Origin of the sequence: Enterobacter cloacae complex sp. XAL002 (assembly GCF_049236805.1) — a bacterium.
Taxonomy (GTDB): Bacteria; Pseudomonadota; Gammaproteobacteria; order Enterobacterales; family Enterobacteriaceae; genus Enterobacter; species Enterobacter intestinihominis.
In genome coordinates this window covers 1-57,671 of record NZ_JBMKJN010000028.1, presented here as the reverse complement: position 1 = coordinate 57,671, position 57,671 = coordinate 1, and the positions used below count along the sequence as shown (strand labels likewise).

The 57,671-nt window shown below is 43.2% G+C and carries 55 protein-coding genes (1 of these 55 running past the window's edge); 23 read left to right on the top strand and 32 right to left on the bottom strand.

Translation table 11 applies throughout. The features are described 5' to 3' along the window. The 17 genes from ACOT0L_RS20615 to ACOT0L_RS20535 all read right to left on the bottom strand — a co-directional run. On the bottom strand, positions 1-169 hold the start of the coding sequence (locus ACOT0L_RS20615) for a hypothetical protein (RefSeq protein WP_000774871.1). It extends 623 nt beyond the left edge of the window; 169 of the gene's 792 nt are visible here — the first part of the coding sequence; its start codon is at positions 167-169; its stop codon lies off the left edge, out of view. A 229-nt stretch (positions 170-398) separates the two neighbouring features. Beyond that, positions 399-656 carry a hypothetical protein gene (locus tag ACOT0L_RS20610; RefSeq protein WP_001052325.1) on the bottom strand — a complete coding sequence of 86 codons (258 nt, stop codon included), beginning with the start codon at positions 654-656 and terminating at the stop codon, positions 399-401. A gap of 65 nt (positions 657-721) precedes the next feature. After that, complete coding sequence (locus tag ACOT0L_RS20605; RefSeq protein WP_000556022.1) at positions 722-1,048, bottom strand: hypothetical protein; 327 nt, start codon at positions 1,046-1,048, stop codon at positions 722-724. 242 nt (positions 1,049-1,290) lie between these two features. Continuing rightward, on the bottom strand, positions 1,291-1,611 hold the full coding sequence (locus ACOT0L_RS20600) for a hypothetical protein (protein ID WP_000834113.1): 321 nt from the start codon (positions 1,609-1,611) through the stop codon (positions 1,291-1,293). A 294-nt stretch (positions 1,612-1,905) separates the two neighbouring features. Further along, the gene (locus ACOT0L_RS20595) at positions 1,906-3,156 is read right to left on the bottom strand and encodes a site-specific DNA-methyltransferase (RefSeq protein ID WP_000104393.1); all 1,251 of its coding nucleotides are present in this window, start codon (positions 3,154-3,156) and stop codon (positions 1,906-1,908) included. A 170-nt stretch (positions 3,157-3,326) separates the two neighbouring features. Further along, positions 3,327-3,935: a hypothetical protein gene (locus tag ACOT0L_RS20590; protein WP_000833775.1), complete on the bottom strand. Its 609-nt coding sequence runs from the start codon at positions 3,933-3,935 to the stop codon at positions 3,327-3,329. Between the two features lie 155 nt (positions 3,936-4,090). After that, positions 4,091-4,348: a hypothetical protein gene (locus ACOT0L_RS20585; RefSeq protein ID WP_001290639.1), complete on the bottom strand. Its 258-nt coding sequence runs from the start codon at positions 4,346-4,348 to the stop codon at positions 4,091-4,093. Between the two features lie 64 nt (positions 4,349-4,412). Further along, a complete protein-coding gene (locus ACOT0L_RS20580) occupies positions 4,413-4,841 on the bottom strand; it encodes a hypothetical protein (RefSeq protein WP_000069824.1) in 429 nt (142 codons plus the stop codon). A gap of 91 nt (positions 4,842-4,932) precedes the next feature. Beyond that, entirely contained in the window at positions 4,933-5,310 is a 378-nt protein-coding gene (locus tag ACOT0L_RS20575) for a hypothetical protein (protein WP_000645320.1), read from the bottom strand. Between the two features lie 405 nt (positions 5,311-5,715). Then, on the bottom strand, positions 5,716-6,861 hold the full coding sequence (locus ACOT0L_RS20570) for a hypothetical protein (RefSeq protein WP_000339750.1): 1,146 nt from the start codon (positions 6,859-6,861) through the stop codon (positions 5,716-5,718). A 44-nt stretch (positions 6,862-6,905) separates the two neighbouring features. Further along, the gene (locus ACOT0L_RS20565) at positions 6,906-7,202 is read right to left on the bottom strand and encodes a type II toxin-antitoxin system RelE/ParE family toxin (RefSeq protein ID WP_000581857.1); all 297 of its coding nucleotides are present in this window, start codon (positions 7,200-7,202) and stop codon (positions 6,906-6,908) included. 49 nt (positions 7,203-7,251) lie between these two features. Beyond that, a complete protein-coding gene (locus ACOT0L_RS20560; RefSeq protein WP_000170639.1) occupies positions 7,252-7,722 on the bottom strand; it encodes a hypothetical protein in 471 nt (156 codons plus the stop codon). Between the two features lie 433 nt (positions 7,723-8,155). Beyond that, on the bottom strand, positions 8,156-10,546 hold the full coding sequence (locus tag ACOT0L_RS20555; protein WP_000694552.1) for an Ig-like domain-containing protein: 2,391 nt from the start codon (positions 10,544-10,546) through the stop codon (positions 8,156-8,158). A 401-nt stretch (positions 10,547-10,947) separates the two neighbouring features. Then, a complete protein-coding gene (locus ACOT0L_RS20550; protein ID WP_000115760.1) occupies positions 10,948-11,199 on the bottom strand; it encodes a hypothetical protein in 252 nt (83 codons plus the stop codon). A 32-nt stretch (positions 11,200-11,231) separates the two neighbouring features. Continuing rightward, positions 11,232-11,435 (bottom strand): hypothetical protein, encoded by a 204-nt coding sequence (locus tag ACOT0L_RS20545; RefSeq protein WP_012477421.1) that lies wholly within the window; start codon positions 11,433-11,435, stop codon positions 11,232-11,234. Between the two features lie 221 nt (positions 11,436-11,656). Beyond that, positions 11,657-12,088: a hypothetical protein gene (locus ACOT0L_RS20540; protein WP_001251242.1), complete on the bottom strand. Its 432-nt coding sequence runs from the start codon at positions 12,086-12,088 to the stop codon at positions 11,657-11,659. A 103-nt stretch (positions 12,089-12,191) separates the two neighbouring features. Further along, the gene (locus tag ACOT0L_RS20535; protein ID WP_012695482.1) at positions 12,192-12,707 is read right to left on the bottom strand and encodes a hypothetical protein; all 516 of its coding nucleotides are present in this window, start codon (positions 12,705-12,707) and stop codon (positions 12,192-12,194) included. 331 nt (positions 12,708-13,038) lie between these two features. Here ACOT0L_RS20535 and ACOT0L_RS20530 point away from each other — a divergent pair, with 331 nt between their 5' ends. From ACOT0L_RS20530 to ACOT0L_RS20510, 5 genes are all read left to right on the top strand, one after another. Continuing rightward, positions 13,039-13,803 (top strand): hypothetical protein, encoded by a 765-nt coding sequence (locus ACOT0L_RS20530; RefSeq protein ID WP_000277498.1) that lies wholly within the window; start codon positions 13,039-13,041, stop codon positions 13,801-13,803. 80 nt (positions 13,804-13,883) lie between these two features. Continuing rightward, a complete protein-coding gene (locus tag ACOT0L_RS20525; protein ID WP_001447802.1) occupies positions 13,884-14,645 on the top strand; it encodes a methyltransferase in 762 nt (253 codons plus the stop codon). Between the two features lie 93 nt (positions 14,646-14,738). Then, positions 14,739-15,002, top strand: a complete 264-nt coding sequence (locus ACOT0L_RS20520) for a hypothetical protein (RefSeq protein WP_000149862.1) — start codon at positions 14,739-14,741, stop codon at positions 15,000-15,002. A gap of 43 nt (positions 15,003-15,045) precedes the next feature. After that, positions 15,046-15,633: a hypothetical protein gene (locus ACOT0L_RS20515; protein ID WP_000491820.1), complete on the top strand. Its 588-nt coding sequence runs from the start codon at positions 15,046-15,048 to the stop codon at positions 15,631-15,633. A 464-nt stretch (positions 15,634-16,097) separates the two neighbouring features. Next, entirely contained in the window at positions 16,098-18,518 is a 2,421-nt protein-coding gene (locus ACOT0L_RS20510; protein WP_000681217.1) for an Ig-like domain-containing protein, read from the top strand. Positions 18,519-20,595: 2,077 nt separating this feature from the next. On the opposite strand, the gene repHI2 is transcribed toward ACOT0L_RS20510, so the two are convergent. Then, complete coding sequence (gene repHI2, locus ACOT0L_RS20505) at positions 20,596-21,684, bottom strand: IncHI-type plasmid replication initiator protein RepHI2 (protein WP_000159528.1); 1,089 nt, start codon at positions 21,682-21,684, stop codon at positions 20,596-20,598. 1,107 nt (positions 21,685-22,791) lie between these two features. After that, on the bottom strand, positions 22,792-25,248 hold the full coding sequence (locus tag ACOT0L_RS20500) for an Ig-like domain-containing protein (protein ID WP_001232713.1): 2,457 nt from the start codon (positions 25,246-25,248) through the stop codon (positions 22,792-22,794). A gap of 372 nt (positions 25,249-25,620) precedes the next feature. Between ACOT0L_RS20500 and ACOT0L_RS20495 the strand changes: the two genes are divergently transcribed. Beyond that, a complete protein-coding gene (locus ACOT0L_RS20495) occupies positions 25,621-26,247 on the top strand; it encodes a hypothetical protein (protein WP_000966518.1) in 627 nt (208 codons plus the stop codon). 57 nt (positions 26,248-26,304) lie between these two features. Here the strand turns inward: ACOT0L_RS20495 and ACOT0L_RS20490 are convergent, their stop codons facing one another. The 5 genes from ACOT0L_RS20490 to ACOT0L_RS20470 form a co-directional block, all read right to left on the bottom strand. Further along, positions 26,305-26,586 carry a hypothetical protein gene (locus ACOT0L_RS20490; RefSeq protein WP_000535423.1) on the bottom strand — a complete coding sequence of 94 codons (282 nt, stop codon included), beginning with the start codon at positions 26,584-26,586 and terminating at the stop codon, positions 26,305-26,307. Beyond that, entirely contained in the window at positions 26,573-27,016 is a 444-nt protein-coding gene (locus ACOT0L_RS20485) for a hypothetical protein (protein ID WP_001805248.1), read from the bottom strand. The genes ACOT0L_RS20490 and ACOT0L_RS20485 overlap by 14 nt, the downstream gene beginning before the upstream one ends. A gap of 60 nt (positions 27,017-27,076) precedes the next feature. Next, positions 27,077-27,253 carry a hypothetical protein gene (locus ACOT0L_RS20480; RefSeq protein ID WP_000070862.1) on the bottom strand — a complete coding sequence of 59 codons (177 nt, stop codon included), beginning with the start codon at positions 27,251-27,253 and terminating at the stop codon, positions 27,077-27,079. Then, positions 27,250-28,941 (bottom strand): DUF4942 domain-containing protein, encoded by a 1,692-nt coding sequence (locus ACOT0L_RS20475; RefSeq protein WP_000096325.1) that lies wholly within the window; start codon positions 28,939-28,941, stop codon positions 27,250-27,252. Before ACOT0L_RS20475 ends, ACOT0L_RS20480 begins: the two co-directional genes overlap by 4 nt. A 247-nt stretch (positions 28,942-29,188) precedes the next feature. Further along, the gene (locus ACOT0L_RS20470; RefSeq protein ID WP_000114860.1) at positions 29,189-30,352 is read right to left on the bottom strand and encodes a hypothetical protein; all 1,164 of its coding nucleotides are present in this window, start codon (positions 30,350-30,352) and stop codon (positions 29,189-29,191) included. A 369-nt stretch (positions 30,353-30,721) separates the two neighbouring features. Between ACOT0L_RS20470 and ACOT0L_RS20465 the strand changes: the two genes are divergently transcribed. Next, complete coding sequence (locus ACOT0L_RS20465; RefSeq protein ID WP_001121574.1) at positions 30,722-31,534, top strand: DNA adenine methylase; 813 nt, start codon at positions 30,722-30,724, stop codon at positions 31,532-31,534. 8 nt (positions 31,535-31,542) lie between these two features. On the opposite strand, the gene ACOT0L_RS20460 is transcribed toward ACOT0L_RS20465, so the two are convergent. From ACOT0L_RS20460 to ACOT0L_RS20445, 4 genes are all read right to left on the bottom strand, one after another. Next, positions 31,543-32,397 (bottom strand): hypothetical protein, encoded by an 855-nt coding sequence (locus tag ACOT0L_RS20460; protein ID WP_000970401.1) that lies wholly within the window; start codon positions 32,395-32,397, stop codon positions 31,543-31,545. Positions 32,398-32,631: 234 nt separating this feature from the next. After that, complete coding sequence (locus ACOT0L_RS20455) at positions 32,632-33,348, bottom strand: zinc finger-like domain-containing protein (protein ID WP_000838219.1); 717 nt, start codon at positions 33,346-33,348, stop codon at positions 32,632-32,634. Then, positions 33,345-33,545: a hypothetical protein gene (locus ACOT0L_RS20450; RefSeq protein WP_000594930.1), complete on the bottom strand. Its 201-nt coding sequence runs from the start codon at positions 33,543-33,545 to the stop codon at positions 33,345-33,347. Before ACOT0L_RS20450 ends, ACOT0L_RS20455 begins: the two co-directional genes overlap by 4 nt. 19 nt (positions 33,546-33,564) lie before the next feature. Next, positions 33,565-34,617, bottom strand: coding sequence for a hypothetical protein (locus tag ACOT0L_RS20445; protein WP_001065778.1), 1,053 nt, complete (start codon positions 34,615-34,617; stop codon positions 33,565-33,567). Positions 34,618-35,093: 476 nt separating this feature from the next. Here ACOT0L_RS20445 and ACOT0L_RS20440 point away from each other — a divergent pair, with 476 nt between their 5' ends. The 14 genes from ACOT0L_RS20440 to ACOT0L_RS20375 all read left to right on the top strand — a co-directional run bounded on the left by ACOT0L_RS20440 (position 35,094) and on the right by ACOT0L_RS20375 (position 52,822). After that, complete coding sequence (locus ACOT0L_RS20440; RefSeq protein WP_000594611.1) at positions 35,094-35,969, top strand: RepB family plasmid replication initiator protein; 876 nt, start codon at positions 35,094-35,096, stop codon at positions 35,967-35,969. Between the two features lie 1,148 nt (positions 35,970-37,117). Then, a complete protein-coding gene (locus tag ACOT0L_RS20435; protein ID WP_000423602.1) occupies positions 37,118-37,471 on the top strand; it encodes a hypothetical protein in 354 nt (117 codons plus the stop codon). Positions 37,472-37,488: 17 nt separating this feature from the next. Further along, complete coding sequence (locus ACOT0L_RS20430; RefSeq protein WP_001447770.1) at positions 37,489-37,839, top strand: type IV conjugative transfer system protein TraL; 351 nt, start codon at positions 37,489-37,491, stop codon at positions 37,837-37,839. Positions 37,840-37,850: 11 nt separating this feature from the next. After that, entirely contained in the window at positions 37,851-38,639 is a 789-nt protein-coding gene (locus ACOT0L_RS20425; protein WP_000783153.1) for a TraE/TraK family type IV conjugative transfer system protein, read from the top strand. Continuing rightward, the gene (locus ACOT0L_RS20420; protein WP_000592092.1) at positions 38,639-39,910 is read left to right on the top strand and encodes a TraK domain-containing protein; all 1,272 of its coding nucleotides are present in this window, start codon (positions 38,639-38,641) and stop codon (positions 39,908-39,910) included. Before ACOT0L_RS20425 ends, ACOT0L_RS20420 begins: the two co-directional genes overlap by 1 nt. A 1-nt stretch (position 39,911) precedes the next feature. Further along, the gene (gene htdO / locus ACOT0L_RS20415; protein ID WP_000521242.1) at positions 39,912-40,373 is read left to right on the top strand and encodes a plasmid transfer protein HtdO; all 462 of its coding nucleotides are present in this window, start codon (positions 39,912-39,914) and stop codon (positions 40,371-40,373) included. Then, positions 40,363-41,718 carry an IncHI-type conjugal transfer protein TrhB gene (gene trhB, locus ACOT0L_RS20410; protein ID WP_000351841.1) on the top strand — a complete coding sequence of 452 codons (1,356 nt, stop codon included), beginning with the start codon at positions 40,363-40,365 and terminating at the stop codon, positions 41,716-41,718. The genes htdO and trhB overlap by 11 nt, the downstream gene beginning before the upstream one ends. 7 nt (positions 41,719-41,725) lie before the next feature. Beyond that, positions 41,726-42,208, top strand: a complete 483-nt coding sequence (locus tag ACOT0L_RS20405) for a hypothetical protein (protein ID WP_000377632.1) — start codon at positions 41,726-41,728, stop codon at positions 42,206-42,208. Positions 42,209-42,326: 118 nt separating this feature from the next. Then, positions 42,327-43,079, top strand: coding sequence for a protein-disulfide isomerase HtdT (htdT, locus tag ACOT0L_RS20400; RefSeq protein WP_182911723.1), 753 nt, complete (start codon positions 42,327-42,329; stop codon positions 43,077-43,079). A gap of 9 nt (positions 43,080-43,088) precedes the next feature. After that, the gene (trhV, locus tag ACOT0L_RS20395) at positions 43,089-44,039 is read left to right on the top strand and encodes an IncHI-type conjugal transfer lipoprotein TrhV (RefSeq protein ID WP_001022588.1); all 951 of its coding nucleotides are present in this window, start codon (positions 43,089-43,091) and stop codon (positions 44,037-44,039) included. A gap of 8 nt (positions 44,040-44,047) precedes the next feature. After that, positions 44,048-46,729 (top strand): TraC family protein, encoded by a 2,682-nt coding sequence (locus ACOT0L_RS20390; RefSeq protein WP_000387412.1) that lies wholly within the window; start codon positions 44,048-44,050, stop codon positions 46,727-46,729. A gap of 2,548 nt (positions 46,730-49,277) precedes the next feature. Further along, entirely contained in the window at positions 49,278-49,439 is a 162-nt protein-coding gene (locus ACOT0L_RS20385) for a hypothetical protein (RefSeq protein WP_001371949.1), read from the top strand. A 1,128-nt stretch (positions 49,440-50,567) separates the two neighbouring features. Then, positions 50,568-51,821, top strand: a complete 1,254-nt coding sequence (locus ACOT0L_RS20380) for a ParA family protein (RefSeq protein WP_001050364.1) — start codon at positions 50,568-50,570, stop codon at positions 51,819-51,821. Next, positions 51,818-52,822: a ParB family protein gene (locus ACOT0L_RS20375; protein WP_001278838.1), complete on the top strand. Its 1,005-nt coding sequence runs from the start codon at positions 51,818-51,820 to the stop codon at positions 52,820-52,822. The genes ACOT0L_RS20380 and ACOT0L_RS20375 overlap by 4 nt, the downstream gene beginning before the upstream one ends. A 61-nt stretch (positions 52,823-52,883) precedes the next feature. On the opposite strand, the gene ACOT0L_RS20370 is transcribed toward ACOT0L_RS20375, so the two are convergent. Genes ACOT0L_RS20370 through ACOT0L_RS20355 form a run of 4 tightly spaced genes read right to left on the bottom strand, consistent with a single transcriptional unit; the run spans position 52,884 to position 55,564 of the window. Further along, on the bottom strand, positions 52,884-53,273 hold the full coding sequence (locus tag ACOT0L_RS20370; RefSeq protein WP_000815011.1) for a hypothetical protein: 390 nt from the start codon (positions 53,271-53,273) through the stop codon (positions 52,884-52,886). Then, on the bottom strand, positions 53,270-53,791 hold the full coding sequence (locus ACOT0L_RS20365; protein ID WP_000598517.1) for a hypothetical protein: 522 nt from the start codon (positions 53,789-53,791) through the stop codon (positions 53,270-53,272). The genes ACOT0L_RS20370 and ACOT0L_RS20365 overlap by 4 nt, the downstream gene beginning before the upstream one ends. After that, positions 53,784-54,620: a hypothetical protein gene (locus tag ACOT0L_RS20360; protein WP_000700976.1), complete on the bottom strand. Its 837-nt coding sequence runs from the start codon at positions 54,618-54,620 to the stop codon at positions 53,784-53,786. Before ACOT0L_RS20360 ends, ACOT0L_RS20365 begins: the two co-directional genes overlap by 8 nt. Then, the gene (locus ACOT0L_RS20355) at positions 54,617-55,564 is read right to left on the bottom strand and encodes a metallophosphoesterase (protein WP_000718595.1); all 948 of its coding nucleotides are present in this window, start codon (positions 55,562-55,564) and stop codon (positions 54,617-54,619) included. Before ACOT0L_RS20355 ends, ACOT0L_RS20360 begins: the two co-directional genes overlap by 4 nt. A gap of 363 nt (positions 55,565-55,927) precedes the next feature. On the opposite strand from ACOT0L_RS20355, the gene parM reads away from it, so the two are divergent. Together parM and ACOT0L_RS20345 are read left to right on the top strand one after the other, a co-directional pair. Next, entirely contained in the window at positions 55,928-56,965 is a 1,038-nt protein-coding gene (gene parM / locus ACOT0L_RS20350; RefSeq protein WP_000818954.1) for a plasmid segregation protein ParM domain-containing protein, read from the top strand. 11 nt (positions 56,966-56,976) lie between these two features. Next, positions 56,977-57,615 carry a hypothetical protein gene (locus ACOT0L_RS20345; protein ID WP_012695436.1) on the top strand — a complete coding sequence of 213 codons (639 nt, stop codon included), beginning with the start codon at positions 56,977-56,979 and terminating at the stop codon, positions 57,613-57,615. The last annotated feature ends 56 nt before the right edge of the window (positions 57,616-57,671 follow it).

Here is a 57,671-nt window from a genome sequence, read left to right as displayed (position 1 = left end):
TGAGGATCAGCTTCTCAGTCAGAGAACAATCTGTCAGTGGCTTATCAAGCAAACGCTCACCTTCTGCAATTTCTGCTTCGGTAACGAATGTGATTGCTTCTTGTGCCATTTTTGCCTGCTCCTGAGTGCAGGGAATAATAAACGACGCCTGAGTATAATTATCTGCCACAGTTGACTCCTTGATTATTTAATTAATGTATTTGATGAGAAGATCATAACAAATACACTAATACCAACTAATAACCTGAAGGCGTTTTTTTAGAAAAAATATTAAGAAGAAGAATATGAACACTACCTCATCTTAAATTAATATCATTCAGGATTAATATTCATTTTTGCAAATAAAAACCGCCAGACGGCGGCTTTTATAAAGAGGGAAATATCATTGGAAGTTGAAATTACTTCACGGCAGGCCGACAAATTACGCGACTGCTGTGAGCTGAAGCGAAACTTGTAGAGGAAACTATAATCACCTTTTCTAAGTCGTCGGCACTGTCAGCAATATGATGCCGGAAAGCCTCCTCTGCATCACCAGGGGAGTCGGCTTCGACCAGGTAGGCCTGATCATCATCATCAAACATAATGCGCCCGGAAATGAGATAAAGTCGGCTCAAATCTGGCGTTGCTGCGCTCGTGCTTCGTTCGTTCAGATTCATTTTTTCTCCGTCTGTTGCTCGTAAAAAGAATGACGCCGGTTTAAAAGGCGTCGCCAGGGTTCGGGCTAAAACGCAGGGTTGCCATCGAGGAAGCTCATTGGCTGGCCAATAGCGGATGCCACCCTGAGAATTTCACCTGGTGTGGCATAACGCAGCATTTCAGAGCGTCCAAATTTCTGATACTCATCTACTGACATCTTTCTCCACTCTGGGTGAGGATCTTTTCCGCACAGTGACCAGTTGCTTTCAGAGGAATCACGACGGAGAACGTACACATCAAGCGAGGCTGTAAGCCCACTTCCATATCCCCGCTGCGCTACAATACGAACCTGAGAACCATCGTCGCGTTGCAACGTCTGGGTTAATTTCGTGATAGGATCCTGAGAATGCATGCCATTTACCTCGTTTTCAAAAGATTTACCGTAAGTAAATGATACCGAATCGAGAATTCTGGCTAATAGGTCAGAAGAAAAAATAATGAATATTTTTGAAGTGTAGGATAATGATTAGAATAAAATGGCCTGAATAAATCGCTAGCGGTTAAATCCGCTTATTTCAGAGAAGCTCTGATTTAGTAGTTAGGGAAAACGATGCGGTGAAAAGTAACTTTTACACCGCAATTCAGAAAAAAGTTTCAATTAGTCACATTACGAATAACCCGGCTTACTTTCGCATGTGCGTTCCCCTGGATGTTAAAGTAAAGCCCCTCAGGCAGACTCGTCGCCCACTTAACTCCTCGCTCAGCCATACGCTTCGGTGTTTCCAGCCAACCACGAGGAATATTGCCCGTAACGTCACCGATAACCCGTGAAATGCATGCTGCTACCCGGATGCCGCCGGGAATATCGCATTCGGATTCAACAATATGCATAACCTCAAATAAAGCACCATGCCGCTGGACATGATCGCCAATGTGCAACTCGATAGGAGAAACCATTTCTGTATCTGACTTCATATCTGTCCACCTTTAATTTAGAAACCGTCTAAATTACCAATATAGTTAATGTACCGGATGTTAATTCAACAAGTTCTGTATCACAACCATCAGTTTTTTTTGTTGGGTCTATATCGGAGAAACAAGTGAATATTGAATACACTCGTTAATACAGACAACCGGAAATGAATGGCACCCTAATTATCTCTGCGGCGTATGCTAAGCCGTTAATATTGTCATTTTATGGTAGAAACAATGCAAAATGAATAAACCGCTTGTCGCTTCAAACCACTTTATCAAAACCGTTAACTTGCATTAAGCCCGATACAGTTCGGCGAGCTCGTCCAGCATGGGGTTACTCTTATATCCCGGTGCGGCCGTAAAAAGGTTTCGGGAAATCGCCAGCCATTCCATGATTTTGTCCGTCGCCAGCCAACGTCTGCCAAGTCGCTCGGCTGCGATGGGAACTTTATGCAGGCCAGCGAAGGGATCTACAACAAGATCTCCCGGCTCTGTCAAAAACTCAATCAGAAACGCTGCAAGCCTGGTAGGAGACGTTGCACCATGCAGCGGAAAACCTAGCTCGCGGGCAATGGAATGGCAAAATCTCGTATCAGCGCAGCTATTGCCGTAAAACAAAGTATTTTTGGGGATCGTTCCTTCTGTTTTATTTCCAAAGGATCCGCTTTTAAGCTGGTACGCCCCATCACCATAAAAGGTCGTGCGATTTTCACCGCCTGCTGCCTGCAATTTAAGATGCTGCTCTGAATGCGGTTGCAGTACACGTAAGTTGTTTGAACGAACCTTACTCGCATCATTGGTAAACCACAGCACAGGCTCATACGATGAGCAGAGCTGCACTCGTTGCTTACATGCCCAGTGCGTTGGCGATGGGGGCTTACTGCGATTCACCCACTGAAGCCTGTCCATGAGCTCAAGCCCCAGCTTGTCACATAATGCCAGTGTCAGACGCTCCAGATACAGAGAACGTGAAGGCCTGCCCCTATTAAAGCTATCTTGAGTGATATTCAATGCCACACTTGCGCCGGGTACAAGCTGTTTCACGATCGGTTCGAGGATACGCAGAAGCCAGTCAATATAAACCTGCTCGCCACGCCCCCCGCCATGCCCGTAGTCTCTTGAATTTCGAAGGAGGTAAGGCGGCGAGGTCAGGCAAAGATGAATTTGCTCTGTGATATTGCTGAAGAAGGCATAGGCGTTTCCAAAAACCGATGCCCCAAGAGAAGTTGAGAAACCGACAACACAGAGCTTTTCCCATGACTCGTGTAGGTTTGTTTTCGTCTTAGAGGAGTATCTCCAGACGCCCCGTTTTTCTGGAACGCGTTCGATGACTCCGGCCTGCCGAAGAGTCTGCTGAAACCAGCGTACTTTGTGTTTGACGCCGCTGGTTCTGGTTTTATCTGACCCAAATTCTTTCAGTTCGTGCAATTCGGCATCCGACATGCCAGTTTCACGCTGCACTTCGCGATAAAGCTCGTCGTTGCTCAACGGCAATTCGGAGGCTGCGTAGATCCGTGCAATTAAATCCGTAGAAATCGTGCTCATCAGCCATCCTTAATGGAGATGCAGTTTAAATATCGGCCTGATGGTTGGAAGGGGGATTACTAAATCAAACCGATCTGTTTATTTATAGGCTTTGTCAGGTCATGCAGCACAGCTGGGCATGCGCAAAGAGACCCAGTCTTCTTTAGCGGAGACACCTTCAAAAGTTGTACTCAATCAGCCCCAAGATTTTGAAACTCAATGTGCTTTTGCTCACACTCCTCCCTGCCCCACGAGCCCTGCCATTCACAGATGTCCCGGTACTTAATTTCCAGCTTATCCATCTGTGAGAGGTTAGCTGTTGCGAAGTCTGGCCATATGTCGTGCCAGCATGCGTTGTACGTGACGCCTGCTGGTGGGCAATACATCATTGCATCAGCATGGATAATTTCAACGCGAGGATCGTTTGCAAACGAGGCCGCAACGAGGTTAATAACGTCCTGTTCTTTTTCAATTACTGTTACATGGGTTACATCTTCTTTTTGAAGAATGGCGTGAAGCACCATCCCCAGACCAAGACCATTAATGAGCACGCGCCCGGTGGCTCGCTCTAAAAAATCCTGGCAGGTTCTGATCTCCATCGGGGTATTGGACATCACCACATCCCAGCCGTTGGACAAACGCCGATATCTACCGGGCGGGATAAACTCGTCTGTATTACCTGTATACTCGGCACGAAGGGCGAGGCTCATCGCCTTATCTGCGGTAATTTCGAATGTGTCCAGTTTCCAGGTTCCGGACGTGCCGTCTTTAACGGGTAAATCAGAAAAGCAGCTCTTCATCAAGGCAACCAAAATTCCAGTAATGTTGTTACGCTGAACCTATCACAAACCTGCTCTTAATACAGTTATCAGGAGTGACAGCGATCTTTGAGGAATCGTTTAAATCACGGGCATCCTGTAGCGGACGCCCGATATTTAATCAAATGTCGCAGGTGTTAAAGGAAGCGTTGCAAAGTTGCAACGTCTTCTGGAGCAACCTCCACGCAGCTCCTGACACTGTAGTGATTTTCGCCGTTGTAGTCGTAAACCCCACCGTCTTCAAAACTCAGCTGTTCAAGCTCGCCATGGCACTCTGAAATGAGTGCCGTCTGGCAAGCATTTTTCTCACAATCGCTGACGAGTAACCGAACATAGCTATTCTCATGGTCGCCGTTTCGGTTCTGGATTTTAACGATAAAGTGTTTTTCAGACATTTGTGCCTCCAGCACAGTTTGAGGTTAATTTAGCGTTGCCCCGGCTCACCGGGGCAAGAATAAATCAACCCTTAATGAAACTGTGCCCCCAGGTGTTAGGCTTAAATGCCTGCTCTTTGATATATGTTTTCATTACCTTGCAGGTTTTTTTCAGGGCTTTGGTATTGGCATCGGTTACTGAGATAAAATGGCGAGAATAACGGTTTTCCCGGTATTGCTTATCAGCGTTTGGGTCAATTGCTTCGCTTTGCAGGAGTCCTTCGTGCCTGCCAATTACTATTACGTAGTTCATTTCACCTGAAACACGATCCGTGAGTAATTGAATGGAAATATCAGTCGCTCGCGTGGCCTGGCTAGCAGAAATTTTTGCATGTAAGAAAGCTCCCTTTCGAAAGTTGGCCGGAGTCAAACCTGTAATATCCTCGGTGCTAAAATTAAGTGAAGATAGAGTTGAAAATAAATCACAGCTAATGACTTCAGTATTATTAGACATAACCCGGCTCCGCTCATATTCATGTTAAGGTAATTATATCAGGTTGATAGCATTACCTAATAACTTGGTGGCAAAAAGTTGTGGTTTTTGATTAACTAAAATTGATGTTCTCAATACTGCTCAAGAATTCTTTCTTTACACCCGGAGTAAAAGGTATACGTTCAATGTATTTATAAAGCGTCGCAAAGGTTTTGGTTTCAATGTTTCGTGAAATAACATCATCAATCGGGTCTTCGAACATATTAATAAAAACATCAATATGCTGCTCTCCGCTTTCTGAAGCTAAAGAGAGAATACAGACCACTTCAATGTAGCGGTTATCCTGCTCTGCAATGAACAACCAGTGCCCTTCGTTAAAGGCTGGTGCAGCACTGAAGCGTTTTACAACAATTTCTGAAAGAGCATATCCTGCCTGATCCAACAGATTAATAAAGTTGAGTTGAGTTGAAACCACGTCTAACGCTTTCATAAAACCTCCTTTTCATCTGTACTTATTATACTGTTACCCATCCCCCCAGCTAATAACCTCCCAGCAAACTTTCAAAAAAAATACCACCTTTAATTAGAATTGAACACATCCTTTTTAAATAACAAAAAGGATTATGAAACCCACAATGTTTGTGATGTGCCACCAAGGAAAAGTAACTTTTATGTGCTCATAAATCTTATTTCGTATTCACTTTCCTTTGTCTTTCGGTCGTAGATTATCAGGGGAAGCATAAGAAGAATATGTGAGGTTTAAGCAAATGCGGTGATCGGGCATTATAATTTGGTGAGGCTATTATAAGTGGATAAAGATAGTCGTAGGTATAGGATCAGGTTAAATTGCATTTTCCCGGTTGCCTTCCCTGGCCTACCGGTTTCAGCTCAGATACTAAGACCAGCGGTAATACTTAAAATATTCCTCATTTGCAGCTATAAACTCCCTCAAACCGTTCATTAATCCCTTCTCAAACGCTGTCACGATAAACCGGTAACCGTCCAGTGTTTCAATGTAGTAAATACCGCCTGGTGTAATTCCAACATGCAACACCTCGGCTGTCATCATAAACTGGCCTTCCGGAAAATCATGCGAAAGGTAAATGAAACCAGTAGTGGCCGATGCGGGTGTGGCATTCACTAAGACCCCGTTAAACTGCTGCCCGTGCCTCGCCGGTACAAGCTCACTTCCCCTGGTTGACTTATCAAGCAGCCTCTTAACATCTTTTTCTTCTTTTAACGAGGTATAGACCCGCACATCACTGTCATCACCTGGGCGAGAGCCGGTGCCAACATGAGCAAGACGACGGTAAGCACTGCGCATATTAACGTGGCAGGATGCCCCTGCTCTACCCTGAAGCCTTACGCCAAAGTCTTCGCAAAGTAACAAAATCTGACGTAGCTGGTTTTCATGCACGGACGCTGAGAGTGAAAGATTGAAACAGGAAAAGGTCAGTTCTAAAACCTTTTCGCGTTTGTCATTGAAATGAGCTTCCAGCCTGATGACTGGCTTTTCCGACATTGCAAAAGCTTTGTCCGTTACTCTGTACCGGCATTCATCTCCGAAACATTCTTTAACAACGCTGGCTATGACCGTGTCGTGTTCTCCATCTTCCGGAGCTGGCACAAAGATTTCAAATTGTGCCGGTGTATCCGGCTCAAGCAGAACGGGATAGAGACGCGGAGAATTAAGCAAAGCGCATTCAGAATTAATGAGCTTAACCCAGGCGCTTTTGTCGTCCGGATCCTTAAGCTGCTGTCCAAGGTTATCGCAAAAGTCAACTATCTGACGGGTATGCTCATCCGTGACTGCACAGATCAGGTTAAGACCATGCGTGGCCATACGCAGTTCCCGGGTTCGGGACTGGGAATTGATCGACCAGGGGTTAAGTGAAAGCGAAATAGGGCTTATGGAAGGGACGACCGTCTCATTCTGCAAATCTGTAAGCTGGCAGTTCGCAGTAGGCTTCGGGGAAAGGGTACTAAATATGTAACTTGCCTGTTGTTTAGTACTGGCCTGGATATAAAACATCGCGTCCATGCTTGTATCCCGGGATGAAATTGAAAATAGCTTCATTTTTAACCTTAATGGATGAGCGATTTATAGTCATGTGCAGACAAATGAACATTATGTGCGCCATCATTCCATTCAAAGAATAATCGATACTTAGAGTTTACTCGAATGGAGGAATAACGGTTTGACGTCATTCTTAAGCGTTCATAACGCAAGCTGTTGGATAATAACTCCCGCTCACTCTGGACATTATCCAGCGTTTCAAGTCGACACAGAATCGCGTTAATAATTTCAGAAGGAATACCTGCCGTTGTTTTTCCATTACGGAAGAACTTTTCAAGCCGTCTGTCTTTAAATGAATGGATCATAGTTCCTCCGTAATAATTGACCTTAAAATTAAATTAAAAGGGCTTTGAATTAATGAATACCTAAAATGCGGGCGGCAACTGCCAGCTGCTTATCACTTAACTGACGCTGGTGGGTTAAAGAAGACTTAAGGCTTTCCAGAAAATTATTACTACTGGATTGTTGGGTGATTGCATCAACCATTTTTTGATGAGACCTGCACCATGCTGTGAACGCAGAACTGTGGGCGCTTTCAGTCCTTAAACGCTCGTCTTGCAGGGATGCTGACACTTTGCGGGCAGCTTGCGCATTAATGCGGTACAGCGCATTCAGCGTGTAAGCAGTACGGGTCGTTTCGAGGCTGTAACCCGTGGCTTTACAAGCCATACAGCGACTTCTATAAAAATGCTTACGCTCTCCCCGCCCATTGCATTTATCGCAAACAATACGAAAAGTATATTCCGCAGTACCTTTTACAGAATCAACACAGCGGATTTTTGCGCTGGAGATTTCAATTCCACTGCGATCATAATATTTGGTCATAATGTGATTCCTCCGGTTAGTTCTGGAGTAATCATGACAGAATGAATCTACTGGCTAATAACCTGAGAGTAAATATTTTAAAAAAACATTGAGAGAGGGGCTGCAAATTTATACACGAAGGATTCAAATATAATTTGTTTAAAAAATTAAGAGCATTCTGAAGTAAAATTGCATCAAAAAGCATTCATGGATAAATCATGTACTGGTGCCAGCGATTTAAACGAGGACATTGTTCCGGTGTAATTACACAGTTTAGCATCATAGATTATAACCAAAAGGAAGGAGTCCTTCCCGTCTCGGGAATATTACTTTCCCGTTTGCAGTTTAAGAGACACTTAATGAGAAAGTAATAATTAAGTCATGCTCAACTCTACATTTTACATTGAGGATGGCGTAACAGGGTACGGCATACTACCGTACCCTTGTGTAGGGTTTATGTTTGAGGGAATTCTATAGTAAATGTGGCCGTGCCAGATTGACCACTTACAGCGGGAGTAACGGGATATGTGCGCTCTTCACCATTACCAAGATCCAGTGACAGCGATTTAGTTTCACCAGGCTGGACCGTAACTCCGGCAACCGTAACGCCGAACTGGGCGTTTTTCTGAACAGTCAGGGTTCCGTTTAACTGTCCGGTAATGATAGAACCGTCCTGACGACGCAACACACTGGTTCGGATGATGGCCAGCGGCGTGTTGTCCGTTGCTTTCAGTGCTACGGCTGTGGCCAGCGTCTTGAGATTATCCAGCATAATCAGGTTAGCTGGCTGGTAGGTAAAATTAAGCGTTTTAGTGGTCCGGTTACCTGATTCGTCAATAGCCAGAGCCTCCAGATGATACATCTGTCCCGATTCGTCAGTATTGGGGAAGATTCTGGGGTATTCAGGAATAAAGACATCCTTGGATAGCGGCGTGAATGCAAGGGTGACCTTTTCAGAGTTAGGTCCACCAGCGAGCTGAAGCGATATCAGGGAAGCATCCCCAGAGGCATCAGTAACGCTTATGCGTAGGTTCTCAAGCCCTTTAACCAGTTTTCCTTCTGCGTCTGCGCCATTAAAGCTGAACGCAATAACCGGAAGCGTTGAGTCAATTTTCAGCGGTGCATTAAGCGTTTTGGTTCCTGTGTTTCCAACAAGATCCGTGGCAGACACGCTAACAACCGTATAATCCCCGTCCGGTAGACCAGCGTATGAGAAAGTGGCGTTTTTGGTTTTATAATCGCTTTCACTGACAGTCACAGGCTTCAGGGTGAAAGTTTCCCCCCGGGCATTTTTAAGGGTGGCTTCGAAAACTTTGGTATCCCAGTAGCTGATGTTCCAGGCGTTGACGCGATCATTATCGGTGGCCGTCATAGTGATTGTCTTGGAGGCCTTGTTTACCTGAGCGACATTAACCACCGGTGGGTTGTTATCCCAGATAACCGTAAAATTACCAGCAAGCGCATCGAATATGCTGTCACCATCTTTTCCCGAGTAAAGATGCAGATACTCAAATCCTTTGTCACTGGTGTAGTTGAAGTTAACCGTCATCTCGCATGAACTTTGTCCGACAGGAATAGTGCAGAACCAGGCTGCATTTTTTACCGTTCTGAACTTTTGCACGTATGGTCGGGGTTCTGCGGTTACCTTTATGCGGCTAATGGTGGCGGTTTTAACGCTGATTGAGGCCTGAGTTAACCACTCACTGGTATCACTCCGGTACATCTCTTTAGCCACTATCTTCGGGGCTATTTCCATCGCCGGGGCTGGAGTGAAGTTGAGGGAGTTATGATGAATTCGTCTTACTCCTCCCGCCAGAGTCTGAAATTCATGATAAGTATCCCCCACATTTGGATATATGTATTTGAAAGTATAGATATTATAAGTGCTATCGGACGTCTGGAAATTCGAGTCCGCCCAGCCATATTTGGAACCGTTAACAGCAGTAAAGTCACTTTTCTTCCTTAATACCCGTACGGAAATAGGGTTCTGGAAGACGGTCATGCCAGACTGATAGGAGACCCATGATCCGGTAGTGGCGTCCTGCACCTGGATGATATCGTCAGGCTTAACCCGATCAATTACGCTTCGGCGGCTTAGTTCGCTCCTGTTTCCCGCTTTGTCATAAAGGTAGATCCCCACTTTATATTCAGAGCGGTTTTCCGGTGCCAGGGCATTGCTGCTTGCGTCGGCGACTTGAACGGTTACGCTACCTTCCACTGTATTAATTTCCGCTGGCTTTTTACGCTCCACTCCAGCGGCATCGGTTATGAAATATTCAGCATTAGCAAGCCCGGAACCTTTATCACTCAGTCCATTAAAGACCAGTGCCTGGACGCTGGCGTACTGCATACCGGCTGGTACTGAAGTGAAGATCGCTTCGCTGCCAAAGTTCCACCCATTTCTCGTATAACTTATGGTACCCGTTGCCGGAGGCGTTCGGTCAATTGCAAGCGGGTAATCCTGCCGGGAGACCTCCTTCCCTTGCAAGTCGGTAATCACCTCTCTGAGGGTGAAGCTATCTTCTCCCATCGCTGGTACGGTCAGAGTCTTGCCGTAATAATCAAAGCCTGTCGAAGATGTGGTACGGTCATCAACGGTAACCAGGCTGCTTTTCGTGCTCCAGATGAGGCTCCCGTCACTTTTCAGCAGACTGAGCGTAATATAACGGTCCAGACCGGAAATAACGGCAACGTCAAAGCTCGTTACCGGATTAATCCATACGGATGCAGGCGATACGGTCTTTTTAACGTTCAGGGTATCTTTAAAGCTGAATTCTGCGATTTCAGCGGAAGCTCCTGCGCTGAAACCTGCAAATGCAATAAGCAGGGCTAGTTTGATTTTCATGGGTTGTCTCCTGATCAGGTTCCCCATGATACTTTTTCAGTGTTCGTGATCTTTTCGGGAAAATAGCTATTTTTGATGTTTTTCTTTTCTGCCCGGCGGGACTTTTTTGTTTACGTGAATGCAACAAAACCAGAAAAGTTACTTTTTGATAGGGTAAAATTAGGTTTCCCTAATTTCCAGAAGCAAGCGAAAGCAGAACTAGCTTAATAGCCATTAAGAACGCCATACCTATTGATAAATAACGCTCCTTACATTTAATGATTTGAGCATTTAAAAATGAATTAGCGAAAGAATTTTGGTTTGCTTTTTATTGCATGAGTAAAACAGTATTAATAATCCGGAGCCATTAGAACGTACTCTAAAGACTCCGGTATACAGATATCTTGCCAGTAAAAATGGCCTTACTCCTCATCATCCCCCAGCGCTTTTTTGATGGCGCGGCGGCGGGCTGCATCACCTACACGATATCCGACTGAATATACGTCATTCAACCGGCGCAGAATAAGATTTATTTCCTCATCCTGAATGTAGGCAGGTAAACACAGAACCACGTCGCCATCTTCATCATAGACTCGAACAACTTCCTTCTGCCCATCTCGCTCGCGAATAATCTGGACATGCTGAACCCTGGTGTATTCTGGGTTTACGCTCATTTTAAGTATCTCTCTGTAATTGTTGTTACCAGTTAGCTATAAGCCGGATAATTCTGGTATTCAGTGTTCTGCACAGCAATCGCCTGCTCGTGGATCATTGACACTGCCAGGCGGGCTTTAACTCGCTTGCTGGTGAGAAAACGCTTCACTTCTTTAAGTTCGCTGCCAGCCGACAGCATATTGAAGACATGCTGTTTGAGACTGTTGTTATTTTTGGCCACTTGTTTCTCCATCATCTTTGTACATGGTTATTTCAGGCTGGCCTGCCAGATCACACACGTTATCCATATGCTTTTGGACCCAGTCTGTTAGACCCAGACCTTCGGCCTTTGCCTGATTGACGTAACGCAGTTTACGTTCAGGGGTAACCCGCATCTGTAGTTGTGCCGTCGCTGGAACCGCCTCTTTCAGGGCGTTAAGGCCCCTCTGATCACGGGCCTGAATTGATGGTTTACCGCTAGGCATCTGATGTATCGCTCTCCCGGCGAGCGGTGGACAGCTCTATTTCTTTTGCGATAGCTTTATCTATGGCATCCAGCTGCATGGCAAACTTGATTTCAAGCGAACAGCGTAATGCCTTCAGGGCGCGTTCTTTGGTGCTGTATTGTGGTATGCCGTTCTGGCTACCATTCATGCCTCGCATGCGGCGGGAGGTTGCATCGACAACCTCTCCCTCTTCCCGTGTGCCGTGAACCGTAGTTCCGCTCCATGTCGGATAAACAGTGCCAGTGGCGGTGTTGAAGCTCCAGCCGTTTTGGTATTCCCCCGAGACCTCTGGTACGGGCATATCGCGTTCAACGCCATAGTCAGACCAGCGTAAAGCGCGGTTTATTCTGGCCTGTGCCACCAGCTCATCATACGCGGCTTGTTCTTTTTTATTCATCGCCATTTAGGGCAATCTCCTTAGAGGGGAATTAGGTGTTATATCGGTACGTAAGTGCTTTTCAGGCCTAATCTCTGACAAGGCCTGATGTGCCAGACTGCCGTTGCATTCACCGTTTTATGGCGGTTGACAGAGCCTCATTAAGAGCCGCAATTAGCTCAGGCGAAGTCGGCTCCAGATTTTTGGAAGCGTTCAGCAGCTCCTGAAGTGAAGAGATTTCCTTTGGCTCCACCTGGTTTGTTTCAGGTGCCGTTTTTTGCACTTCATCCAGTGTACGCTGTGCACCGTTATCCAGCACCAGCACCCCCCCGGCACGAATTTCTGAAATGGTGCGCAACGTATACATCAATTTATCCCAGACACGGCTACCAACCTCGAACCCGGAATCAGCTACTTTTTCTTCATTATGCTTTTGAAAAATTTCTTCTAACCAAGTGGTGAAGCGCTTTCCAAAAGTATTGGCGGCTAAAGAAGTGCAGGAATAAACCTGTTCAACCTGTTTTGTTCCATTTTTATCAGTGAATGTAATGAGACCGATTCGGCCACTGTTAACAGTGTAAAAGCGAGGTTGAAAGCCAGCTTTGAGAAGGTTTTCAATAGCTGAAAAAAAATCTTTTTTGAGCATCGGTTTCAAAATGGTTTTCCTTTTATGCCCGGTGCCGCCGGGGCGGTGGCGTTAAATATACGCCATGTAAGTAAATTAATTTATACCCATTTGATTGTCAATACAAACAAAAAAACAAACCATGTTTATTATTTTATCAACGATGCTATTTTAAAGTCCGTCTAAAATAAAAAACCAAAAAGTTAAATTTGAAGCCGTCCTTCCTAAATTCATTTCTTGCGCATATTAGCACCCTGCTTTAAGTAAATAATTTTTGAAAAAGTTGTCTGGAGGTTATTAGCTCGTGCATCTGGATTGGTAATATAAAGCCAACACAGAAAAGGAAAACAAAATGTATAAATTAGTATCTCCTCGTGAACTGACTGAGATTATTACCGGTTTACTGCTTAAACCTGAACTCCTTGGTGAGCTGGACTCACCAGAAAAGCATCGGATGTTTATGGCAGATTTAGGCCGCGTGGTGGCCGAACATTGTGGAGGTCTGGTAAACAGCGTCGTCTTGCCAGGAACAGAAGTTACAGTGTCGGATGGGTTACCGCTTAATGGCCAGCCGGTACGTTATCTCGGAATCAAAGAGAACATCCCTCACCTCCTTGTAGAGCCTGATGCTTCCTTACCTTCGCTCGCTAAAAACGTCTGGATGTATGCAGATCCTGAAGGCTGGAAAGAACATTTTGGAGCTGAGGAAGACTGCCTTACTCCTGAAATGATGCAGCTGTTCCGTAAAGGTATCCAGGCTCTTCAGAAAGAGCATGACACCCCTGAAATTAGCCTCACACTTCAGGACTGGCGCCTGGAGGAGGAAACACTGCCAGAAGAGGACAGTCAGGCCTATCAGGTCAGCGTTACCGGCCAACATAACATCCACTGTGAAGTTGTTAACAAGGAAGGTAACCCCTGTTTTGGTGTCATGTTCGAAATCGATCAGGGTGTGCCTGCCTTACACATCAACACCGGCGGGGATATGTTGCTCCACATTCATTGCGCCCATAACGGACTCGTTCTGACCCCTGATGCAAGCGGTCAGCGATTTGATAAGGCTCCCGTTGACCGCTTCTCTTATAACAGCCCATCCCTGCTGTTGTCTGCCGACTAACCAAGGCCAAATCTGAATTGTCCCGTTTAAGTAACCAACCCGCTGCCGCCAGGCGGGTAAATCCTCTTAATGGAGTTTTAATGCAAATCTCAACTGAAGTTCTGAACGTCTTATCTCGCTGCCGTGCTGAAGGGAACTTTCTTTTCCTGGCCGACCAGCTCGACCGCAGCATTTATGTTAAGACAAACAAAGTGCTCGAAGCCGCCGGTGGCAAATGGAACCGAAAAGAGCAGGCACATATTTTTACGGCGGATGCAGCTGAGCGTATCGAGCAAATCATTCTGACAGGTTCGGTTGACATCCCACGAGATCTGTTCAATTTCTTCCCTACACCTGAGAATTTAGTCACAGATATGGTTCTACGCGCTGAACCAGCTGCCGGGGAGCGTGTACTGGAGCCAGAGTTTGGTGATGGCCGCATTCTGAAAGCCTTAAAACTGGCGGCTCCGGATGCATTGATTACCGGGATCGAATTGAACGATGAGCGATTCCTTGCAGTGAAGAACGATAGTGTCCTTAGCACAGGAGTCGAGCTGGTGCATACCGACTTTCTTGGGTACCAGCCCGATGAAACTTTTGATGTTATCGTTATGAATCCACCATTCCTTAAACGCTCTGACGTTAAACATGTCATGCATGCCATCGCAATGCTCGCTAAGCGAGGTCGCTTACAGGCCATTCTGTCAGCTGGGGTATTGTTCCGGGAAGACACACTGACAAAAGCGCTCAGGGAGCGAGTCAAACAACTTGGCGGACAAATTTCGCCTCTTCCGGATGATACATTTAGGGAGTCCGGAACAAAGGTCAAAACAGCCCGCCTTGAAATTGATCTTCGCCGCTAACTGACAAGCAACCGGAAAGAAATCTTAATACGAGTAGCCGGTTAAAGTTACCTGACCGGCTTAACTGACTAAATCAATAAAGAGTGAACAGAAATGACGCATACTGCCGTTTCTCAGGCTAATAGTGCTTTGCAGCTACCCACGGTGGAGCATGTCTACGCTCTTCTGAAAGCAAATTGTAAACCTGACCGCTTTGACGGGCGTGACGGACCCGTGTGGGGCCAGGAATACTCGTGGAATCTGGCAAAAGATCGCTTACAGGATCTGGAGAAATACGGTAAGGCATATGTCTCCCGTCATGAAGACCGTATGGGGGAAGGATTTAGTTTTGGTCCTGACCTGTTAATTATTCGCTAACGCTCCTAATGCCTGATGATATGGTAAGCACAACTGGAAAAATATGTTTTCAAAGCCTATGACCACTTTCACACCAGAACGTATTGAACAAATTTTGGAATTTGCCGAGGGTAGTAACCCAAGCGAAGCAATGAGTCTCAGAGCTGACGAAGTTGCTGTACTGGCACGTATTGGAAAGGCAGTTATGTCGATTGCGCCTGTTTATCAGTGCGAGTTTTGCCACCATGACGCAACCGGGCAACTTCAGTGGCACTGGGAAGATGTGAACAAAGCTTTTTATGATAAATACGATCCAGACAGACGCGGAAGACGTCGAATCCTCTATACCGCCCCGCCGATGCCTTTAGTTTCGGCTGACCTGCTTAACATGGCTTCATCTGCTATTGAAGACTTGCTCACTAACAAAGACAGAAGTGGTGCGGGAATGTGGAATGACATTCCAGAACAGCTACGACGCGCAGCAGAACTGGTAATGGATAATAGCCGGGCCGCTGAAACAGAAGCGATGCTGATGCGTCTTTATGTAGAATGTGACACAGGTGAGCGCAGGGGCAACGGCACTCAATCTGGCGTAGCAATGCCTTCTTGGCAAACCGTTGAAGAGGCACGTGTGTTGCTAGGGGTGAAATGATGCAGTTCTCGCCAGGGCAGTTTGTAATTCACAACAAGAAGCGCCTTGCGGAACGAAGGTAGACGTACTGACTGAGGTTCACTCCCCTCTCGACTGGTGGCGTAATGCCGCCAGGTTTTGATTCATATATGCCGTCCGTTAACGCATTTATATCTGACATACCTAATTTATCCTGATTCTTTTTTACATAAAGTAAAAGCATCACTTAATGCGATATGTGGATGCCGATAGTTTCAGGCTAATGTTATAAGTTTTGCAATCGTTGCCAGTTTGGACACCACAGAAATGTCAGATGTAATTCCAAAAAGAAAGATTTCCGTCCTGAACGCACAATAAGGTTTGTCGAAAGGCAAATTATAGATTTGTAATTTCGAGCACCATATGGAGAAGTTTTTTATACTTTTACGAACATAGTGACCTTTAGGAAAAGCTTAAAATAACACCAAACCTAAAGGGGAATAAGAATGAAACATCTCGCTTTTATTACTGCTGTAGCCGGACTCGGTATGTCTGTTCAGGCCCCAGCTCAGATATATGAATCGGCCTTTAAAGACACGAACGGTATTGAGATCCACGCCCCGTCTTCTCGTCTTATGCTTAATCCGGCATCACCGGTAACTTTGACACTTATTTCAGGTCTTGATCGTTTCGTTAATGTCAAAGTCACGAAAGACACTGGAACTGTCATTCTTAATACTACGACTACACGGACGGGTGTATCAGACCGACTAACAGCTGCTGACGGTAGTGAGTTCTACGGCAAAAAAGTAACTTTGCCTGCTTTGGGTGAAGGCAAATTTGTCGTTCAGATAAACGTGTTAGATCTCAATCAGAAGCCTGTAGCGACCTATAACTATAACTGGCTAATTGATGTCACCCCTCCAGCGGCAAATGCTCTTACCGCTAATACTGGTTCTGGCTCTACCGCTGGTGACGTGTGGAAGCTTGGATTAGAGGCAACGGGGCAGTATGACTTCACCTCTTCGGGCGTAAGTGATGCAAATGGTATTGATAAGGGCCTAATATATATTTACAGGCAGGACGGTAGCCTCTACAGCACTACACAGATGCAGTATGACGTATCCGGCCAAAAGATGTACCACACTTACTCTAAGAATTCAGTTAAGGGAACCGGAATACCAGACAGCAACCTGGATGAAGACTTTACTGCAAAAGTTGTTATCTTCGATAACGCAGGTAATAGCCGAACGCTGCCAACTCAAAAATTTCGCTACGACAACACGCTGGGTGAGATGACACTGTGGGCCGTTCATGATCCAAATACGTCTTCCAGCGTCGTACCCGGGGTTTCTAATTATCCGGCTTACAAAGCCGGTATGGTCGTTAACGAAAACCCTATTCGATTAGTCTACCGGATCCCAAAATCTAACTACCGTGCTTATTCAGAAGGTGGGCTTCAGTTCATCAATCAATATTCCGCCCCCAAAGAGATAGCTGTAGACAGCACTTATGCTTATGTTGAAATGACTCTTCCCTATGGCTCAATTAATGGGGATATGGCTCGTATGGCGAACTTTGGCCAGTGGGGAGGGTATTATCCGTCATACAGCCTCGTTCTAAACCCATCTGCAAACCAAACGCCTGCATTTGCGGGTACCTGGGTAGATTTCCTCGATGACAAGGGGAACTGGGTTAAGTGGAAGGATTTTGAGAGTGTGGCTTCATCACGACTGCCAATTAAAATTTCCCGACTTCGTTTTAACGTTGAAGCCCGGCCCTTTGCACAAGAGATCGGCGGTAAGGCGACCTGCACCATTCCGGCAGGAAAAACCTCGTGTGAAGCGCCTGAGACGTTTGATATGGCCTTGGGTACCCAGGGCTACAATAGGATCCTTTACTTCGTTCGCAGCATCAGCAATCCCATTTTGCGGTCTGAGCAATGGATTATGACACGCTGGAACAATAAACAACTGCCGGTAATAAACTCGATATCATATGACGAGACTAACAAGCAGCTGGATGTACTGGCGTCACTTGAAGGCGATGGTAACTGGTTCGACTCGGTCTCATTGAGGGAATTTTATCTTTCCGATAAGAACACCGGTACCCGGATGTCACCCACAGGCGTAATCAAATCTCGTATCTCAGGTAACTACACGATTGCTTATGATTTATCCCGTCAGTCTGAAGGAAAATACAACGTTGAGGTCAACATCAGGGACTTCTTCCAGAACCAGACCAATAAAACTTTCGGAGAAATTGCTCTGGATAACACTCCTCCGACAGTGGCCATAACATTCGACGGAAAGCCGGTAAAAGACGATACGGTAGTGTACGGCCTGGAGAACCTCAGGATCGCTCTGGCAGATAATCTGACAACCCCGAGGATAACCCGTCTTCAGCTCGTAGGTGGCCCCACAGCTGATAACGTTGAGCTTACGTGGTCACCGGCAGGCAAAGATACATACATGCCTGAGTATCCGAGGCTGTTCCCAAATTTCGAACCATCTGAAAATTATTCAATTAGCGTAACAGTTGCCGATAGTCAGTCGAATACCAAAACCTATACTCAGAAGTTCAGTTATCTACCGAATAACCTTGTGCAGTTACATAATCTACGCACATTATCGGTCAGTTCGCCTCTCAAAACGACAGATGGCGTACCCCTTGCGTACCTGTCCACTAACGTTCTGCGTAAGACAAATGGAGAAATTGCTAAAGGGGTCCAGAACGCAACGCTGACTGTGCGGAAGGATGCAGCCTTCGGTATTAAATTTAACGGGGCACAGGCGGCTCCAGGTGAGTCAGTTGAGGTGCAAATAGATATGGGCCAGGGGGATAATCTTCTGTTACCCGTTTATCCTTCCGAAAATGGGAAAGTTGGCACCTCAGAATTCATGATTCAGATCGACGAGTTGAAGTAACTACCCGGAGCCGACAGTAAAACTGACGGCTTCAATTTTACTGCCCTCCTTGACTCCGATCAGCCAGTACGTCTTCAGAGATTCGCAAGGAAGAACCGAAAGAAAAGTTACTTTAATCGTACGTTTCCAGCGATGCTTTTAAAAGACAATGCACACTCGTTGATTACGACAATGGGAGTGAGTGTCGAAACCCTTGAGTAAGGATACCCGGTAAATATACAGCCCCGGGGATCCTCTTCCTTCAACCGGGGATGACAACGGTAGTGAGTCCGGCAACTCACTCCCGTTGTCACTTCTCTGACATATCGTCATACGAGCTTACTCAAGTGCATCCACAAAGATGGGATCGTTTTGAATCTAAACTGGTACTGGTTAGCCAGTCACTTGCATCTATTCCCCCGTCGATACTTAAGTGACAATTGTAGTGATCTGCAATACTGGTGTCTCAGAAACACTGACGACGGTAGAGACTCAATACCCTAACCCCTGACAACAGGAGTGAGCTTAGAGGTGTTACGCTGCTGTCACTTAATGCTTGGGAATTGCCTGACTCACAACCATTGTCATCCGGAGCTACTGATTAACGTTGAACCGCTGGACTTTAATGACAGTGGTAGTGATGGATAGGCTCATTTCCATTGTCGTCATTTTATCGGACAAGCCTCTTCGTCCTACAGGTTTAAGCTGACAATGGTAGTGATTGGATGATCTCACTACTGTTGTCACTCAGTTCTTTGAGCGGACCCTTCCCTCGGTTGGTCGGCATTAACAACGGTAGTGACTCGATTGGCTCACTGCCATTGTCATCGTGTAAATGACGTACCTTATCAGCTCAGCTGAAAGCAATGACAACGGAAGTGACTCTAATTGCTCACTGCCATTGTCGTCGTGTCTATTGAGAGCCTTATCAGTGCACCTGAAAAGCAATGACAACGGTAGTGATTCTAATGGCTCACTACCGTTGTCACCGTGTGTATTGAGAGGATGGTCCACTTAACTGGACGTCTATGACAATGGTAGTGACTTTAATAGCTCACTACCATTGTCGGCGTGTGAATTGAGAGGATGATCAGCTCAGCTGTACGGCCATGACAATAGTAATGACTTAATGAGCTCACTACCGTTGTCACCCTGTTAATTAAGAGGCTCATCTGCTCTTCTGGAAGGCTATGACAACGGAAGTGACTTGCTGGGCTCAGTGCCATTGTCGCCGTATGAATTGAGAGGATCATCCGCTCTTCTGGATGGCAATGACAACGGTAATGACTTAATAGGCTCACTACCGTTGTCATCCTGTAAGTTAAGAGGTTGATCTGCTCAACGGGACGACTATGACAACGGTAGTGACTTGCTGGGCTCACTACCATTGTCACCCTGTGAATTGAGAGGTAGATCCGCTTAACCAGACGTCCATGACAACGGTAGTGACTTTCTGGGCTCAATACCGTTGTCACCCTGTGATTTAAGAGGTTGACCCGCTCTACTGGACGGCCATGACAACGGTAGTCACTTTCTGGGCTCACTACCGTTGTCGCCACATAGAATGAGAGGAGCATCAGCTCAGCTGAACGGCAATGACTACAGTAATGAGCTGGATGAAGCATAACCATTGACATCTGGCCCAACCGGAAGCCGTATTCGCCAATCCAATCGAGATTCACAATGGCCGTGACTCGCCGCATTAAGTTCCGGTGTCCTCCCAAAGCTGAACGCACACTCGGAGGACAATGACAATGCCAGTAAGGTACACATCATTACCATTGTCACTATAGCTACCAGAGAAGCCGGGATTTGAATGTCGATGGTAGTGAGTGGGTCAACTCACTGCCATTGTCACCCCGTTACGATATTTTCCGTTGGATGTACTGGCCAATGAAGTAAAGCGTAGAAACCGGGTGTTAACAGGTGACTCAGGAGAAAGCGTTGAATTCGCAATCTCGATCTACATAGGGTGGTAGAGAACAATGACAACGGTAATGACTTTTGACTCATTACCGTTGACGTGAAAGAGCGGGCTGGGACTAACGAAAATCGAAGAAGTAATTTAGCACCCGGAGCCTGAACCGCCGGGTTAACTTTAGCTGGCGTTGCTGTTCTTTTTCTGGCTTCGAAGACTACGAATATAGCGCAGTTCTTCAGCGGTTAAATCATGGACGGTAAGAACATCATCGCCGTCTATCGGGTCAGCTGGTGGGCATAACTCACCTTCTAAAACAGAAGACCCTGAGTTCTCTTCTTCATCTTCAACCACTTCTAAAGGAGGCTGAGTATTGTTCAAATTCAGATCGGGATCCCGCTTATGAATCTGGAAGTATACTTTTCCGTCTTTCTTAATTTCGGTGTACTGGAGGTATCCTATCGATGCCAACTCTTCAAGAGCCTTTCTCACGGTAGCATTCTGACTATTTGCTCGTGTTTTGAGGTTCAGACGATTTTTCAGCCGAGTAAGGGATATCGGTATAGGATTTGGCGGTAATGACTCTATGAACGTATAGAGAGCCTGGGCGCTTTCCTTCTTGGCCAACTCCTTAATTGCCTTCAGCTGCATCAAAACCTTATGATCGTATTGATAGAGCTCGAAAATCTTAGGATCAACCTGAAGGACAACCTGATCTGATTCCGGGTCTAACAGGGCAGACTGTACCAGATGCGTTGTATAGACTTTGGACGAGTTATTACTGGTGAACGACAAGGTAACGGATGCTAACCTGCGTAAGGAGGCGTCTATACGTTTTCTGGACGCTGTAGATGAGCGATAATTTTCAGGCGTACATAGCTTGAGGAATTCAGTGAATTTTAAGCTTATCGTGTCATTGTTAATCGGATGATTGGCATAGGTTCGAATGATGCCCATCCACGTCTTAAAATCTACTGACATATCAAGACGCTCACCGACAATTGAAATATTGGTGAACCCCTCGCTCTCCATTAAAGAGAGCGTCTGTAACTCTTTCGTTGCGTCAAAGCCAACCGTTTTATATTCCCGATTTTGACGCCCCACACTCTTTGGTGATGGGACGAACAGCCCGAGCCGCATCAAAGCAATAGACTGCACCGTACGGTTGCTGTTAGGACGCAAAATGATGTCTTTACCTGATTCTTTCTCTCTAACAGAGAAAGCCCTGGTGACCAGGTCCTGCTGCTCAGTATCTTTCTCTTTAGTCATAATAAGTTATCACTGAATGTGTAAACAGATTGGTGAATAGTAAGCCCCAGCGAACTCTATGTCACTGGATGGATCATTGTGATGATCCATATCTGTGCATAAGTTCTACCTAAAAAAACGACTCCACTCATTAAAACTTGGCAAAAACTCTTTGCATACAATGACCTGCAACTCTTATCAACAACGGATCAGATCAAGTTAAAAAGATCTAATGAAAAGTCACTACTATTGTCGCTCTGATCACTACTGATGTCAAAAAACTCATTACCAACGTTATAATAATCACTACCAATGTCAAAATAATCACTACTGTTGTCACTGATCACGTCTCAGGCCTTGTGCCGTCTGGCCTGGAGGCAGCGGGGATCTCTTTTGATCTATCAGGAACACTAAGGTACTAATTATTGGAACTACCTTGTGGAAAATGGGGATAAATAAATGCTTAGTTCTTATACAGGTCTCAACTTGCCTCCCTGATAAAAACTGTCGTCAAAGCTAAATCACAGCCACAGGCATTTTCGGTGGATAAATTTTTGAGAAATAGAAGCATACATGCAGACTCGTGTCGCAAGTAATTGAAAGTAATAATTTATTTAAATAATGCGAGTCACCTTACCTTACAGTGGAAGTTTAAGTCTAACCTCACTACCATTGTCACTTAAAATCATTACCAACGTCGAAATAGTCTCTACCATTGTCTTTTAAGTCACTCCCGTTGTCACTTATGTCGCTACTGTTGTCAGTGACAATGCTCCAGCCCAGTAACCATGCGGCCTACAGCGTACCGGGATCTTCTTTGTACTCTCTGGCACCTTTGGGATCATTTATTGGATCTACATGAGGGATAAAATCTTTTGACGATTTCGTAGTGCAGTTATACCAGCGACTTAGCAAGACAAAAGCTGCAATTTAGTGACGAGTTACTAGTCTGCCCAACAAGAGCAATGCAGAGAAGATATGTGGTGAAATGACCATGGTAGTGAGTCTAATCACTACCATGGTCCGCAGTAAGCGTTACTTACGCAATGAACGTCGGACTGATTTGCAACAACATGGGCTACGGCGCATCAGAAGACGGCCGTTGTGCTTCAGCAAAACAGCCCTGCTTTATTTTAATTCTTCAATGTTAATCATGAACTCAGATCTGCCTGTAAGGCCGGATACAGCAGGGAAAATAGGAAAGCTACGGCTGTCCCCGAGCCCCAAATCCAGTTGAAGCTCTTTGCTTTCACCTGGCATCGCAGAAACACCATTTACAGTCACGCCGAATGCAGCGTCCTTACGGACAGTAAGCACTGCGTCCTGAAGCCCTGTAGCGATTGAACCATCCTTTTTACGCAGCTGGCTGGCATACAGAACAGCCAGAGGAGTATTGTCAGATGTTTTGAGAGAAGCATTGACAGCTAAGGTTTTCAGATTCTCTAGCCTGACGAGATTGTTTGGAAGGTAGTTAAATTCGACTGAGCTTTCTTTAACGTTGTTCATCTCATCTTTGGCCTGAACTGTGAGAGTGTATGTTTCGCCTTCATTAAGAGACGGAAAGATCTTGGGATAATTAGGTGCATACAGGTTGTTTCCCAGATTCACCCAAGACAATTCCACCGCATCAGAAACAGGGCCACCGCGAAGAGTCATACGGCTTAAGGATGGTTTAGTTAGAGCATCGGTGAGCTGTATACGGACGTTCTCCAGCCCATATACTGTTACGTTTTTGCTGATCGGTTTTCCTTCGTAGCTAATACTTACAGATGGTGCTGTATTATCAACGACAACAGTTTGATAAGGGAGGTTACCGGTATTGTTGAATGTATCTTGGGCATTAATTACCACGTTATAACTGCCTTCTGGTACCTCTTTCATGTTGAACTCATACGTGTAGTTCCCAGACGCCATATTTCTACCTGTTTGTTTGCCGGTTACGCTTATTTCTGCGTTGTTACGGTTTTTATCTGACAACCAAACTCGATTTACATAAACATGGTCGAAATATGAACCATCTCCAGGTTGATTCACGTAAACCTGGAGAATGTTGGTGGTTTCAATGTAATCAAATCCAGTGACGGAGGGACCCAGTGTATGCCAGGCTATATTCTCCCATATAGGGGCAAAGAAGGTTGCTTCGGTGGTTGACCTTACTTCATAGCCACTATGAAGATAGCCGGTAGTGCCATTTATAATATCCTGGGGCAAAGAGACGGTACAGGTTGTTGAGCCAGCTGGAATACTGCATGTTGCTCCGCCAGTGATTTTTTGATCATATGGCCTAGCCTGTACATTGAACCGGATATTAGTAAGTTTTATAGGCATATCAGATGCCTTGAACAGGTTCCAGTTTACGCTGTTGAACCATGTTCCATCAGCCTTTTGTCGTTCTATGGGTGAACTTCCCCAAGCCGGACTCTTTACAGAGGCAGGATCCCAGTTGAGCCAGCTGGCATACTGACCAAGATCTCCTCCAGACCATTGATATGTATTCACAGGTCTATAGTAGTTTCCATCTAAGGCACCCTGTGGCAGCTTAACTTCCACGTAGACATAGGTGGCATCTTCGGAAAGGACCTGTACTCCGCCATAGTTATTGGTAATGCTCATGCCACCATTTCGATATGGCTTCCAGTTAGTTCTTGGGATACGTATAACCAACTTGTAGGGGTTTTCCAGCACTGTAAGGCCTCGTTTAAACGGGACGTATCCCGAAGAAATGCCGGGTACAACACTGGTGCTTACACGTGAGTCATGAACTGCAAATGGCGTAAATTCTCCCATTTGATCGTCATATAAAAACCGCTGGGGAGGAATGTTAAGCGTATTTCCTGCCAGGTCCGTAACGATGAAATTGAAGGTGAATTCTTCATCAAGATCACTTGAGGGCATGCCAGCCTGGGTGTTCATATCTTTAATCCACGGATAGAACGCACGTTTATTGGCTGTGTCATAACTCAGGTTATTGTCGGAGACCACAGAACCATTACTTCGTTTAATGACAAGACGGATCTTGGCAATTCCACTAGCATCCTCAATACCGTCTGCAAATATAGAAAACTGGCCACTACCGCCTCGGCCCAACTCCCAAAGTGGCCCAGAAAGTACCATGTCGTAACCTGCGTTTTGACTCGGATAAATACTCTTATAGCGTGGAGGAGTTGTATCAACGATGAAATGATAAGTAGATGTGCTCACTACAGTCTGGCGAATATCCAGAGTTTCATTGACTACAGTAAAGGTCCCTTCTCCGAGCGCCGGTAGAACCATATCCTTTCCATAGTATTCTGTTCCATCGGCAGCAACGATACGATCTGCAACGCTCGTTTTGGTCGAGACGGAGGAATACATAACCTTTTTATCGCTGTCTCGTGTGACCGTCACTCGCTCGTACCGATCAAGACCCGATATCAAGTTCAGAGTCAAAACACCAGCGGGATTAAGATATGTTTGTGTTGCAGGCTTAATATTCCGAACAGCCTTATTGGTATCTGTAAATGAGTAGCTAAATACCTGAGCATGTGCCGAAGATACAGTAGCAAGGGCAGTTGCAACCATGCAGCCAATTAGAGTTTTACGCATATGATGCTCCGGGAATAGGTTATAGCCTTATTCTACGGATTCAGCCTACAAGGTCCGGTCGGATAAAGTGATAATTTGCCTGTTAAAAGAGACATCAAGTGAGAAAGCAACCAACGTACAGAATGCAAAATGGCGGCAGTGCATCTGGATGACGCAAAAGTAACTTTTTGTACCCACTTTTTTGGATTTTAGCCTTCAAAATGAGTATTCAACCAATCATAAAAGTAACTTTTGATAGACGCTGCTCCTTTATGTTTGCCAATTGTGCTGATATGTTTTTAAATTCAAGGAAGCGAGATTTTAAAAGCATCTGTTGAGTCAAATTTATGTAAAATAACAGGGTAACCATCACTTCTAGGTTGAGGAAACCCAATGTTATACATGCTCTTATGCTGTTTTCTGATGCTCAACAGTACATTCGTTATGTTCAGAGCAATGTCTGCAATAAGTAAAGGATCCGCTAAAGAAAACCGGTCTGAAATATCGCTGATAGTCCTAGCAACACTTGGAATTGCATCACCATTCATTGTCGCAATGATTACTATTAATGAAAGTATGACATCTAAAACAGTAACAGATTTTTCTTTGGGTGCTCAGTGGTCCGGAATGGTTTCAGCGGTAGCGCTAATGGGGTTATATGCTCGACGCGTTTGGAAAGAGAAGAAGTCCTTATTTACTGGCGCTTTCCTGGCCTCTTCCTTAATGGCCTTTATTTTTACTGACAGCCTTGTTTTCGTATCCCAGAAGGACACCGGCGTTCTGGCTACTTTCGTACTCGATAAAAACGCTGGAGATATTGATTGTAGTCGCCCGGCTATGATTGTCCATTACAGTAAAGGTGTTCCAACGGACTGGCGTTGCCCAACCAGTATCATGTTGATGGCGTATTCTTCATATCCTTTTTTACCTTGGCCTGAGTATAGCCATGGTACCAGCCAGTCTCTTACGGTTGTTATTGATACATTTATGGAAAACGCTGTTAATCTCAGTCAAAAATAATAAATAAACCTCTCTAGTGAGAGGTTTTATAAACCTGAGCCACCAATCTAATTAACTCTATATTTTTGTTTTAGCTTTTTTAAAGGTAGACTTACCGAATAAAACAGCAATTATAGAGCAAAGGCCTGGCGTTAGGACAAAAGCTAATAATGCACTGCCAAAACTTGTCATTTCAGGCACCACGAACCAGCTGATAGGCCACGTCAGGGCAGGTAAATTTAGCGGATCATAAAGCGCATGTAGAGCGCTTAACACACAGTAAAGTGCTAAAAAGCAAACTAGATAAACAACGATCCACATTTTAATTTGCTCAGCAATTTCAAATTTAGGACTGCCCATGCTTTACCTCAGTGGCTGAATATTGATGGTTAATATCTTTAATCACCCGTAAGCACTTAGTGCATACCTTAGTTCGATTTGTCTGCTTGTCCAGAGTGTATTTAACTTCAAGTTGACCTCCAGCATTAAGCAAAGTGAGCATCTCATCTTCTAACACGCTTCGGTAAATGGTCTTGTCCGAGAGTGTGCCCGGTAACGAGTACTCAACATAATTGTTTGAAACTCTTACCGATTTAGGGATTTTACCACTGAGCTGGATTTCATTCGTTGAAGGCATTACAGTTACTTTAATCACAGTTGCCGGTGACCAGAAATCCTGATAACGCACTTTATGAATTTTATCAGCTCTAAGGCCTAACCACACATTTCCGGCGATAAGAACAATAAGCAATCCATAAACTGATCGTCGAATGTTACGCCTTTTAATCACAATGTCCCCCATCCCTCAAATATCATTCTAAATAACTGCACCAGGATATCATGAGCGTAATTAAAAGAATTCTTCATAACCGGGGTTTTCAGTTGAGTTTGCGGACTCTTTACTTTGCGGTTTCTCGCCCTCTATTTGAGTATCCCTGACAGGTTTGGATTTACCCATGCTCCTCTGAAAGGTATCCATAACAAACTCAATATCTTCTTCTGGCAGGCTGGTGGGTTGGTTGCTCATAGGACTTCCTCTTGTTGAATACGTTCGGCGTACAGGATGCGAACCGAAACGGTCGTGTTTTCAAACTCGTTCTCAAAAACGTCCATCCATTCCGTCCGGAATTCTTCCCCCAGAAGGTTATCGAGCCCCTGAAGAGATAATGGAAGAACGGCTGCTAGAGATCCCCCGGCTGCGAGATGAGATGCAGCTGCCTGGAGATGCAGCCTGGCCCGGTTATCGGCAAAAGGTGGGTTCATCACGACATAATCAAACTTCTTCTGTTGATTAGACTTAGACCATGTGAGGAAGTCAGCTTCTGTCGTATCGTATCCCTTAGCCCGGGAGATAAGGCAATTCAAAGTATCAAGCTCGATGCCAGTAACGATCACACCGGCAGGGAATGATTTAAGCAAATCCGCATGGCCAATATTAGGCTCCAGGAGGGTATCCCCTTCCCCTGCACCGAGCAGGGAATATACATATTCGCTGATTCGGCAAGATGAAGGGTAAAACTGATGCGATACAATATCAGGCATCTCCCCTATCTGGCCGATGTAACGAATAACCTCACACGGATCATAGGAAAATGTCACATCGTATTTTGTTACTGTTGCCCCTAAGAACCGAAGGGTGTCAGCGGCAACACTCGAAGATTTGCGTTCGGCGAGAGACCCTAAAGATGTCCAGCAACTCCATTTATTGTCCCCGTCATTTTTAAACATTAGTTCAGAAAGCTGCATCCGGGTATCAAAGTCGATGCACTGCTTAAGTACAGGGAATGCCTCCAAAGATTTCTTGCTATGAGCCATGCGGTCGGCAGGTAATGCCAGCGGTACGATAGCTGATAAAATATTGTTAAGCCGCTCGGCGATATCAGGGTGGACGTCAATATGCATTGATCCATTTTTGTAAACCCTGAAACGAATACTGTTGCCATCGATGCAGATCCATTTTCTGAACCCCTCATGTTCGACCAACGCCTCAACCAATGATTTGGTGTTATGGATCGCCTTCACCTGTTCGCCACGGAAGAATGCGCATATAACGCGGAGCTCGCTCAGTGGTGAAATGCCAGACTCTTTAAAATCCACCCTTAATTTCTGCCAGGGGTATTTAGACGGCTCGCAAACTCCGGTAGTGATCATGCGGGTGGAGAACCCAAAAGCTTTGTTTGTCTTATGACTGCGGCTCAGAGACTGGAAGACGTCGTAAACCCTTTCTTTAATAAATTGATTGCGGTCATTAAGCAAAGCAACGACTGTGCCTACTACAGCGTCAGCTGTGAAATCAGGGATCACCTGAGGCGGCATAATATAGCGGTCGGCCGTAAACTGCTTATCCCATTCGTTACGTTTGGCATCCGACATGATAGGCAAAACATCAGTGAGTGCCATAACGCGTTTCCAGTATTCAGATCTCAGAGCGTTTTCCGCGAACAAGGCATCCGCTTCAGAGATACTGTGGTTGTAGCCTGAGAGATAAGAATAAAGTTTCTGGTGATTGTGGGTTTTGAACTGGACAGCCATGTGTTTCAACAAGCAGAGTTCATCATTATAGGACTCAACAAGATCCGCGATAATGCCGAGCTCTTTGCGCATATCTGGAAGAAATGTTTCAGAAGAGCTAACCACCAGGCTATGAGAGGTTGTTAAAGCCAGTACGCTGTGACCTGCATTATCGGGTTTAGCTTCAGAATCAAGAGATGACATTTTACCGGTCCTTTAGAAAAAACTTTTACCAGGATAGCAACGTCGCTCTGTAACCTAATAGGTTCAGTGACACGAAAAAGTTTTTTATGTCTCTGAATAAAACTTAAAGATGTCAACTCATAGAAAGAAGCAAAAAAAAAGCCCCGCATAAACGGGGCAAGAACGATACATGGAGGTTTAAAAAAGGCGGGCAAAAAGCCTGAATCCTTAATGACTCTGACAAAACCAACACTTTGCCAAAAGTAAATTATTCTGCGTCCGGCTGTGGGTCAGTATCCTGATCGGTCTCTTCCCCTGCCTTCTTAGCATTTTTTTTACGTGGGTATTTTGGCTTCTCACCATTAAGTTTTGCCTGACGATTCTCCGCACGGCGAAGCTGCTTGTTCTCTGATTCTGTGATCTCTTTTGAAAGATTTCTCAGCATCTCCAGAGTACTGCGGTTCAACGTAATGTTGATTTCTTCGTCAGCACTTGAATCTGTCATCTCCGGCAATTCAATATCCCCCAGTTTCTGTAATAAGCTGGTGGTGATGAGTTTGACGCCTTCTACGGCTTTTGTGGCAATAACCGGCGGAATCCGTGCTGGCTTGAAGTCTGAAGGTCTGACTCGTACCTGACCATGTTGGGTTTTTTTCACCGTGATGCCATTCGCATCGGCCTGCTCAAGTTCCGCGATCATCTTCTTGATACGTGAAATTGCTTCTGTTTCACCGAGCTCATCGATCAGTGAAAGCACGTTAACATACGAAATAGCGTCAGCATGAATCCATTTCTTGATAACAACAGAACAGGTTGTCAGGCGGATAAGAGAACTGATGGTCGTCGGGCTTTTATTTTCACGTTGAGCAATTCGTTCGAGTGACCAGCCAGCAAGAGAATGTAGGCGACGATAGGACTCGCCAAGCGCAACAGGAGAAAGCGCAAGACCACGGTTACCATCAATGGTCGCGAGCTCACAGCCAATTTCATCTTCTTTAATCTCAACGCAAAGGATTGTGATGTCATGATCTTCATCACATGCCATCATTGCGGCTTTTAAACGGCAGTGCCCCTGGCGAACAAAAGGTACCCCATCAATGACACGTACTCGGATAGGGTCTACATAGTCACCTCGAATGTAGGCATTCTTGATGTTGTAGATGTGTTCTTCAACCTCAGGGAGCTTATAGTAATCGTCACCCATTCCCATTTCGCGGGAGTTGAAGCCTGGCGTGACCTGAATTACTGAAGGGTGGATAGCCCATGCTTTCTGGTCACTTACTTCAGTACAAAGTTCAGGGTTTGCATCACGGAACTGTTTAAGCCCAGTGACGTAACGACCTGTGCCAGTAACTACTGAAAAGGCAACATGGGCCGTTTTAAAGACCTTGTCATTAGCTTGCTGTGTAGGTTCTGTCAGTAAAACACTCATAGGGGCTCCGTTACATTTTTCTGCTTACTTTCTGCGTAGCGGGGATACTACCGAAAAAAAAATCCATAATTTTTCGCAAAAAAGGTACTTTTTGAGCCTATTCTGATTTTTCACAAAAAAAGAGGGCTCCCCATTTCTTGTGATGGCATCAAAATCGCTTCATAAACAAAGACATAAATCCAAAACATAAAGTTCAGGTATCAGTGAGGAAAAATCTTATAAATCCGCAATGCTGAAAGTCAAAACTGTGCGTCTTAAACAACTTTTTTTTGCTCCCTAAGTTATTAGTTAAAGCCCGTGGTTAGGTACGATACCAGCACCTAAATTTCTCTCTCAGGTATAGACACTTTGACTCGACATCTCAGACACATGCCGATAATCAAATGGGCTGGTGGAAAAACGAAACTGATGCCTTTCATCAGCCATCACTACCCACACGATCATAGTTGCCGGTGGGTAGAACCCTTTATAGGCGGTGGTGCCGTTTTTCTGAACATGTTTGCACAAAATGCATTGCTTGCAGATAGCAATCCAGACTTGATCAACCTATACAGGACTATTCAAAGACAGAAAACTAACTTTATAAATCAGGTCCAAAACCTAGCGGATAAAACCTTTGTCGAAAAGGACTACTATGAGATGAGGGACCGTTTCAACAAAACCTGTATTTCTGGTCAACCGCTTCAAAGAGCGGCTTTGTTTTACTCCCTGAATCGCCTGGGCTATAACGGTATGTGCCGCTATAACTCAGAAAGAATCTATTCAGTGCCCTGGGGGAAACATACAGAACTGAAGCTTGACTTCAATAAAATAGACTACCTTTCATTTCGTCTTTCAGGTATTGAACTGATCACCGCTGGTTTTGAGGAGACTCTGGCCGCAACCGGCGAAGGAGATCAGATTTATTGTGATCCGCCATATGACAAAACAAGCAAAACTAGTTTTGTCAGTTACGATGGTAAACCGTTCAGCCAAAGCGACCACGTGCTGTTAGCAAATATGCTCGTTGACGCTCACAGAAAAGGCGCTGCTGTTGCGATATCAAATAGCCTGACACCATTCACTTTGGGCCTCTATGAAGAGCGTGGATTCGTCATACACAGACTCAGCGCTTACCGATCCGTAGGAAGTAAGCCAAATACACGGAAAACGGAAACAGAAATACTGGCCGTGCTGAAATAGAGTTAATTCTAATCAACGGGGCTAATCCATTCCTGAAAAGTTAATACCTCAGGGTGAGTTCGTTGAACATAAGGTATAAACTGAAGCTCTTCTATTCTCCGGTCGCCCCTCTTTCCTTCGCAAATAAATGAAATGAGTCCTTGCTGAGAAAGCCCAGTAAGGACGCTCATAAGTCTTATATTTAGAGTTTTAAGCTGTAAGTCGTTATTAATGTCCTCCACTTTATGAGAGCTCTGGCCTGAACGTTTAAGATACTCGTAAACCATGAAATTCGAATTTCGTCGTTTTAACAATTTTTCGGTTATGCATTCCTGAATGAAACCGCCAAGAGCATCTAAAAGCGGACTGAGAACTACCGGGAAAGTTAATGTGTAACTTTGAGAAGTTTTAGACAAAGTAAATGAATTTAGAAAGCTAAAGTTAAGTCTCTTTTTTGAATATGGAGCGTAAGCGACAAGAGTAGTTGACATAACAGTAAGTAAAGCTTCAAGATGTTCCACTGTTATTAATGTGGTTTTATCTGTATTTCTTAGATTATGGAAATCAATAAACGCTACTCTTGAACGGCTAAGCCAATCTTGTACTTTAATGTCGATAGAAAATTGCGATATATGATTTGAACATTCATTTTGGTTGATAGGGCATGCAGACGAAAGATGGTTATGGATTATCATGCATAGCACAAAAAAAGGAAATCGGCAGGCTGTGGGGCATTGAAAACCGGTTAAAGAAAGCTTAGACGTTTCATATGCGCTTACCGGAAAAGTAACTTTTCTTAACGTTGGCTTTGACGATGTTCTTGCATTTTTACAAATGAAACCGAGACCCAGATCATTGTGCATTTTAAAGTCCATCTCCATCATCACCTTTTAGCCTTAACTGTATGGTATTGGTATACAAAAAATTAAAAATTATAATTAATAAGATTATCATTTTTTTACTATTGAAAAGGTTGTGATAGAGGGGAATTTAAATGTAAAAGATTTATACTCGCAGATCTTTATGAGGGATAAAACCCATTGCGTAAGCAACAATATTACGTGAGTGAGTCCTAACGACAGTTTAAGTCTTGGCTCTATATTTAAGCAGTAAAACATTTAACTGTCTTGGAGTTTACTTAACTTAAAAACTGTTATTGCAGCATAATTTTTCGAATCAAAATCATAGAATTTTCTGACTTTTCCAGTCAAATGATAACGTTCACCCAATAAAATGTGATCCTGTTTATCGGCCGTTAAAGCGATCCCGTCATTTCTAACTTTACCAGTAAATGTAAAAAAATAACTCCCTTTACTTTTTGCGTACGCGGCCCTGACTTCAGTAAATGTTAGTTCAATGCTTATGACCTGGCCGATATTGTAGCTATGTTTTAAAATTTCTTGTTCATTTTCCGGAGTTTCAGACAACATCACATCAAAGGTTGTAAAGAAACAATCCAGCTGGCGTTCTGTCAAAAAACGGTTATTGTCTAGTTGCGCCAATATACTATTAGAAAACTTAGTGTTAGCCTTTTTTGCTTTCTCAATAAGTACGTGGTTTCTGGATTTCCATGCTTCGAGTGTTGGGTTAACACGCAGTTCCGGAATGTTATCGAGAAAGGTAATTGGCTCTAGTACCACTAATTTTTCAATAATGGGTCCAACTGTTTGCACCCCATGACACTTTTCACATACATCAGCCCCTTTGTGGCCTGTGCCCGCACATTCGTTACATTCTCTTTCGATAGGTGCATAATAATTTCCATCTCCGTTAAGGGATACATTCACTGAGGCTGGTACCATATGACCATCAAGAGTAAAGAAAAGAGATTTCATTTTCGAAACACCTCCAAACGTGCCTCTACGATTGCTACAGCTTCTTTCACAGTTTTTTCATAGTGGTCATGCCCTTCAGGAAATTGGTCAAAACGTTTACCGTGTTCTAACTCTTCCATGTTGCGTTTAAGGACTTCATGAGTTAGAAGCAAATCATTATAATTATCGATAAGAGTCAGCTTTATAGGTTTAATCACTCAACTAATCCTCGGTTTTTTATTCCTTAAGGAGATCTCGAATTTCCAGAAGCTCTTCTAATTTTGGTTTAGAAAGAATGATTGCTGTATTTTCGTCGTTAAGTAAAGACAATAAAATATTTAGCTTTTCATCATTCAAGATTATTTGAACACCATCATCAGAAAATATTACATTTTTACTATCAACATTTTTGAACAAGTGTGCACTATCTCTACCAAATTTTAGTTCTGTTTGAGTATTCGTTATAGATTCCGTATGTGTACTTTCCACAAGCTCAAGAAATTCAGATTTTAGCCGTTCTGTTTTCTTATGCGAGAGGCGCTTAATACCCAAAGTCTTACGTGTGACTGCCGAATTTTTCTTTTCTGGTCCGCCTTTATTTAAGGTGTCTGGTCCTGCTCCAGCTGCATTGTGTTCAGGTATGCCTACAATTTTGCTCGTTGTAGTCTCAATATTCTTAACGCCAGGTAAGAAACCTTCTATATGTTTTAAAACCATTTTGTGATCGTTGGAATATTTTAACATTATTTCAATGGCGAGCGTTTTTTTGATTAGATTTAGGCTAATCAAACGTTGAAGCTCTAATGGCATATCAAGGATTTTTAGCATATTACGAATTGCGGTAGTTGATCGTTGATATCGCATTGCTAGTTCTTCAACCGAATACCCGAGACTAACAGCATGAGCTAATGCATGAGCTTGCCCAACCGGATTTAGCCCATTGCTTCTGTTACCATCGAGGTTCTCAAGGTATTCTTCAATTTCGTTTTTATAATCGATTAAGATAACAGATAATTTTGGAATATTAGCACCTTCAGAAATTGCTAATTTTAAGCCATGAAAACGAGTATGACCTTGACGAACTAAATATTTACCTTTTCTTTTTACGACCTTGATCATATCAACCTGCCTTCCTTCCTTAAAGGCTTGTTTGATTGACACAATCATCGATTTGACAGGTTCTTGTTCGTAACACAAATCTCCGATTACCGCCTCTCGGGGATTAAATCCCTTTTCAATTTCAACTAGATTAGTATCCACTTCAATGACTGTATGTTTGCTGTTGTTCATATCTTCCTCCTGTTTACTACATGATACATGAACCTCAAATTTGCCAAATAGGGCTGATACATCTAAAAGGTAAACTCAAAAAATTTGCTTAATAAAATTAAAATAAAAACTGTCTTGAATAAAACAATGATAGTAAACCCACTTTCATTTCCGTTTGCGATCTGTAGATATTGATAAAGGAGCGCTATTCCTTGTTTTATATGGACTTATCATTGTTTTCAACAGGTTAGATCAATTCTTTAGATCACTAAAGATCAATAGAGTTCAAGTAAAGATCACGGCATCTTTAACTCATTGATTATAGTAACTTTATGAAAGGATCCGGCATTCGGATGCATGCGAAAAGCATTTGAATGAATAAGGAAGGCATTTACTGGAATGCTTATGGCATTTAGGTAAATGCGTAAAAAGCATTTGCAAGAATATGTTATAAACAGTTTGCCAAATGAAAATCTTATCACCGACGAGTTAAGTTAATGATTAAAAACAACGAGTTAATCCATCCTTTTGACGTAACCAGTAATGAATCAGGTAAGACTTATCAACTGACGCCTAACTCGTCCAAGTCGGTTCAGCCCGTGGCCCTGCTGAGATTGAGTGTATTTACCCCTGTCGGCACAAAAGAAAACCGCGACCGAAACTTTGAAGTTGATGCCTCTGATGAGCTTTCGTGTATGGAAATTGCAAGATCGGAGGGTTATGACGACATCAAGATAACTGGTGTCAAACTATCTATGTCTACCGACTTTAAGTGCTGGCTCGGGATCATCATGGCTTTCAGTAAATATGGTTTTACTTCCGAGAAGATTAGCCTGACTTTTAACGAGTTTGCGAAGATGTGTGGTATCAGTTCAACAAACATCAACAAACGAACTCGTGCGCGCTTTAAAGAGTCATTAATGAACCTTGCATCGGTAGTGCTTGCCTTCTCAGACTCTCGTAGTGGTCGGTTCACAGTAACGCATCTGGTGCAGAAGGCTATGATTGATCCAAAAAGCGATACTGTTGAGCTGGTTGGGGATCCTTCTATGTGGGAACTGTATCGTTACGACCATAAGACATTGTTAAGCCTTCAGGTTCTATACATTTTGGCTAAAAAAGAAGCTGCGCAATCTCTCTATATTTATTTTGAAGCAATGCCAGCTGGTACGTTGTTCGTTAATATGAAACGGTTGAGGGAAAGGTTGCTTCTTACAACCCCTATTCGTACGCAAAACCAGATAATTCGTAAAGCAATGCGGGAACTTGAATCTATCGGATATCTCGATTATCAAGAAGTTAAGAAAGGTCGCGACATACAATTTCAGATCTTCAAAAGAAGCCCTAAGCTGGCCCTTGCCAAACAAGGTTGAAAGCTATCTGGTATGCACTGGTTATAACCTGCTGAAAAATAAGTTATTTATCAGTGCTATGCTTAGTGCTTCTTTTACTACTGGTCTTACATCTCGGCTTAATGTGCAAAAAAGTAACTTTTCAAACGAACTCCTGACTATTCATCTGTATGCCTTTCTGACTCAAGCGTACATGCTAGCCCATTCATTAAATGCCGTTGAGCAAGATGGTTTCGTGCGCACTCTATTCACGTGAATGCCTTTTGTGGATTACGCCTCTTACATTCATACAAATGCTTTTGATGTCGGTATCCCAAAAATTCATTCATTGAAATGCTTTTGTTTGCCACTGTATCCCGAGCATAGCTATGCAGTGGTATAAAAAGGCATTTTGGTGAATGGCATTAGGTCGAATGACACACAGTTCAGCTTTGTTAAGAGCGAGAATGGTCCAAGACATCTATGACATTGGGCATCAGAAGGACTATGTGCTTGATATGAGATCAAAAAAATATCAGAAGCATCACAACTCCAATGGCATTCAAAGAAATGCCTTTGTTTTGTTAGTACACCAAACAACCCAAAATTCATGCAGTTATATCAAAGACTCATTCGCAAAAGGACTCAGCCAGAAAGCATTTGCTTAAATAGCATTGGCCAAAAGCATTCGAATGAATGATGTTCGTATGGACAAGACAAAGTCCCACTCACGCCCAGAGGTGTAAAAGGCATTTAGATGAATGACGCACCGGCCCGAGGATTGTATGTAGTTTCTCCAACTGATAGTTGCCGAACCAGGGAGCACAGTGATATGCGGCCTTCTCAGAATCAAGAGATAGATAATAAGGGAACAAAAAAGATTAGATATGAAGCTTAGTTACCTGCCCGATATCTAGTTAGAGCTTTTCAAACCATCAAAAGTGACTTTTATGCTTGAGGAGTCTCATCAGCTTCAGGATTGAGCTTAACGTAATCTTACCCCCTCCCCTCTTTCAAACTTTTACTAAGCGTTCACTGGTACCTTTCAAAGATTATGCTTTAGGCCCTTTGCTTAAAAATTCACCAATCGCTAAACGTTAAAAAAAGGGGGTTTATGCGAACGGAAGGATCGGAATAAAAAAGTATTATTCATTCGCGTTTACGTGAACTCAAATCTACACGGAGTAATTATGGAACTTTCTTTAAATATTGGCCTTAGTGAAAAGAAATCTAACACGGCTGCACTTTTTAAAACAAAAAGCGCAAAAGTGATTTTGTTTGTTCTGCTGACCGTGCTTTTTTGCGGTCTGGCATATGCGGGTTCAGATGATGGGGCACTGGGAGATATTTGGTCATACATGAGTGAAAGTATGACTGGAGCTCCGGGCAAAATTCTGGCAGCCGCGATGTTGATCTCAAGCGTATATTTCTCTGTCCTTAAGCCTAACCCGGGCCTGGCACTGGTTTCATTATTCATGATGCTGGTAATGGCCAACGGCGAGAAAATTATCAGCACCTTTATGGATGCTGGCGTACCGCTGTAATTTATTGTTAATCATGCATGAGGGGGTTCATCCCCCTCTCTGGATTTTTAATGAGTAAGCAGAACGACGTTCCTCAGCATACCTATAGATTCCCTTTCAGGATCAACATGCCTCTACTGATTTTGTTTTGGGATGCCAAAAAATTAGGGCTTGCATTCATTCTGGTTGCATTTGGGAATATCTTCGAATGCTTCGGGTTTTCTGTTGTAGCAGCGGTTGTGTATTGGATTGCGTATAACAAAGCAGCTGAGTCAGGAATAAGAGGATTGCTAAAACACAAACTCTGGTGGCTCGGTTTTTTGCCAGGTAAAGCAGTTTTTAGTAGCCGTTATTTCAACGATCCATTTATCAGAGATTTGTATTCTTGATGGAGCTATGAATGAAAATGCTAAGTGGCATTAACATCCCTTTTTTCAAAAAATCTAAAAAGGATGAAAACGGTGATCTTGAACAGTCATACGTAAAGAAAGATGAAAGTGCTAAGGGACGTTTTTTGGACATTAAAAAACGATTTAGCCCACAAGCTGAAGCGTCAGGTGCTGGAATTACATACAGCGCCCTGATTAATCGTGATACAAAACTTATCCGCATTAATACTGTTTCAATAGCCGTCATTGGGTTATTGGTTGCAAAGATTCTTTTTTTCACTGACCCAGTGACGATTGTTACCCCTCCAAACATGAATGAAGAGATCACGGTTGTTGGTAACAAAGCATCGGAATCTTATAAAACACAATGGGCTCTCTTTTTTAGTACCCTTTTAGGGAATATTAATCCAACTAATATTTCCTTTGTGACGGCCTATGTCCTCGATGCCCTTTCACCTGAACTACAGGCTAAAACGAGTGAGTCTTTACAGGAGCAGATAAATATCATGCAGGCTCGTGGTGTTGAGCAGACCTTTAAGCCTAATGATATTTACTTTGATCCAAAAAATGACATGGTCTATGTCTGGGGTACCAAAACGACTCGACTTGTAAATGTTCCGGACAAAACTGAATCATCGAAATGGACTTATGAATGGGTTCTCGGGATGAAAAATGGTCGCCCAAGAATTGCATATGTAAATCAATATTCCGGAACACCGAATATTAAAAAAATTACGATAAACGGCAAAGAGCAACTGGCAACGCTGGATAATCCGCCACCGTCTACAGGTAACAAGTGATGATTAAAAAAAAGGGCTTAGGCTTCAACGCAATTACAGCATTGATCATGCTCACGACTTCGAACTGCGTAATCGCTGAAGAATACCAATTGCCAGCAACAATTAATAACCCGGTTGTAATGCCAGTTGGTGCTGACGGATTTCAGAATGGAGCTGCAAAAGCCATTATTCCGGGTCAAGCTGGTTCTGAACAGTCAGGTGCACAAACAAACCTTAGTGAAGCCGGTAATGCGCAGGGACAAAAACCTACAACTGATCTCCCTACCGTGCAACTTTCCCCAGCCAGCAATGCTTCGCCTGCGGTAAGCGCTATTACTGGAGCATTATCAAATAATCCTAGTCTCCCCGGATTTGACGCACAGACCCGATCTGGTGCAATTGATAGCTATGGGAGACCAACAGGTACCTCTTCCCAGCAGAATGCAACCAATGCGACCGCCACGTCAAAAGCCGATGAACTTTATGTCGAAGCTCGTAACCGATATAAAGAAGTTCAGCGTGTAAATGTGCCGCCTGGTGGGAATGTGGTACTGCCAGTTTCACGAGGACTTCAAAACAGAATATCGACCAGCTTCAAGAATGCTTCTGTCAGTACTTCTACCCCTGCTGAAGAGGCAAGCATATTTGTTAATGGTGGCGATGTCTTTATTTCAACTAATACCGATAAACCAATCGGGATTATGTTGTCTGAAGATCAGGTACCTGAATCGACCTATAACCTGACCCTGGTACCGCTTGATGTTCCCGGTGCGATGATTTCAGTTACTACATCTTTAAGCCCATCTATGCAAGCCAAACGTGAAACCTCATTGGATAAGCAAAACTATGAGGAAATGTTGGCCCGCTCCCAGTCAGAAGAACTGGCTCCAACGGATCCAAAACAAGACGATCATAAACAAAGAATCATTGATTTATTGACTCCTGTGGCTCTTGGTGAGGTCCCTTCAGGATTCAGTTTACAACAGGACCGACTTTCTCGTATTCCTGCGCCAGAGCAGTCACCATGTAACTTTAATATGTATGCAAAGCTCGGTCAGAGACTGGTTGGCTCACGTGAACTTATTGATGTAATTCTTGTGAAAAACGATAAACCATACGGTCAAATCGTTGCTGATCAGCAGTGTATGGCAGAAGGCGTTATTGCAAGTGCTTTATTTGATAAAGCATACCTGCAACCGGGAGAAGAAACAGAGCTTTACATAGTCCGGGATAAATTGTTCAAGGAACGCGAGGCCCGGGTTACAACCAGACCAAGTCTAATCAGAAAATAATATGGGAAAAGTTACTTTGCCTGCTCTGCTTGGGGCCACCGTGATTGGTTTTGTCGTATTTGCTTTAACCAGCTTTTACTACAGGTCAGAATATATACCAAAAAGGAGTGTATTAATCGTTCCGGACGCACCCATTAGTATCGAAGATGGCAGTAACGCTTTTCCCGTTCAGACAGTAATAATGAACGATCCAACTCTTATTGATAAATTTGTAGGAGAGGGCAATATTAATGAGGAGAATGCTTTTGACTATCACAAAAGTAACGTTTTGGAACCTAATTACAAACATGAAATATCTAGAACGAGCCAGATAGATAAAGCTGAAATGAATCATCCATCTGTTCGTGAAAACTGGGCCAGAGCAGGTGAACCCTATATCGTTCCTCAGATGTCTGACAGCGAACGAAATCTAAAAATTAAACGATTCCAGAAACCTACAAGTGGAGCTAATCATGGACATTAAAAAGGCCTGGGAAAATAAGACCGTCAGACTTTCTGTTATTGGCGCTCTGCTGGTAGTGATTGTTTATATTATTAGCCAGTCTATTTTTTCCACACCAGTTAAGAAAGAAAAGAAAACACAGAAAAAAGACATGCAGACCAATTTGTTGTTAGATGATTCGCAAATGAACAAATTGAGTAATGAAGAAAGCCAGAAAGTATATAAAGAAATGGTTAAGCAAAACCGACTTGACCAAAATGCGGCGAAAGAGGACCGCGAAAAAGCAGAAAAAGCCCAACAGGAAACTAAAGCCCAAGTTGCAAGTTTAACTTCTCAACTTCAGCAGCTGTCTCAGCAAATTAATGATATGCAGACAAATCGAAACGGCAATCGTAACTTGGATGCTGGTAGTTCGCGTAAAACGATTAATGAGCAGGCACCGGCAGCTCCTTATCAGCTTAATGCTAATGCGCCGATTAATGGCGTAAACCCTAATTACGCTTCTATCACACCTACGCGTAATAGCCCAATGAGAACAATCACACAAAGTTCCATTAAGACTAATGGTACCGATGGTGTCATTCAGGTTATGCCCGTGTCTGAAAACAGAATCAAGGAAGGCAGAGAGGTCATTGCAGGAGATAAAGCGCCAACTCGGACTGTACGAGGTGATGGTACTGCGCCAGTTGATAGCAAAGCGCGGCATGCTGCCCGAAAAGATGAAATGTTTCTTCCGGCAACATCTATTATCACTGGTGTTCTGATTACCGGGCTTGAAGCGCCTACAAGCCTTTCTTCCAAATCAGAACCAATGCCAGTAACGATGCGTATTAAAAAAGATGTCATCATGCCCAATAATTTCACCATGGATTTGCGTGACTGTAACCTTCTGGGTTCAGCTGTTGGTGATCTGGCGTCACAGCGTGCTTACATACGTGCCACTTCTATCTCTTGTGTTAATTCAAAAGGGAAAGCTTTTGACGTAAAACTGGAAGCATATGCTGTAAGTGAAAATGACGGAAAAAATGGGATCCGAGGCACGCTTATCAGCCGAAATGGTAACGCAATTGCAGGAGCTGCATTTGCCGGTGGACTTTCTTCACTTGCCGGTAGCTTAAGTCCCAGTAAGGTATCTTCACTTAACATCGACCCTAATTCACAGGCTCAGTATCAGTCCCCTAATTTTGGTGCACTTGGGGCATTAGCCGGGGCTGGTGCAGCTCAAGGTGGTCTTAATCGACTCGTCGATTACTACACCGCAATTGCAGAACAACAGTGGCCAATCGTAGAAATTAGCCCTGGCCGAGCTATTACATTTGTCGTTCAGACCGGAACTACAATTCCAACGAATCTGACCAGTCGCTGAGGTTTAAATGGATAGTTTAGAAAAAAAAGAATCGCCTGAATCAGCTGGACCTGAAATCACTAAAAAAATGGTGCGAGAAAGGACAACAAAAAAAATTACCTTCGAAATTGATATTGAAAAAATATTGAAGTATTTATTTTTCTTCGCCTTTGCCGTATTGGTCATTATTTATGGTTATAAAGGCTTTATGAATGTTTACGATTACTTCAATAAACAATCCCAGCCTTCGTACAAGATTGCAGTGCTTGACATGCCTGAATTACGTAAGGAATTTTTCAAGCATCACGGAGGCCGTACTGCTGACAATGATAGATCTCAATTCGAAGAATATTTCAGAACATTAATGAAGATCTACCGTGACCGTGGCTATTTAATTATTGATGCAACGCTTGCCGTTACTGTACCGGATAGTGTTGAAATCGTCACTTATATGGAACTTGAAGATAGCTCTGAAGCGGTACAATCAAGTTCTTATAATGCAAAGAAGTAGAGGGCACCCAATAGTGAAAAAGTTACTTTTCCCTTTAATGGCGGCTTTCGCCATTATGGCGAATACGGTCACTTATGCTTCAGAGCAGGTCCTAACTAATAGTGATGCTGCTGCGTTAATGGCAAAGGCAAAGGAAGGTGGCGTTTCACCCAGTCAGATCTCGGGTGTGTTATCAAAAATGAAAGGATATAAACCTAAGGATGCCATATACATTCCTTCTGGTGGGCTATACCTCTTTCAGGACGAACGTTCGCAGCTAATGGCAGTAACGACCGATGGCCGATACTCCCTTACTGGGGGAAGCCTTGTTGATGTAATTAAACGTAAACCTGTTCTGACTGTAGAAGAAATCAGGAATTCCTATTTTATTAGTCTTGATGAGGCCCCCTTCCCTCTGGAAACTGTAGCGTCCATTCCTCTGGGAAATTCAAAGCTTAAAAGACAAGCAGCCATTTTCATAACACTTGATTGTGACGGTTGCATGGAACTTGTTAAGAAATTCTATGCAGATCGGGACAAGTATCGGATAGATATTGTTTTAGTTCCCTCACCCGGTGAGCCAAAAGAAGAGCTTAGAAGGCTCTGGTGTAGTAAAGAAAAAGGAAAAATAAACAACCTCGATATTCTTCGTTGGCTAATGGGAAGCAAATCCGACATTGAAAAAAGATTGCTCTCTCAAAAAGAAGCAGAAGAATGTCCGGCGGAACCTTTGGTAGCGTCATTGATGCTCGCAGGAATTTATAAATTGCAGGGTGTACCTTCAGTTGTCAGACAGGATGGTTTGGCTGGTAATGGCATTCCAAAAGATTTCGACTACTGGTTGAACCAAAGCGTTGAACCTCTCTTAAAAAATCCATTTGAGACAAATTAAGGCTAGTTTATGAACATCAAAAGATTGGTACTCAGTGCTCTGGTTGTAGGTACATCCTCATATCTTACGGGGTGCTCCATCGGTAGTTCCGAATCCGAATGTCCAGGCATTGAAAAGGGCGTTATCTGTAAAGGTCCTCGCGAAGTTATGGAGTTAACTAATAATCGAGATGATCTGTCTGCACTGGCGGGGGAAGAGTCGGAATCGGGAAAGGAGAAATCGGCTGTCAATGACAGCCGTTATCCAACTGAAATTAGCCCTCCAGGGGAAGTCAAATATCCACAGTCTACTACCCTTAAAAATCAGCCTGTGGCTTATTCAAAAACCGAAATTAAGCCAGTTGGTCAGTTACCTGTCATGTACGATAAAACTTTAAAAATGGGTGCCCCTACTTCATCCATTGGACCACGGCCTATTTCTGGTGTACCGGTTAATTCAAACGTAAGGATGACTAGCAGTTATAGCACTGCCTCTTCAACTGGTAACCCTTTCGTTCATCCGGCTGCGGAAGTCGTTAAACAAACAAGCTATCCGGTTTCTGCTGGAAATGCCCCACGCTACGTTGCACCTAATTCTGATATCAGCCCTGGTAAGGATATGTACTCTCTTTACAATGGCCAGCCCGTTAACCCGACTCTCAACCCTGGGCAGATCCAGCAATACCGTTCGCAAGGTTATAAACAAGCTGTAGTGGCTCCTGAACCACTTGCTGTTCTGCAACAGGGGAAAGTAATGAGAATTACTTTTGCACCTTATACCGATGATAACGATGCGCTTAATCTTCCCGGCTACGTTTATGTCAACGTAAAACCGCAAACATGGATTGCTGGCAAGAATTCGACCTCAAACCCAGCTCGCATAGTTCCTTTAGAAGTACAGGATGCGGCCCGGGAAAATATGCAGCAGCAACAAAAAGCAACTAAAGCTGTCTCTTCGAACGGCATTGTTAGACAACTGTAAGGTCAAATATGGAAGCTATCAATAATTACAATAGCGGTTTAAATCGCCATCAATTAGGTGGGTTTATCCCTGTTTACGATCAATTAGCAGGGACTCACTATTTTTTGATTGATGGCAACAGATTAGGGTTTATGTTTATCTGTAATCCATCCCCTGGAGTTTTTGATAATCAGCAAGATGTTCTTGCTGAAATGTTCAAAATGGATTTCCCTACAGATACTGTCTGTCAAATATCTCTGACTGCATTGCCAGACCTGACTTTACAGCTTAGTGCTTGGTCAGCTGTGCGAGGTGGGCGTATGACTGGGAACGATAAGCTTAAAGCAGATCTGCTTAATGGTTATCAGTTGGACTACTACGACAGAAGTATGCATAAGCCTTTAAAACCTGATCATGATAACCTTATGTTGAGGGATTTTCAGGTATGGATCTCGCTATCGATTCCTTTACAGTCTGCCCTTCCTACCGAGCTGGAACATTCGCGTATCGATTCACTTTACTCTGAACTTGTAAGTAAGTTAATTACGATTGGATTGCATCCGTTTAAGGTCGATGCAGAAAACTGGCTCTATTGTATAGATAAGGTCGTAAACCCCGGAAAGAACTCCCGGTGGGCTGAAGGTTTCATAGACGTTAACACTATGAAAAGGCTTAATGAACAAGTTAACGTTCCCGGCCGTAAGTATACAGTCACAGAAAATCATTTCTCATCAGTCACACAAAGTGACGACGAATCTGAGCATCGTTACTTCAAACAACTTTCCGTTGTAAAGTTTCCTGAATACGTCAATTTCGGTTGTATGTATGAGTTAGTAGTTAACTGGATGCATGGACGTAAGACAATTTTCAGCCCATTTATGATCACTCAGACTGTTCAGTTTGCCGATCCGCTCAAGTTGTCAAAAGAAAACGTCCGCTACAAAGCAATCACTAATAAACAGGCAAGTATACCTTCAGTTGTCACATTCTGCCCTCGCCTGCGGGATATGGATAATGACTACATGGCCGTAACTCGCGAGCTTGAGGATGGCGCAAAGCTTTTAAGAGGGTATCTTACTTTCACTGTTATGGGTAGTAATGCCAATTCTGTGCAGACAGCAGCTAACGATCTCAAATCCTTTTACCTCGAAAGCCGGGTCAAAGTAGCAGATGATTCCTTTATCGTTTTCCCGTCATTTATGTCATGTCTGCCAATGTGCAATGACCCAAAGACAATTTTCGACCTTGACCGTTCCGAAGTAGTGAGCAACACCGGAGCGGCTCATATGACACCGATCTTTGGGCCCTGGAAAGGTAATACAGATAGACCAGTACTGAGTTTAGTTTCTCGTGAAGGTCAACTCATGGGACTTGATATTTTCAAGACTTCTGCAAGCTATAACATGGTTATTGGTGCAACGTCAGGTGCAGGGAAGTCATTCTGGACAGCATATCTAATCAATAACTATCTTGGAGCTGGACCGCGATCTAATAACCTCGTTCATTATCGCTCAACATTTAAGCATTTTTTAGAAAACGAATACCCAGATGATGATCCTGACGGTGCTCAAGTATTTGTTGTGGACGTGGGCCGTTCTTACCAGGGGATTGCGGAACAATATACAAACAGTCAATTTATTGATTTCGGTAAAACCCCTGACTTCACCCTAAATCCCTTTGCCTTCCTAACTGACATCACTGTTAACGACGATGTATTTAACGAAGCACCTGAATTTACCGGTGAATCAACTTCAAACGATGCAGAAAAAGACAAAGTTGCTCAGACCATAATGGTTTTGAATCAGCTAAAAATTATGGCTTCAGAGAAAGGCCTTATCGATGATTATCAACAATCAGTGATGCTTCAGCTTATTGCAGAAGAGTACCAAGAATCCAGAAAATCAGGTCGGACCGGTTCAATAACCGGCTTTGCTCTGCGTTGCAAGAAGCATGAAGACAAACGTATAAAGGATATTGGGGAGCAACTCGGAGCATGGTGCGAAGGTGGAATTTATGGGCACCGGTTTACCGATACGTTGCCTCCAATCAACTTCGACAGCAGATTTATTGTTTTGGAACTGGAGGAGCTAAAAGGCACCCCCCACCTTCAGACAGTTGTATTAATGTCTATCATTCAGGCTGCTCAGCATGCAATGTTCATCAAAAAAGATGGGCGTCGTCGCTTGTTCATCCTTGATGAAGCATGGGAGTACATTCGTCCTGATAATTCATCAGGTGCCGGAAATCAATCAAACCAATTCTTCTCTTCCTTCCTCGAAGCGGCATGGCGTAGGTTCAGGAAAACAAACTGCGCTGGCATCTGTATCACACAGTCGTTTGAAGATTATTTTACTTCTTCTGTTGGCCGGGCCCTGACTGCTAACTCGCCTTGGAAGATAATCATGAAACAAGAAAAAGAAAGCATTGAAGCAATGAAGGCTAATAAATATTTTTCTACTTCAGATGCAGAATATGAACGTATGAAAAATATTCGTACAGTCAAAAAGGTGTTTTCAGAGATGTTAGTCAGGTTCGAAAACTTCCAAGAGATCTGTCGGTTATACGTAGACCGGAAAATGGAGCTTTGTTTTACTACGGATAGTGCTGACAGGAGTAAATTATGGGAAATTCAAAGCCGCGAGAATTGTAGCTATGGCGAGGCAATAGAAATTCTCTATGCTCAAGAAGTAGCAGCGGGTTTGGCCGCGTAGAGTAAATATCTTCAAGCAAAAATAATTAAACCAGATGTCTCATAAGAATCTGGTTTTTTATTGTATGCCTTAAGTAAACAAATGAGGTTGTGACTTAATGAGTTCATCACTGTGCTGCAAATTTTGGTTTTATAATTAATGTGGTGTAAAAACAGTGACATAAATACAAATCGCAGTTAGGTTGTGTACGCATTAAGTAAACAAAATTTATAACTTCAATACTGACATTATAAGATGAAAATCACGTAAATTACATTTTTGTTTACCAAAGGTAATCAAAGTAGCGCGGCATTATTAGTGAAAACAGATCACTGGTGTCATTTTGCATACAAAACTTAATATCCTTTAATCATTCTTCTAAAAGTTTATTATTAACGGTTTGGTTTCTGAAAATTTATCCAATTTGCTCACCGAAGACTTTTAACTTATTTAACCCCCTTTATCGCCAAACTGTGATTTTCTAATGTTAGTCTACAGTTCTAGGGCCCTTGCTCCCATGATGCGAATCCTGCCACCTAATAAAGATTAACGCCTCATTCCTGTATGCCGGTCTTACGACGCCAGTGCACGGACTATTTTTGGTCATCACAAGGACAGGCGGGAGATTTAATCAGGGCGTGGTGTTGCTGAGCAGCAGCTGCGGCACTGTAAGCCGAAGGCGGAATTAACTCCTTTATCACCATCTGGGGACGTCATTATGGGTAGCCCTTTTAACTTACTCAGGACCATTAAGCTAAAATTCCGGATAGCGATTGACGTAAGATTTAGGCTAAGCAGGTAAAGTGATCCCCGCTCCCGGGGTGACAACTTTATACAAAAGGCCGAGCGGAAGATTGTCCTTAGGGAATATTTCTTTAACACAGCACGGGCACTTACTCACGCTGCCGGATTTAACCCCCTTAATCGCCAAACTGGGGTTCTGTCCTCATGCTGGCCTTCAGTTCTGGGCGGGGTTGCTATCACTTGCTCCCTAATGCGAGATGTACCTGCTGATACAGATTAACGTCATATTCCTGCGTGCCGGTCTGCCGACACCAGTGCACGGGCTTTTTTCGGTCATCACATTACCGGGCAGGAGATTTTATCAGGACGTGGTGTGACTGAGCAGCAGCTGGGGCACTGTCATCCGCTTGCAGATTTAACCCCCTTAATCGCCAAACTGGCGTTCAGTCCTGATAGTGTCCTTCCGTCCTGGGCAGGGTTGCTAACACTTGCTCCCTTAATACGAAATGCGCCTGCTGATAAAGATTAAAGTCACATCACTGCATACCGGTCTGCCGACTCCGGTGCATGGCCTTTTCCGATAATCACAAGGACGGACGGGTGATTATATCTGTGCATAGTATGTCTGAGCAGCATCAGAAGGCACTGTCAGCCACTGGCAGATTTAACCCCCTTAATCGCCAAACTGGCGTTCAGTCCTGATAGTGTCCTTCCGTCCTGGGCAGGGTTGCTAACACTTGCTCCCTTAATACGAAATGCGCCTGCTGATAAAGATTAAAGTCACATCACTGCATACCGGTCTGCCGACTCCGGTGCATGGCCTTTTCCGATAATCACAAGGACGGACGGGTGATTATATCTGTGCATAGTATGTCTGAGCAGCATCAGAAGGCACTGTCAGCCGCTGGCAGATTTAACCCCCTTAATCGCCAAACTGGGATCAGTCCTGATAGTGTCCTTCCGTCCTGGAGAGGGTTGCTAACACTTGTTCCCATGATACGAAATGCGCCAGCTGATACAGATTAACGTCTCATTGCCCATGCCGGTCTGCCGACACCGGTGCATGGCCTTTTCCGATATTCGCAAGCACAGATGCTTGATTTTTTCAGGGTGTAATATACCTGAGCAGCATCTGAAGGCACTTTCAGTCGCTGTCAGATTTAACACCCTTAATCGCCAATCTGGGATTTTATGATGTTAACCTCCAGTTCAAGACCCTTGCTCCCATGATGCGAACCTTGCCACCTGATAAAGATTTACGCCTCATTCCTGTATGCAGGTCTTACGACTCTAGTGCACGGACAATTTTCGGTCATAACAAGACCTGGCGGAAGATTTAATCAGGCGTGGTGTGACTGAGCAGAAGCTGGGGCAATGTCAGCCGCTGGCAGAAAAAACCCTTATTCGCCATCTCAAACCGTCATTATGGGTAGTCCTTTTAACTTTCTCAGGACCATTAAGCTTAAACTCCGTTTAGAGAATGACGTAAGATTTAGGCTAAGCAGGTTAAGTGATCCCTCTCCCGGGTTGAACACTATATTCATCGTACGAGCGGAAGATTGTCCTTCGGGAAATATTTCTTAAACACCGCTCGGGATCTTATTGCCACTGGCGGATTTAACCCCCTTAATCGCCATACTGGGGTTCTGTCCTGATGCTGGCCTTCAGTTCTGGGCTTGGGTTGCTATCGCTTGCTCCCATAATGCGAAATGTGCCTCCTGATACAGATTAACGTCATATTCCTGCGTGCCGGTCTGCCGACACCAGTGCACGGGCTTTTTTCGGTCATCACATTTCCGGGCAGGAGATTCTATCAGGGCGTGGTGTGACTGAGCAGCAACTGGGGCACTGTCAGCAGCTTGCAGATTTAACACCCTTAATCGCCAAACTGGGATTCTGTTCTGATGTTGACCTTCCGTTCTGGGCGGGCTTTGGTTTACTAACACTTACTTCCATAATACGAAATGTGCTTGATGATGCAGATTAAATTCACATTACTGCATACCGGTCTGCCGACACCGGTGCATGGGCGATTTCCGACGATCTCAAGAACATATGGGAGATTATATCAGGGAGAGTAGTATGCCTGAGCAGCATCTGAAGGCACTGTCAGCCGCTGTGAGATTTAACCCCCTTAATCGCCAAACTGGGGTTCTGTCCTCATGCTGGCCTTCAGTTCCGGGCTGGGTTGCTATCACTTGCTCACATAATGCGAAATGTACCTGCTGATACAGATTAACGTCATATTCCTATATGCCAGTCTGCCGACATCAGTGCTTGGGCTATTTTCGGTCAAAACAAGACCTGGCGAGAGATTTAATCAAGCGTGGTGTGACTGAGCAGCAGCTGGGGGCACTGTCATCCGCTTGCAAATTTAACCCCCTTAATCGCCAAACTTGGGTTCAGTCCTGATGTTGGCATTCCGTTCTGGGCGGCGTTGCTATCACTTGCTCCCATTATGCGAAAAGTGCCTGCTGATACAGATTAACGTCATATTCATGCATGCCGGTCTGCCGACACCAGTGCACGGGTTTTTTTCGGTCATTACAATACCGGGCAGGGGATTAAATCAGGGCGTGGTGTGACTGAGCAGCAGCTGGGACACTGTCAGCCGCTGGCAGATTTAACCCCCTTAATCTCCACACTGGGGTTGCCTCCTTAAGTTGGGTTTCATTTCGGGGTGAGGTTGCTAACTCTGCTCCCATAATTCGTAGTGTGCCTCCTCAAGAGATTAACACCTCATATCTTTAGACTGGACTGACGACAACGGTTCACAGTTAGGAAACGTATATCAGCACACCGGTGAGATAGATTTTAGGGTCTAAGCAAGAAATAGGGTAGGCGTGAAGATTCATTAATGGAGCTCTTAACTTCAAAGCGTAGAGAAGGAGACAAGAATCGTGGTTTAAACAGGTTGTGCATTAGGTATGGACTAGAGAGTCTGAGCTCACATCTGCAAGTTAAGCTCACAAAAAATCATAAAAAAGTAAACAAACATTAGCTTAAGATTGAAACTAAGGATAGAATTGTACGCATAACAAGGAAATGGACGCATTATACGTAAAGTTTACATATATGCGTAAAAGTCGGTTTTCAGTGCAAAAAGGTCATAACCATGAATTTACTTGAAAAGATCGCCCTCGTTGGTCAGCGCATGAAAAGCGAGCAGATTTCTCTAAAGGAATCTCTGATGGCTTCATCAAGAGTATCTGTTTCTGATGATAGTGTTGATGGTGTTGATAGACTGATCTATAACCACTGTTTGAATAAAAAAAATCTCTCTGATTTTTTTGGGAAGTCACGAGTAACGTTCAATAAAATACTTTCGGACTTAGAAGAAAAAGAACTTGTTGGTGCACCTATTTATCAAAACAAAAATCATCTTTACACCCGCTGGGATGTTCAAAAAATAATGGATGCCCTGGGTTATCCCAAGTACCGCGATCATTACTTTAGCAGAGCTATTGTTACTCAGAATCATAAAGGCGGTACAGGGAAAAGCACTACATCTGTAGCTTTAGCAGTAGCAGCTGCTTTAGATCTACAACTCAATGCACGTGTATTAATGATCGAATGGGACCCACAAGGTTCGATTGGAAGCAGCATGATTCAAAGTGTCTCAGAAGATGATGTCTTCCTTACAGCAATTGATGCAATCCTTGGAATTTATGAAGAAAATTCTGAGTATAAAAAATATTTAGATTCAGGATTCTCTGAAGAAGAAATCATCACTAATATGCCTTTTTCAACGCATCTGCCAAACTTGGACGTAATAACGGCTTTTCCGACAGATGCTCGTTTTAAAGATAAATACTGGCAATGTTCTAGAGAAGAACGTACGTCTTTGTTACTACGTTTCAAGGAAGTTATCTTACCGGTACTGAAGCAGAACTATGATTTGATTATTATAGACACTCCACCTGAAGATTCACCTTTGATCTGGGCTGCTGACGAAGCGGCCGATGGGATTCTTGTCGCAGTGTCACCACGTGAATATGATTACGCCTCTACTACAGACTTCATGCTTACAATAAGTGAAAGGTTTAAACAATCACCAAGTAAGGGCGACAATTTAAAATGGTTCAAAGTTCTTGCTGTCAATGTAGATGACAAAAGTCCATATGAAAGAATAGTTTTGGATAAATTAATCAGAACTGTTCAGGACCTTTTGATGTCCGCTAACATAAAAAATTCTGAAGCATTTAAGGCAGCTGCTTCCAAAGGGCGTACAGTGCTTGATATCAAAAAATCAGAGGAACTTTGTTCCGCAAAGCAGCTTGATGTCGCAGAAGAATCTGTATTACAGGTATATCAGCAATTTATAAATGAAATAAAAAGTTTTTCAGCTAAGCAAGGAGTTAACGCATGAGCGATGAGCAACATATCGGGAATGATAAATCTCGATATTTAAACGCACCAAAGCGGACAGAAGTCGGTCACCGTTCAGGTCTTGCGGGTTTGAAAACAGCACCTCGCATAAAAAAGTTATTCACTCTTCATAAGGGCCGGAGACTTGAAGCGGAACATGTGATTGTTCCAGCCCAGAGAGTGGAGAAGGAGACCTTAGTCCATCCAGCGAACCCACGAAATCAAGAAGCCCTTACAGATTATTCTGTTAGAGATATTCTTAAGCAGATTGAAGAAAGAGGGGTCGATACCGAAGGGATCGCTGTAAAAAGAGATGGGGTTTATTTATTAATAGAAGGAAGTCGCAGACGTTTCTGCTGTATAAAGGCAGAAAAGGATCTCCCCCTGTGGGTTCTTCCGGATGAACTAACCGAAGATGATATAAATTCAATTATATCCGCAGCACAAACATCTCGAAAATTTTCATATAGAGAAGTTGGGTTTCAATTTATCAAAAAAATGGAAGAAAAAGGATTTTCTACTAATGAAGAACTCGCAGCATATCTTGGGATTAGTCATGTATCGGTAGCCAAAAGAATCCAGGCGGCCCGTATTGACGAAACATTGATCTCTTTATTCCCGGATTATGAAGGAATCCCGAACTCCTATTATAGTCGCTTGTCTCGTTTACAGAAATATGTGCAAAAAAATCTATTTCCTTTAGATGAAGTAATAGATAATGTTAAAGAGGAAACAAAAGATTTAGACATTGGAGATCTCCAGGTTGCTCAAAAAGTTGTAATGGAAAAAATCACACAATCTGTGGAAAGTGTTTGTGAAAAAACTTATTCCACAAAATGGGAAACAAGTGATCTTATTACTTTTGATAACAAAGATAAGTATGCAAGAATCAGTAAAAACAATACTGGTAGAAAAATTCGCTTTGAATTCAATAGGATAAATGCGGGTTTTATTAAGGAACTAGAGGAGTTCATAAAAGAAAAATTAAAAGTATCAGAATAAATATTGAACTGCATCTTTATGATGCAGTTCATATGATTTATATTTTTAATTTCTTGTTATATTAATATGGGGTGTGCGCAGGTTCAGACATATAAGGTCTTAGTTCTATATGAACAGAAGCGCCATTCCCATCATTTACTACGTTTAAAGGTGCTTTTCCCGGCAATGACATAGTTGCAACGTCAGGTCCAGAAACAGCAAAATTATTTTCTGCTGAAGGCATTACTGTAAAAATCTTTATAGCAACATTTTCATGTCTAAATAATGAAATCCCAAAAGTAGAACCAGCTTCGGTATTGCTCACGTCCACAACCACAGGGGTTTTTCCTAGATATTCATTAGTTAGTATGTTTTTTACTAATGCCCCTTCCGGGACAGTATAGATACGGTATGGATATGCTAAAGCCGTGTGACAAAAACATATTAAAATAACAATTAATGTTTGTTTCATAGATTATCCTCATTCAAAAATAAAAGATATAACTCTTGAAAATCGTGGTTAGTAATTAGGTCCGCTTTTCCGGGAAAATCGTAACTAACAGAAAATAAAAGCGAAAGCGAATCTTTTCCTTTTGCTTTGGGAGAGATTCTGCTAAAAGCACGGTTAATAAACATAAGTTGATCTTCATTGTTGAAGCAAAGTCCAAGCATTCCAACCGTAGGAACTACGAATGTGCTTACGCTGCCTGGGGGCAAAAGTTGCTTACTACGGGCATTGTAAGCACAACGACTACCACCTAGCGTTAGGCCTGAAAGCTCAATAAAACTTCTGGTTCCATTCTTGGCGACAAGCCAAACATCAGTTCCTGAACTTTCGACACGTAAAGTAACTTTTCCGTCAGTAAAGGCCTCACTTTTATTGTATAGAATAGGGTCAAAACCAACTGTCGGGAGTTCTTCGATTTTACTTTCTACTGACTGACAACCAGTCAGTAATGCAAACAATAAAAGTGTGATAACTTTAATCATCCCGCTTCCTTAGATTGTTTTTGGCGCTCGTTATAAAAGATAATGATTCACCGGGGTAGAGAATTGTTTCTTTCGTCCAATAACCATAACCACCGAGGATATTTTTTCTTTTCTCAATATAAACGGGTTCAGAAAATACTAAATGTTGATATTTAGGAAGAGATAAGATTTCATATTTTCCTTGTCCAACTAAGAGGTAATTCTTCTCTTTAGGATTGATGGTTACTGGATTACCAACACTTTGAGGTATGTTAAGTTTTTTTATATTTAGGTCAGAATAGTCAGGAACGGACACTTGATCATTAGACGTATTTCCGGGAAGAGTAAACCCTTTACCCTGATCCGGTCCAAAGATGGCAATTATATCTTTGTTGTTTCTTGTGATCGAAACGATAGCCTGAAGGGGCGTATTAGCAAGGTCATTTATAAACGATATAGTTAGACTTGATTTTGGCTCGACCCAAACAATGCTTTTTCCGGATGTGCCTTCGCTTAATGCAATTTTTTCATTTAGTAAGATTTTATTTTTGGCAATGATATTATACTCAAGTTTTGGTATCACAATAAAAAGTGATTCTTTATTTGAAACATTCATGATTTCTAAGAAATTGGTTTTGGTCATGCTGGTCTTTAGAACAGGCCTATATTTACCATTTATAAACCACCTTCCGTTTATAAGCTCCGCTTTAGCAGATATAAGTGAATCACTTTTCTGTGCGGCAGAAGAAAAAGCATCTTTTCTATGCTCTTTCTCTTGATGTGGTGCAGCTGCTGCGTGAAGATGCAAAAGTAATGTTGAAATTGAGATAATCTTCCAATTTATCTTCATCTTGTTACCTCAATGTTGTTTTCAATCGAATCGAGTTCTAAAGGATAGGTTTTAAGTGAATAAAACTTGTTTGTTGTTTGTATTAGCTGATGACACAATAAAACTGGATTGTTCTTCATGATTATTTCTACTAATGTAAGTGCTGGTGAGTCAGTTTGCGGTATACCCGGAGCAACTATTACCTGGTCTTCTAATTTTGACATATAGAGTGATCCAGTATTTATATGCAAACAATTACCGATCAGTACTGGAAGATTGTTTTGAGTACGACCATGGGCTTTTCGAATGCTGTTTACAGGATTCCTACCTAGGACCATAAGGTTGACGTCATTTATCATCATTGGTATTACGGCATGGTCCATACCGAATAGAAACTGGCTCTGAAAAATATTCACATTGGCATAGTTGAATGCTTGAAGCGCATTATAAGTATCAGTGAATGATGTGCGGATAGGGGCGTAATCAGAAGGGCAAACCCCAATTTTTATATCGCCTTTTAGTAAAATCTGCATCATCGTACCAAGCTGGGTATTAAGAAGTTTTTTTACCTCTTCCTCTAAATAGTAACGATTCACAGCTTTATGCCACTTTCCGCCCATTACACACCATCTCTCATTGAGGTATGTGCTGGGGTAAAATGTTCTCCGGTCTTTGTTTAATGGTAACAATTTTTTTAACATTTCTTCTCCGGCTCCGGCAGCTGAGAAATGCCTCACAAAACGTCCATCGAAAAAGCCACTGTTTATCGCCTTCATCAATTCTATGGGTTCCGGCCCATAGTCAAACAAATTTCCAGTAGAGAAAATTACTATCTCTTCTTCTGGCTTTGTAACTGATTGGATCAAGTTGCACAGCGCAGAGTAATGTCCATGAGGATCTGCCAGAAAGAAAATCCTTCCGGAGAAGTTTGTAAGGTCTATAGTTTGGACGTGCTCAGCTGCCATAAATTCCTCTACGTATGTTTACATCGATGATACGGTATTTCGAACTATGATTTTTTTACAAAAAGGCGTCATTTTGGATTCTAAGCCTAAGGACCTTTGTTACTTACAGGTAAAGGCCCCAGTCCTGGCTCTCAAACAGTTCATACTTAGGATGCAAAGTAACTTTCTGATTATAATTGGCTCCTTTATAAACATGGTTAATACATGAATACAGGAAATTTAACGGTAAGGTATTTAAAATGGAAGGATGCTGAAATAACATAGACTTACGTATTTTTTTAATAGTGTTAATGTTGATAATAGGTCACCATTAATGTATAAAGTTAATATCTAATATGGTCCTATTAATAAAAGAGAGTTTTTATGGCTGAACTATTAAAATCTGAAAGTCCTGTTTCACCATCAGTGCAGGATATCACTGAAGCTTTAAAAATCGTTGTCGATGATGGAAGTAAAGCTGCAAAACTGGTTTGTCTTAATGAAAGAAACGAATTAGTTCCCTTGCTTACACAAAATAGTTTTGTTCCAGATTTCCGTGTTCGCCATGAGGGTCTCAATCCTTTTAACTATCTTATTGATGGGCTGGAAAGGTTTTCGCATCACAGCGAATCTAGTAACTCACTGGAATCGACTGATGTATCTCACCAATACGATGAAATTAGCCGGTTAAATGTTCACCATGCACTTCATGCTTCTGGTTTAGTTCCTCAGGATGTTCACCTCTTTGTTACTTTACCACTTAGCCAGTTCTATACTGCTTTAGGGGAAACGAATATTGAAAATATTCAGAGAAAAAAAGATAATCTGATGAAACCAGTAGAGCGTTATCTTGACGGTAAACGCTATTCTTTTAACGTTTTGTCTGTGACTGTTTTCCCTGAATCTTTACCAGCTGTGACCCGGGCAGATGAAATTGAGGATATTGCTTCATTTGAATCAAGTTTGGTAATTGATCTTGGTGGTACTACTCTTGATGTTGCAAGTATTACTGGGCAATTAGAACAGATTTCGAAAGTAAAAGGTTTTGACCGTATTGGTTGTTCTATTGTTTACGATGAGATCAGCAGGTATCTTGAATCTGAGAAACTGAATACGAGTAATGCTTACATTCATCATCTTGTTGATAATCGTCATGATAAATCAGCTTTGAAGGTTGCAGAGGACAAGCGTGACGGTGTTTTTGATGCGGTAAACTCTGCGGTACAGAAGTTGCAAAGTAAAGTAATCAGAGCGGTTACACAAGTCGAAGAGAGGCCTCATAATGTTTTCCTTGTTGGGGGAGGTTCATATCTCATCGAAACAGCTATTCGTAAACATTTTGAAACGGCTAAAGTTATCATGGTAGACAATCCGCAGTTCGCATTATCTTTGGCAATTGCTGATACTATTTATTCAGAATAATGAGCTAGAACATGGCTAAATACCCTATCTCAAATAAGGCAGATAACGACCGGATTCAGATCCGGTCTTTCTGGATATCCGAAAGAAAAGCACCCTATGTTTATAGTTTCTTGAAAAAAACAGAACTTTGTCATAGGGGTGACCAACTGGATTTAATTAGGTCGGCTATTAGTACCGGGTTGGTATTAAATAATTTATTTCCTGACTTGGCAAATTTTATAAATGGTTTAAACGAAAGATTAACACTTGCAGATCTTAATAGGTTTCTGAATGATGGAAATACTATAGATACTGAACCTAAGCCTCCTATTAATGTATTGCTAGAGAATGTCTTAGATCAAAAGTTTAAGGAGTATTTAACACCTCTACAATTAGATAATTCAAAGCAGGATTCTGTTTCTGTAAAAGAAACCTTCCTTGTACAAAAGGAACATGCCTGCTTTGGTGTGAAGATTGAAAATGAGGGAAGCGATACCTCTATACCATCTGAAAGCCCACTTTCTTCAGGTGCATCCAAAATTTCAAAAGAAAAGTCCATTTCCTCTGTGGTGCCAGTGCTAGAAAAAGTATCGGATGAAAATCAAACCGCCTCCATAAGCATAAAATCTAAAGCTAAGGCAAACAAGCGACTAGCGACTTTGGCAAGATAGGGCTTTGTTGAATAAATCAGATTTCGGGTAAGTCTCCCCCGTAGCGGGTTGTGTTT

Coding starts and splice junctions, on each gene's coding strand:
- ACOT0L_RS20440 (WP_000594611.1), top strand. CDS start 35,094: ATGATTAAAAACAACGAGTTAATCCATCCTTTTGACGTAACCAGTAAT.
- ACOT0L_RS20455 (WP_000838219.1), bottom strand. CDS start 33,348: ATGAAATCTCTTTTCTTTACTCTTGATGGTCATATGGTACCAGCCTCA.
- ACOT0L_RS20420 (WP_000592092.1), top strand. CDS start 38,639: ATGATTAAAAAAAAGGGCTTAGGCTTCAACGCAATTACAGCATTGATC.
- ACOT0L_RS20595 (WP_000104393.1), bottom strand. CDS start 3,156: ATGAGCACGATTTCTACGGATTTAATTGCACGGATCTACGCAGCCTCC.
- repHI2 (WP_000159528.1), bottom strand. CDS start 21,684: ATGACTAAAGAGAAAGATACTGAGCAGCAGGACCTGGTCACCAGGGCT.
- ACOT0L_RS20610 (WP_001052325.1), bottom strand. CDS start 656: ATGAATCTGAACGAACGAAGCACGAGCGCAGCAACGCCAGATTTGAGC.
- ACOT0L_RS20550 (WP_000115760.1), bottom strand. CDS start 11,199: ATGAGCGTAAACCCAGAATACACCAGGGTTCAGCATGTCCAGATTATT.
- ACOT0L_RS20380 (WP_001050364.1), top strand. CDS start 50,568: ATGAATTTACTTGAAAAGATCGCCCTCGTTGGTCAGCGCATGAAAAGC.
- ACOT0L_RS20520 (WP_000149862.1), top strand. CDS start 14,739: ATGACGCATACTGCCGTTTCTCAGGCTAATAGTGCTTTGCAGCTACCC.
- ACOT0L_RS20540 (WP_001251242.1), bottom strand. CDS start 12,088: ATGGCGATGAATAAAAAAGAACAAGCCGCGTATGATGAGCTGGTGGCA.
- ACOT0L_RS20500 (WP_001232713.1), bottom strand. CDS start 25,248: ATGCGTAAAACTCTAATTGGCTGCATGGTTGCAACTGCCCTTGCTACT.
- ACOT0L_RS20365 (WP_000598517.1), bottom strand. CDS start 53,791: ATGATTAAAGTTATCACACTTTTATTGTTTGCATTACTGACTGGTTGT.
- ACOT0L_RS20490 (WP_000535423.1), bottom strand. CDS start 26,586: ATGGGCAGTCCTAAATTTGAAATTGCTGAGCAAATTAAAATGTGGATC.
- ACOT0L_RS20470 (WP_000114860.1), bottom strand. CDS start 30,352: ATGAGTGTTTTACTGACAGAACCTACACAGCAAGCTAATGACAAGGTC.
- ACOT0L_RS20600 (WP_000834113.1), bottom strand. CDS start 1,611: ATGAAGTCAGATACAGAAATGGTTTCTCCTATCGAGTTGCACATTGGC.
- ACOT0L_RS20355 (WP_000718595.1), bottom strand. CDS start 55,564: ATGGCAGCTGAGCACGTCCAAACTATAGACCTTACAAACTTCTCCGGA.
- ACOT0L_RS20360 (WP_000700976.1), bottom strand. CDS start 54,620: ATGAAGATAAATTGGAAGATTATCTCAATTTCAACATTACTTTTGCAT.
- ACOT0L_RS20390 (WP_000387412.1), top strand. CDS start 44,048: ATGGAAGCTATCAATAATTACAATAGCGGTTTAAATCGCCATCAATTA.
- ACOT0L_RS20535 (WP_012695482.1), bottom strand. CDS start 12,707: ATGCTCAAAAAAGATTTTTTTTCAGCTATTGAAAACCTTCTCAAAGCT.
- ACOT0L_RS20515 (WP_000491820.1), top strand. CDS start 15,046: ATGTTTTCAAAGCCTATGACCACTTTCACACCAGAACGTATTGAACAA.
- ACOT0L_RS20345 (WP_012695436.1), top strand. CDS start 56,977: ATGGCTAAATACCCTATCTCAAATAAGGCAGATAACGACCGGATTCAG.
- ACOT0L_RS20525 (WP_001447802.1), top strand. CDS start 13,884: ATGCAAATCTCAACTGAAGTTCTGAACGTCTTATCTCGCTGCCGTGCT.
- ACOT0L_RS20370 (WP_000815011.1), bottom strand. CDS start 53,273: ATGAAACAAACATTAATTGTTATTTTAATATGTTTTTGTCACACGGCT.
- ACOT0L_RS20555 (WP_000694552.1), bottom strand. CDS start 10,546: ATGAAAATCAAACTAGCCCTGCTTATTGCATTTGCAGGTTTCAGCGCA.
- htdT (WP_182911723.1), top strand. CDS start 42,327: ATGGCAAAGGCAAAGGAAGGTGGCGTTTCACCCAGTCAGATCTCGGGT.
- ACOT0L_RS20465 (WP_001121574.1), top strand. CDS start 30,722: ATGCCGATAATCAAATGGGCTGGTGGAAAAACGAAACTGATGCCTTTC.
- ACOT0L_RS20460 (WP_000970401.1), bottom strand. CDS start 32,397: ATGATGGAGATGGACTTTAAAATGCACAATGATCTGGGTCTCGGTTTC.
- trhB (WP_000351841.1), top strand. CDS start 40,363: ATGGACATTAAAAAGGCCTGGGAAAATAAGACCGTCAGACTTTCTGTT.
- ACOT0L_RS20565 (WP_000581857.1), bottom strand. CDS start 7,202: ATGATCCATTCATTTAAAGACAGACGGCTTGAAAAGTTCTTCCGTAAT.
- trhV (WP_001022588.1), top strand. CDS start 43,089: ATGAACATCAAAAGATTGGTACTCAGTGCTCTGGTTGTAGGTACATCC.
- ACOT0L_RS20480 (WP_000070862.1), bottom strand. CDS start 27,253: ATGAGCAACCAACCCACCAGCCTGCCAGAAGAAGATATTGAGTTTGTT.
- ACOT0L_RS20575 (WP_000645320.1), bottom strand. CDS start 5,310: ATGAAAGCGTTAGACGTGGTTTCAACTCAACTCAACTTTATTAATCTG.
- ACOT0L_RS20570 (WP_000339750.1), bottom strand. CDS start 6,861: ATGGACGCGATGTTTTATATCCAGGCCAGTACTAAACAACAGGCAAGT.
- ACOT0L_RS20605 (WP_000556022.1), bottom strand. CDS start 1,048: ATGCATTCTCAGGATCCTATCACGAAATTAACCCAGACGTTGCAACGC.
- ACOT0L_RS20375 (WP_001278838.1), top strand. CDS start 51,818: ATGAGCGATGAGCAACATATCGGGAATGATAAATCTCGATATTTAAAC.
- ACOT0L_RS20590 (WP_000833775.1), bottom strand. CDS start 3,935: ATGAAGAGCTGCTTTTCTGATTTACCCGTTAAAGACGGCACGTCCGGA.
- ACOT0L_RS20405 (WP_000377632.1), top strand. CDS start 41,726: ATGGATAGTTTAGAAAAAAAAGAATCGCCTGAATCAGCTGGACCTGAA.
- ACOT0L_RS20425 (WP_000783153.1), top strand. CDS start 37,851: ATGAAAATGCTAAGTGGCATTAACATCCCTTTTTTCAAAAAATCTAAA.
- ACOT0L_RS20545 (WP_012477421.1), bottom strand. CDS start 11,435: ATGATGGAGAAACAAGTGGCCAAAAATAACAACAGTCTCAAACAGCAT.
- ACOT0L_RS20530 (WP_000277498.1), top strand. CDS start 13,039: ATGTATAAATTAGTATCTCCTCGTGAACTGACTGAGATTATTACCGGT.
- ACOT0L_RS20445 (WP_001065778.1), bottom strand. CDS start 34,617: ATGAACAACAGCAAACATACAGTCATTGAAGTGGATACTAATCTAGTT.
- ACOT0L_RS20510 (WP_000681217.1), top strand. CDS start 16,098: ATGAAACATCTCGCTTTTATTACTGCTGTAGCCGGACTCGGTATGTCT.
- ACOT0L_RS20475 (WP_000096325.1), bottom strand. CDS start 28,941: ATGTCATCTCTTGATTCTGAAGCTAAACCCGATAATGCAGGTCACAGC.
- parM (WP_000818954.1), top strand. CDS start 55,928: ATGGCTGAACTATTAAAATCTGAAAGTCCTGTTTCACCATCAGTGCAG.
- ACOT0L_RS20430 (WP_001447770.1), top strand. CDS start 37,489: ATGAGGGGGTTCATCCCCCTCTCTGGATTTTTAATGAGTAAGCAGAAC.
- ACOT0L_RS20560 (WP_000170639.1), bottom strand. CDS start 7,722: ATGACCAAATATTATGATCGCAGTGGAATTGAAATCTCCAGCGCAAAA.
- ACOT0L_RS20585 (WP_001290639.1), bottom strand. CDS start 4,348: ATGTCTGAAAAACACTTTATCGTTAAAATCCAGAACCGAAACGGCGAC.
- htdO (WP_000521242.1), top strand. CDS start 39,912: ATGGGAAAAGTTACTTTGCCTGCTCTGCTTGGGGCCACCGTGATTGGT.
- ACOT0L_RS20435 (WP_000423602.1), top strand. CDS start 37,118: ATGGAACTTTCTTTAAATATTGGCCTTAGTGAAAAGAAATCTAACACG.
- ACOT0L_RS20580 (WP_000069824.1), bottom strand. CDS start 4,841: ATGTCTAATAATACTGAAGTCATTAGCTGTGATTTATTTTCAACTCTA.
- ACOT0L_RS20495 (WP_000966518.1), top strand. CDS start 25,621: ATGTTATACATGCTCTTATGCTGTTTTCTGATGCTCAACAGTACATTC.